Here is a 56,589-nt window from a genome sequence, read left to right as displayed (position 1 = left end):
TCCCATGTACGCCCCGCAGATTGTTAAACAATTTACCAGGCGTTAAGCGGCAATATTCTACTCGTCTCCCCTGCTTATCGCAAGGTAAGGCGTTATCACCGTCACGCTTCGACCGGATATTCGACGACCAGACGACGCGGCGCCACACGCCCTTCGCCGTCCATTTCGCCCATACCGATGAATTTCCCTTCGTCACCTTCCGTCACGCGTACCAGGCCCTCAAGCGGTGCCCCCGTTGTGCGAACCGGGTTTCCGTTCTTAAAGTAAACGGACGATGTTAAAGGAAGATTAACAACCGGGAAGTCCACTGCCGGACTGTCCATTGGCATCAGCAGCGGGTCCAGCAGATCGGCCGGCGCAACGCCCTGCGCTTGCGCCTGCTCAATCAGGGCGTGCAGATGCTCAAGCGTCACCATGCGTTCGACCGGATATTTGCTGACCGCCAGACGACGCAGATAAATCACATGCGCGCCGCAGCCCAGCTTTTCACCGAGGTCATCAATGATGGTGCGGATATAGGTCCCTTTCGAACAGTGTACTTCCAGCTCGAGTTCATCACCTTCGTGACGAATGAACAGCAGCTCATACACGGTAATCGGACGAGCTTCGCGCGGAACCTCAATGCCCTGACGTGCATATTCGTAGAGCTTTTTGCCCTGATATTTCAGCGCCGAATACATCGACGGCACCTGTAGCGTATCACCACGGAAGCTGTCCAGCGCCGCATCAAGTTGCTCTGCGCTGAAGGTCACCGGGCGCTCTTCCACCACCTGGCCATCTGCATCGGAGGTATCCGTACGCTGGCCCAGTTTGGCAATCACACGGTAGCGCTTATCGGAATCCAGCAGGTACTGGGAAAACTTTGTCGCTTCCCCCAGGCAGATCGGCAGCATGCCGGTTGCCAGCGGATCCAGCGCGCCGGTGTGCCCTGCTCGGTTGGCGTTATAAATACGCTTCACTTTTTGCAGCACGTCGTTGCTGGATGTGCCCTGTGGTTTATCCAGCAAGAGCACGCCATGCACGTCACGACCGCGACGACGAGGACGACTCATCAGTCCTCCTTGCTGTCGTCCGCCGGGTTAACACGACGCTCATCGTCATGTTTCACCACGCTGGTCACCAGGTTGGACATACGCATACCTTCAACCAGCGAGTTGTCGTAGAAGAAGGTCAGCTCTGGCACGATACGCAGGCGCATCGCTTTGCCAAGCAGAGAGCGAATGAAACCAGAGGCTTCCTGCAACGCTTTAATGCCGTTCTTCACAGCGTCTTCATCCTGGTCATTCAGGAAAGTTACAAACACTTTGGCGTACGCCAGGTCGCGGGACATTTCCACGCCAGACACGGTGGTCATCATACCCACGCGTGGATCTTTGATTTCACGTTGCAGAATGAGAGCGATCTCTTTCTGCATCTCCTGCGCGACGCGCTGTGGGCGACCAAATTCTTTCGCCATAATAAATTCTCCAGACAAAAAAGGGGCTTAAGCCCCTTTTTAAAATTACTGCCGGGTGGCGCTTCGCTTACCCGGCCTACGCTCATTAATCTTCTGTTGAAGAAGATTACGCGATGGTACGCTGAATTTCGATGATCTCGAACACTTCGATCATATCGCCAACGCGAACGTCGTTGTAGTTCTTCACGCCGATACCACATTCCATGCCGTTACGAACTTCGTTAACGTCATCTTTGAAGCGGCGCAGGGATTCCAGCTCACCTTCGTAGATAACCACGTTGTCACGCAGTACGCGGATTGGGTTGTGACGCTTGATGGTCCCTTCGGTAACCATACAGCCCGCGATCGCACCGAATTTCGGTGATTTGAACACGTCACGTACTTCAGCCAGACCGATGATCTGCTGTTTCAGCTCAGGAGACAGCATGCCGCTCATCGCTGCTTTCACTTCGTCAATCAGGTTATAGATGACGGAGTAGTAACGCAGATCCAGGCTTTCAGCATCAATCACTTTACGCGCAGATGCGTCAGCACGAACGTTGAAGCCAACCAGGATCGCGTTGGACGCTGCTGCCAGAGTTGCGTCGGTTTCGGTGATACCACCTACGCCAGAACCGATGATCTTCACTTTCACTTCGTCGGTAGACAGTTTCAGCAAGGAGTCGGAGATCGCTTCCACAGAACCCTGAACGTCCGCTTTCAGAACAACGTTCACTTCGTGAACTTCGCCTTCGGTCATGTTGGCGAACATATTCTCGAGTTTAGATTTCTGCTGACGAGCCAGCTTCACTTCACGGAATTTACCCTGACGATACAGAGCGACTTCACGCGCTTTCTTCTCGTCACGTACGACGGTTACTTCGTCACCGGCAGCCGGAACACCGGACAGCCCCAGGATTTCCACTGGAATGGACGGACCCGCTTCCAGCACTTCCTGACCCAGTTCGTTACGCATCGCACGAACGCGACCGTATTCGAAACCACACAGAACGATGTCGCCCTTGTGCAGAGTACCTTCGCGAACCAGAACGGTTGCAACCGGACCACGACCTTTATCCAGGAAGGATTCGATTACCGCGCCGCTCGCCATACCTTTACGAACCGCTTTCAGCTCCAGAACTTCAGCCTGAAGCAGGATAGCGTTCAGCAGGTCGTCGATACCGGTACCTGCTTTTGCAGATACAGGGATGAACTGCGCTTCACCGCCCCACTCTTCCGGCATAACGCCGTACTGGGACAGTTCGTTCTTCACGCGATCCATATCAGCTTCTGGCTTATCGATTTTGTTGACTGCAACAACCAGAGGCACCTGCGCCGCTTTCGCGTGCTGGATAGCTTCAATGGTCTGTGGCATCACGCCATCGTCGGCAGCAACAACCAGAACAACGATATCCGTTGCCTGAGCACCACGAGCACGCATTGAGGTAAACGCTGCGTGGCCTGGGGTATCCAGGAAGGTGATCATGCCGTTTTCGGTTTCTACGTGGTAAGCACCGATGTGCTGGGTAATACCACCCGCTTCGCCGGAGGCAACCTTAGTAGAACGGATGTAGTCAAGCAGAGAGGTTTTACCGTGGTCAACGTGACCCATGATGGTCACAACCGGTGCGCGCGGTTCAGCCGCTGCGCCCGTATCACGGTCGCTCATTACTGCTTCTTCCAGCTCGTTTTCACGACGCAGGATAACTTTGTGGCCCATCTCTTCGGCAACCAGCTGTGCGGTTTCCTGGTCGATGACCTGGTTAATGGTGGCCATTGCGCCCAGTTTCATCATCGCTTTGATGACCTGAGAGCCTTTCACCGCCATTTTGTTAGCCAGTTCGCCAACGGTGATAGTTTCGCCGATCACAACGTCACGGTTAACGGCCTGAGCAGGCTTCTGGAAGCCCTGCTGGAGAGCGGAACCTTTACGCTTACCACCTTTACCGCCGCGAACCGCTGCACGCGCTTCTTCACGGTCAGCTTTTGATTCAGCGTGTTTGTTACCTTTTTTCGCAGGACGCGCAGCTTTTGCACTGCGAGTACGACCACGACCACCTTCTACTTCGCGGTCGTTGTCGTCTTCTGCCTGACGCGCATGCTGAGACGTGGTGACGTGATAATCGCTGGTATCTTCAGTTGGTTCAGCGGTATTCACACCATTCTTCTCGTTTTCTTCTGCCATGCGACGCGCTTCTTCGGCGACGCGGCGAGCTTCTTCTTCAAGCTTGCGGCGGGCTTCTTCTTCCGCTTTACGCTTCAGCTCGGCAGCTTCATTTTCACGGCGGGCTTTTTCAGCCTGGGCAGTTTTGGTCATTTCGTCGGTCTGTTGATTGCTCACTTTGTCTTTTTCCGCAGCGTCACGCTTCGCTTTTTCACCGGCGTCGCGTTTCGCTTTTTCTGCGGCCTCACGTTCAGCTTTTAATTCTGCTTCACGTTTGGCAGTGGCTTCTGCCTCACGCTGAGCTTGTTCTTCCGCTTCACGCTGTGCCTGCTCTTCCGCGGCAAGGCGTTCTGCCTCTTGCGGATCACGTTTTACAAAGGTGCGCGTCTTGCGGACTTCAATTTGTACCGACTTGCTTTTGCCACCGGTACCAGGGATGTTCAACGTGCTACGCGTTTTACGCTGTAGCGTTAACTTGTCAGGCGTAGAGCCGTGTTCACGGTTCAGGTGCGCTAACAAGGTTTGTTTTTCTTGCGCGGTCACCGAGTCATCAGCGGACTTCGGGATCCCTGCATCAGCAAATTGCTGTACCAGGCGGTCCACGGAGGTCTGAATCTCAGCAGCCAGCGATTTTACAGTTACATCAGTCATGCTGTTCCTTCCTGCTACAGTTTATTACGCTTCGTCGCCGAACCAGCAAATATTACGTGCGGCCATGATGAGTTCGCCGGCTTTCTCGTCGGTTAAACCTTCGATATCGGCCAGGTCATCAACGCCTTGCTCAGCGAGATCTTCCAGCGTACAAACACCACGGGCAGCCAGCTTGAACGCAATCGCACGATCAAGACCTTCCAGATTCAGCAGGTCATCAGCCGGCTTCTTATCGCCAAGGCTTTCTTCCTGAGCCAGCGCCAGGGTGGTCAGTGCGTTTTTAGCGCGTTCACGCAGGGCTTCAACGGTTGGTTCATCCAGACCGTCAATTTCCAGCAGCTCTTTCATTGGCACGTAGGCCAGTTCTTCCAGCGTAGAGAAACCTTCTTCAACCAGCACAGTGGCGAAGTCTTCGTCAATGTCCAGGTATTTGGTGAAGGTATCGATCGCCGCGTGGGCTTCAGCCTGATGCTTGGCCTGAAGGTCATCAACGGTCATCACGTTGAGTTCCCAGCCGCTCAGCTGTGACGCCAGACGTACGTTCTGACCGTTACGGCCAATCGCCTGCGCCAGGTTGCCCGCTTCTACAGCGATATCCATGGTGTGTTTGTCTTCGTCAACAACGATAGACGCCACATCAGCCGGTGCCATTGCGTTGATCACGAACTGCGCCGGGTTGTCGTCCCACAGAACGATATCAATGCGCTCGCCGCCCAGTTCGGTAGAAACCGCCTGAACACGTGCGCCACGCATACCGACGCAAGCACCGACCGGGTCGATACGCTTGTCGTTGGTTTTCACCGCAATTTTCGCACGGGAACCCGGATCGCGGGCCGCCGCTTTGATTTCGATAACTTCTTCGCCGATTTCCGGCACTTCGATACGGAACAGTTCAACCAGCATTTCTGGTTTAGAACGCGTCACGAACAGCTGTGCACCACGCGCTTCAGGACGTACGGCATACAGCACACCACGAATACGGTCGCCTGGGCGGAAGTTTTCACGCGGCAGCATGTCTTCACGCAGGATCACGGCTTCAGCGTTACCCGGCAGCCCTTCGGATTTGATCTCCAGAGAGATGTTGTCGCGGTTCACTTTCTTCACCACGCCAGTGATGATTTCGCCTTCCTGATCGCGGAACTGATCGACAACCAGCGCGCGCTCGGCTTCGCGAACTTTCTGCACGATAACCTGCTTCGCGGTCTGGGTGGTGATACGGTCGAAGGTAACAGATTCAATCTGATCTTCAACGTAGTCACCCACGTTCAGACTTTCGTCTTCAAAACGTGCCGCTTCCAGGGTGATCTCTTTGGTCGGTTGGGTCACTTCTTCAACGATTACCCAACGACGGAATGTATCGAAGTCACCGCTTTTACGATCGATTTCTACGCGAACATCGATCTCTTGTTCGTATTTTTTCTTGGTTGCTGTAGCCAGTGCACTTTCCAGCGCTTCGAAAATCTTCTCACGCGGCAGTGATTTCTCGTTGGAGACGGCTTCAACAACAGCCAAAATTTCTTTGTTCATCGCGGGCTTTTCACCTCAATCCAGACTGTTAAAAGTGGGGAACCAGGTTCGCCTTCTGGATATTACTCAGCGCGAACACTTCATCTTTGCCTTCGACTGTCACCGTGATCATTTCACCATCAACGGCTTTGATAATTCCCTGCCATTTACGGCGGTTCTGTACGGCCATACGCAGAACGAGAGCCACTTCTTCACCGGTAAAGCGCACGTAGTGCTCGGCCGTGAACATCGGACGATCGAGGCCAGGTGAGGAAACTTCCAGGTTGTACGCAACGGTAATCGGATCTTCAACATCAAGAACCGCACTCACCTGGTGGCTGACATCAGCACAATCATCAACATTGATGCCATCTTCACTATCAATATAGATGCGCAGTGTGGATGTACGGCCGCGAACGAATTCGATGCCGACCAGTTCGTAGCCCAGTGCTTCGACCGGCGCAGTAATCATCTCTGTTAATTTTTGCTCTAATGTGGACAAGCCCACCCCCAAGACATAAAAAAAGGGCGTAAAGCCCAGTTATTCTGTAGTCAGATAACAAAAAACCCCGATAAATCGGGGCTTTAGATAACTGAACCCTATAGCCACAACTGTGGCCTGGAGCACTCTCCGAAAGCATTTTTTCAAATCCAGCTACGAAGGCTCTAAGTCTTCACAGTATATTTGAAAAAGAACTTTATGGGAAAATGGTTGCGGGGGCCGGATTTGAACCGACGACCTTCGGGTTATGAGCCCGACGAGCTACCAGGCTGCTCCACCCCGCGCCTGAAACGTGGCAAATTCTACGCGTTTTGGACAGAATTTGCAAATAATGCTGGGATTTGGTACCGAAGACGGGACGTAAAATCGGCATTCAGTATATTGATAGTTGACCCCACCTGTCAACCCAACTTCGGCCAGGGCAATAAAAGGGAAATTTTTACAAAAAACGCACACGTCTCTTTCGGTCGTCGATAAAAGATGATTAAATGAATACTCACTTATTTTGCATAAACATGCATCGAGAGCGAAAGCGGTCTCTAATCAGTCAATCAAGCAGGGTTTTATTATATGACGACGATTCTCAAGCATCTCCCGGTAGGACAACGTATTGGCATCGCTTTTTCTGGCGGCCTGGATACCAGCGCTGCACTGCTGTGGATGCGCCAGAAGGGAGCGGTTCCTTATGCATATACTGCGAACCTGGGTCAGCCGGACGAGGAAGATTATGACGCGATCCCTCGTCGTGCCATGGAATATGGCGCAGAGAACGCACGTCTGATCGACTGCCGTAAGCAGCTGGTCGCCGAAGGGATTGCCGCGATCCAGTGCGGTGCTTTCCATAATACGACCGGCGGCCTGACCTATTTCAATACCACCCCGCTGGGTCGTGCCGTCACCGGCACTATGCTGGTCGCCGCCATGAAAGAAGATGGCGTGAACATCTGGGGGGACGGTAGCACCTATAAAGGCAACGATATTGAACGTTTCTATCGTTATGGCCTGCTGACCAACGCCGAGTTGCAGATCTACAAACCGTGGCTGGATACCGACTTCATCGACGAGCTGGGTGGCCGTCATGAAATGTCTGAGTTTATGATTGCCTGCGGCTTTGACTACAAGATGTCGGTTGAGAAAGCCTACTCAACCGACTCCAACATGCTGGGTGCGACGCACGAAGCGAAAGACCTGGAATTCCTGAACTCCAGCGTAAAAATTGTTAACCCGATCATGGGCGTGAAGTTCTGGGATGAAAACGTGAAGATCCCGGCGGAAGAAGTGACCGTGCGTTTCGAACGTGGTCATCCGGTTGCCCTGAACGGTAAAACCTTCTCCGACGATGTTGAACTGATGCTGGAAGCAAACCGCATCGGCGGTCGTCACGGTCTGGGTATGAGCGATCAGATCGAAAACCGTATCATCGAAGCAAAAAGCCGCGGCATTTACGAAGCTCCAGGGATGGCGCTGCTGCACATCGCTTATGAGCGTCTGCTGACCGGTATTCACAACGAAGACACCATTGAGCAGTATCACGCTCATGGCCGTCAGCTGGGCAAACTGCTGTATCAGGGTCGCTGGTTTGATCCACAGGCGCTGATGCTGCGTGACGCCCTGCAACGTTGGGTGGCAAGCGCCATCACCGGCGAAGTGACCCTGGAACTGCGTCGCGGTAACGACTACTCCATCCTGAACACCGTGTCTGACAACCTGACCTATAAAGCAGAGCGTCTGACCATGGAGAAAGGTGAGTCAGTATTCTCTCCGGACGATCGTATTGGCCAGCTGACCATGCGTAACCTGGACATCACCGATACCCGTGAGAAGCTGTTCAACTATGTTGAGAATGGCCTGCTTTCCGCGAATTCCGGTAATGGTCTGCCGCAGGTTGAGAACCTGGAACACAGCGATAAGAAGTAATCGACAGCAAGACATGCAAAAGGCGCCCAATGGGCGCCTTTTTTGTGGTCTTCGTAGGCCCGGTAAGCGCAGCGCCACCGGGCAAAACGGCGGGTGGCGCTGCGCTTACCCGCCCTACAATAGATCGGAAACACAGAATATAGAGACGAAAAAAAAGACGTCTTGCGACGTCTTTCTTCTGGAATATTGGTACCGAGGATGGGACTCGAACCCACAAGCCCGTTAGGGCACTACCACCTCAAGGTAGCGTGTCTACCAATTCCACCACCTCGGTACGGAATACTTACTGCGGGATATCGCTGGTTGGCTTAGCCGGTGCAGCTGGCTGAGTTTGCTCAGTTTTTGCTGGCGCGCTCAGATTTTCCCACTCGCTTCCTTTACTGGTCTTGTTGCTGTTGATATTGCCCAGCACCAGGCTGATAATGAAGAACAGCGTAGCCAGAATCGCCGTCGTGCGGGTCATGAAGTTCGCAGAACCACTTGAACCGAACAGCGTACCAGAAGCGCCTGCTCCGAAGGAGGCTCCCATATCAGCGCCTTTACCTTGCTGTAGCATAATCAGCGCTACGAGAGCGATGGCTACAATAAGGAAAATAACTAAAAGAGCTTCGTACATAATCAACCTGTTCCTTGCGGATTTGCCGCATACCAATGCTTCGACCAATTAGCAGGATTTTGTTTCCCACTGAAGCGGGTGTGAATACTAACCAAAGCGAATCACCTTCGCAAGGGCATTTTCGAGGCATTGTATCAACTGCGGAAAAAAACAGCAAAAAGCCATTAATTGTTTAAAACAAAGGCGGCAAACGCCGCCTTTTTAAACACTTATTCTGAAAGATTATGCAGCTTTGACTGCATCCGCAATGCGGTGCGCAAATTCAGTCACCTGCGCTTCGTCTTCGCCTTCCACCATCACGCGGATCAGCGGCTCGGTACCCGACTTACGCAGCAGGACGCGCCCACGGCTGCCAAGCGTCGCTTCCACCTCTGCCATCACCGCTTTCACGTTATCATTTTCCAGCGGGTCACCTTTACCCGCGGTGAAACGCACGTTGACCAGGATCTGCGGGAACATTTTCATGCCGCTGCACAGATCGTGCAGGCTCATATGGTTACGCGCCATCGCGGCAACAACCTGAAGCGCCGCCACAATGCCGTCACCGGTGGTGGTTTTATCGAGCAGGATCACGTGGCCGGAGTTTTCCGCGCCAATACGCCAGCCTTTCTCCTGGAGTTTTTCCAGCACGTAGCGGTCACCCACTTTCGCACGAACAAACGGGATGCCCAGCTGTTTCAGCGCCAGCTCCAGACCCATATTGCTCATCAAAGTGCCCACCGCGCCACCGCGCAGTTGCCCCTGACGCAGGCCTTCACGCGCAATGATGTAGAGGATCTGATCGCCATCGACCTTGTTACCTTCGTGATCAACCATGATCACACGGTCACCATCGCCATCCAGGGCAATACCCAGATCGGCCTTTTCAGCCAGGACACGCGCTTGCAAGGCACGCACGTCTGTCGCGCCAACTTCTTCGTTGATGTTCAGACCGTCCGGCTCGCAGCCGATAGTGATCACTTTCGCACCCAGCTCGCGGAACACATTCGGCGCAATGTGGTAAGTCGCACCGTTTGCACAGTCCACCACAATTTTGAGGTGTGCCAGGCTCAGTTCATTCGGGAAAGTGCCTTTGCAGAATTCAATGTAGCGGCCTGCGGCATCGACAATACGGTTGGCTTTACCCAGCTCAGCGGAGTCAACACAGGTGATCTCTTTTTCCATTTCCGCTTCAATCGCCTCTTCCACGTCATCCGGCAGTTTAGTGCCGTCGATGGAGAAGAATTTGATACCGTTGTCATAGAACGGGTTATGGGAAGCGGAAATGACGATGCCCGCTTCCGCACGGAAGGTGCGGGTCAGATAGGCAACAGCAGGAGTCGGCATTGGCCCCGTAAAGGAAGCTGAAAGCCCCGCCGCCGCCAGCCCGGCTTCCAGCGCGGATTCCAGCATATAACCCGAAATACGGGTATCTTTCCCAATAATGATCTTACGGGAGCCATGACGCGCCAGCACTTTCCCCGCTGCCCAGCCCAGCTTCAGGACAAAGTCAGGGGTAATTGGCGCATCGCCTACGCGCCCACGGATGCCATCGGTACCAAAATATTTACGATTACTCATAGCGTTTGTTTTCCTTCGCTGCCAGTGTGGCTTCCACCACACGCATGGCTTCTACTGTTTCTTTTACGTCATGGACGCGAATGATGTGTGCACCTTGCATCGCGGCAATCACCGCGCAGGCCAGACTGCCGCTCAGACGTTCGCTCGGCCCGACATTCAACAACTGACCAATCATCGATTTTCTCGACATTCCCACCAGCAGTGGCAGGCCGAACTGATGAAACTCTGATAAGCGCGCAAGCAACGCGTAATTGTGTGAGAGATTTTTACCGAAACCGAAGCCCGGGTCGAGCAGCAATTTCTCTTTTGCGATACCCGCACGTTCACAGCGTTCGATATGCTCAATAAAGAAGCGGGTGACGTCGGCAAACACGTCTTCATATTTTGGCGCCTCCTGCATTGTCTTAGGCTGGCCCTGCATATGCATCAGACACACCGGTAGCCCGGTTTCTGCGGCGGCTTCAATCGCGCCCGGCTCGGTCAGCGAGCGGATATCATTGATAATGTGAGCGCCCACTCTCGCCACTTCACGGATCACTTCGGGTTTGGAGGTATCAACAGAGATCCACACTTCAAAGCGCCGTGCGATAGCCTCCACCACCGGCACCACGCGCGCCAGCTCTTCTTCCACCGAAACCTCCGCCGCGCCAGGCCGCGTTGACTCCCCTCCAACGTCAATGATGGTGGCACCCGCGTTAATCATTAAATTCGCGTGTTTAACCGCGTCGATAAGCGAATTATGCGTGCCGCCGTCAGAGAAGGAATCAGGCGTGACATTCAGGATCCCCATCACATGGGGATGTGAAAGGTCGAGATGCGAGTCCTGGGCGAATAGTTTCATGGTGAAGTCCCTGGGATTAATGTGGTTAAACAGATAAGAAAAACCCCGGAGCAAGCTCCAGGGTTTGAGATACAGACAAACGCTTCAACAGCAGTGACTTACTTGTCGCCTAACTGCTCTGACATGGTGTTGCCCGGGTTTGGCGTACGCGGTTCATCGACCGGACGCGGCGCACGCGGGGTGCCATTGTTGTCAGAATTGTTAGACGCGCCTGGGTCTTCCCAGCCTGCCGGCGGACGCACTTCGCGGCGCGCCATCAGGTCGTCAATCTGTGGTGCATCGATGGTCTCATATTTCATGAGCGCATCTTTCATCGAATGCAGGATGTCCATATTGTCGTTCAGGATCTGACGGGCGCGAGCGTAGTTACGTTCAATCAGCGCTTTCACTTCCTGATCGATGATACGTGCCGTTTCATCGGACATATGTTTCGCTTTTGCCACGGAGCGGCCCAGGAACACCTCGCCCTCTTCCTCTGCATACAGCAGCGGACCGAGTTTGTCGGAGAAGCCCCACTGAGTCACCATGTTACGCGCCAGGTTTGTCGCCACTTTAATATCGTTCGACGCACCGGTGGAAACATGTTCCGCACCGTAGATGATCTCTTCTGCCAGACGACCGCCGTACAGGGTTGAAATCTGGCTTTCCAGCTTCTGACGGCTGGCGCTGATCGCGTCGCCTTCAGGCAGGAAGAAGGTCACACCCAGCGCACGACCGCGCGGAATAATCGTCACCTTGTGTACCGGATCGTGTTCCGGCACCAGACGACCGATAATCGCGTGGCCCGCTTCGTGATATGCCGTGGACTCTTTCTGCGCTTCCGTCATCACCATGGAGCGACGTTCCGCACCCATCATGATTTTGTCTTTCGCTTTCTCAAATTCCACCATGGACACTACACGCTTGTTACCGCGAGCGGCAAACAGGGCTGCTTCGTTGACCAGGTTAGCCAGATCCGCACCGGAGAAGCCTGGAGTACCACGCGCGATGATTGCCGCGTCGATATCTGGCGCCAGCGGTACGCGACGCATATGCACTTTCAGAATCTGTTCACGACCGCGAACATCCGGCAGACCGACCACAACCTGGCGGTCGAAACGGCCTGGACGCAGCAGCGCAGGGTCAAGTACGTCCGGACGGTTAGTTGCCGCGATAACGATGATACCTTCGTTACCTTCGAAGCCGTCCATCTCAACCAGCATCTGGTTCAGCGTCTGCTCACGTTCATCGTGACCACCACCCAGGCCTGCGCCACGCTGGCGGCCTACGGCGTCGATTTCATCGATGAAGATGATGCACGGTGCTGCCTTCTTAGCCTGCTCGAACATGTCACGCACACGAGATGCACCGACACCCACGAACATTTCAACGAAGTCAGAACCTGAAATAGTAAAGAACGGCACCTTCGCTTCACCCGCGATGGCTTTTGCCAGCAGGGTTTTACCGGTACCCGGAGGGCCGACCATCAGGACGCCTTTCGGGATCTTACCGCCCAGTTTCTGGAAACGGCTCGGCTCGCGTAGGTATTCAACCAGTTCACCCACCTCTTCTTTTGCTTCGTCACAACCTGCTACGTCAGCAAACGTGGTCTTGATCTGGTCTTCCGTCAGCATACGCGCCTTGCTCTTACCGAACGACATGGCACCTTTGCCACCACCGCCCTGCATCTGGCGCATAAAGAAGATCCAGACGCCGATAAGAAGCAGCATCGGGAACCAGGAAATGAAGATAGAAGCCAGCAGGCTTGGTTCTTCCGGCGGCTCGCCTACCACTTTGACGTTTTTGGTCAGAAGGTTATCAAGCAGCTTAGGATCGTTCACCGGGATGTAAGTCGTGTAACGGTTACTATCTTTCTTGGTAACGTTGATCTCACGTCCGTTGATACGCGCTTCGCGAACCTGGTCCTGATTGACCTCTTGCAGGAAGGTAGAATAATCCACCTTGCGGCCATTCGACTCGCTGGGCCCAAAGCTCTGGAATACTGACATCAGCACAACGGCAATGACCAGCCAGAGTATTAGGTTTTTCGCCATGTCACTCAAGGGATTAACCTCATATTACAACTGTGTTAAAAACAGCGTCAGGATACTCTATATCCAGTTTCATTCAAACTTTCGTCTGAAATCTCCCGGTTATCATTTTCGCCCGGTCGCTACAATATACACTTCACGGGAACGGGCCCGGGAAGAGTCCGGCTTACGAACTTTGACCTTCGCAAACAGGGAGCGAATTTCCTTAAGATACTCCTCGAAACCTTCGCCCTGAAACACCTTCACAACAAAACTACCACCAGGCGCTAGTACATCACGACACATTTCTAACGCTAGTTCCACCAGATACATGGCGCGGGGGATATCCACCGCCGGTGTTCCACACATATTTGGCGCCATATCCGACATGACAACCTGGACCTTACTGTCACCTACACGATCAAGTAATGCTTTAAGCACTAATTCATCACGAAAGTCGCCCTGAAGGAAGTCGACACCGACGATGGGATCCATTGGTAAAAGATCGCATGCGATGATTCGGCCCGTTCCGCCGATCTGCGTAACCGCATACTGGGACCATCCGCCAGGTGCCGCACCGAGGTCGACCACCGTCATTCCCGGTTTAAAAAGTTTGTCACTTTGCTGTATTTCATCAAGTTTAAACCAGGCGCGGGAACGCAACCCCTTTTTCTGCGCCTGTTGAACATATTTATCGCTAAAGTGTTCCTGAAGCCAGCGGCTGGAGCTGGCAGAACGCTTTTTACCTGTCATTTAACATTTCCGTCCTGGTTCATCGTTGCTTGCCTGTGACGTAAATTTCTACGCAGCTATTTGGCGATATTAGGGAGATGGCGGTAGAATGAACCGTTTTCAATCCCAACGTAAGCAAAAATATACGATGAATCTGAGTACTAAACAAAAACAGCACCTTAAAGGTCTGGCACATCCGCTCAAGCCTGTAGTGATGCTTGGCAACAATGGTTTGACCGAAGGGGTGCTTGCCGAGATTGAACAAGCGCTGGAACACCACGAGCTGATCAAGGTGAAAATCGCCTCTGAAGACAGAGACACAAAAAACCTGATCGTGGAAGCCATCGTGCGCGAAACCGGCGCCTGTAATGTACAGGTCATCGGTAAAACGCTGGTGCTCTATCGCCCATCTAAAGAGCGCAAAATCTCGCTGCCACGTTAAGGATATCCTGAATCGAACACATTTTCTGTGTGAAACGAGGGATTTCTTTCAGCAGGCGAGCAAAATGCCATGCTCCTTGAGTTGATAAAAGGCCGCTATGCGGCCTTTTTCTTTTCTTTACAATGTATCAACATCTTAGTAGAGAAGCGAATTACAGATATTCAACCTTAATAATTTCGTATTCCACTTCACCACCAGGGGTGCGGATGGTGACCACATCGTCCTGCTCTTTGCCAATCAGGCCACGAGCAATTGGCGAGTTCACCGAAATCAGGTTCTGTTTGAAGTCAGCTTCATCATCACCCACGATGCGATAGGTCTGCTCTTCGTCGTTGTCCAGGTTCAGCACGGTAACGGTTGAACCAAAAATCACACGGCCATTATTCGGCATTTTGGTGATATCGATAACCTGTGCATTGGACAATTTTGCTTCGATATCTTTAATACGCCCTTCACAGAAACCCTGCTGCTCACGCGCCGCGTGGTATTCAGCATTCTCTTTCAGGTCGCCATGCTCACGCGCTTCCGCGATAGCGGCGATGATTTCAGGGCGACGCACGGATTTCAGAAAATCCAGCTCTTCGCGCAGTTTTTCGGCACCACGTAAGGTCATCGGAATAGCTTGCATTTGTTATACCTCTTAAACATTCCTGTTGGGAGCAGTGTTCCCTGCTCCAGCCCACCTGAACAGGCCAGAAGCAAAAAGAAAACCGACCCGGGAGCAACGCCCCAGGTCAGCAGCAATTTTTCAATTTGATACGCATTTTACCGCGAAGTTCACTATGGGTCATCGTTTACTTTACAGTGCCATGCACCGTAGTATGACGGTTTGTTTTCGGGTTGTTAGCGCGAGATTATGCGATTTTCCAGTTTTATCATCGGATTGACTACCAGTATAACGTTCACCGTTCAGGCCGCGAATGTTGATGAGTACATTAATCAACTGCCCGCCGGCGCGAGCCTTGCCCTGATGGTGCAGAAGGTTGGCGCGCAGGCTCCCGAGATTGACTATCACAGTCAACAGATGGCGCTGCCTGCCAGTACCCAGAAAGTGATCACCGCCCTCGCCGCCCTGCTCCAGCTCGGGCCTGACTTCCGTTTTACTACCACCCTTGAAACCAGAGGTAACGTTGAGGGTGGCGAACTGAAAGGCGATCTTATCGCCCGTTTTGGTGGCGATCCCACCTTTAAGCGCCAGGATGTCCGCAACATGGTGGCGGTACTGAAAAAATCCGGCGTAACAAAAATTGATGGCAACGTGCTGATCGACACCTCCATTTTCGCCAGCCACGATAAAGCGCCTGGCTGGCCATGGAACGACATGACGCAGTGTTTTAGCGCCCCGCCAGCCGCCGCCATCGTTGACCGTAACTGCTTCTCCGTATCGCTTTACAGCGCGCCAAAACCAAATGACTTAGCGTTTATCCGCGTGGCGTCTTACTACCCGGTCACGATGTTCAGCCAGGTGCGGACGCTGGCGAAAGGCTCCCCGGAGGCACAGTATTGCGAGCTGGACGTGGTACCGGGCGATCTCAACCGCTATACGCTCACCGGCTGCCTGACCCAGCGGGCCGATCCACTCCCGCTGGCCTTTGCCATTCAGGATGGCGCAGGTTATGCCGGTGCCATTTTTAAAGATGAACTGAAGCAGGCGGGCATAACCTACACCGGAACGCTGCTGCGCCAGACGCAGGTGAATGAGCCAGGCACGGTGATTGCCAGCAAACAGTCCGCGCCACTGCATGATTTGCTTAAGATTATGCTGAAAAAGTCGGATAACATGATTGCCGACACGGTGTTCCGCATGATCGGGCACGCGCGCTTTGGTGTGCCGGGCACCTGGCGGGCCGGTTCTGATGCCGTACGTCAGATCCTGCGCCAGCAGGCGGGTATCGATCTGGGCAATACGATCGCCGTTGATGGTTCCGGTTTATCGCGTCATAACCTGATCTCGCCGGCCACCATGATGCAGGTGTTGCAGTACATTGCTCAGCATGACGCTGAGCTAAACTTTATTACGATGCTGCCGCTTGCCGGACACGACGGCTCTCTTCAGTACCGCGCGGGCCTTCACGCTGCGGGCGTGGATGGCAAAGTGTCAGCCAAAACGGGTTCCCTGCAAGGCGTTTACAACCTTGCCGGTTTTATCACCACCGCCAGCGGACAACGCATGGCATTTGTGCAGTATCTTTCCGGCTATGCCGTCGAACCGGCTGACCAGCGCAATCGCCGTATTCCACTGGTGCGTTTCGAAAGCAGGCTCTATAAGGACATCTACCAGAATAACTAGCGATGAAACTACTGATAGTTGAAGACGATCTGTTATTGCAGGAAGGGTTAGCGCTGGCGCTGGGGAATGAAGGCTACGCCCTGGATTGTGCCGCCACGGCCGCTGAAGCAGATGCCCTGATCCAGAGCGGTGAATACAGCCTGGTGATCCTGGATTTGGGGCTGCCGGATAAAGACGGCGCGACGCTGCTCTGCCAGTGGCGTCGTCGCGGGGTGGAGAATCCCGTATTGATTCTCACTGCTCGCGATGCCATTGAAGACAGAATTAACGGGCTTGATTCTGGCGCTGACGATTATCTGGTAAAACCCTTCGCCCTTGCCGAGCTACAGGCTCGCGTACGGGCGTTGATCCGCCGCTATCAGGGCCACAGCGACAACCTGCTGACCGACGGGGATATCACCCTCAATCTGCAAACTCAGCAGGTGCTGCGCCAGTCTCAGCCTGTGGAAGTGACCCCAAAAGAGTTCGCTCTGCTGACGCGCCTGATCATGCGCAGCGGGCAGACCGTGCACCGTGAAACGCTGCAACAGGACATCTACTCCTGGCAGGACGATCCAGGATCAAACACGCTTGAAGTTCATATTCATAATCTGCGCCGCAAGCTCGGTAAAGATCGCATCAAAACCGTACGCGGCGTGGGTTACCGTCTGGAGAGCCAGAAATGAACAGTATGCGCCGGCGATTAATGGTGTTGCTGGCGGTTATTCTGCTATTTTTTCAACTCATTAGCGTAGTCTGGCTGTGGCATGAGAGCCGCGAGCAGATCGGTTTTCTGGTGAATGAAACGTTGTCCGCTAAAGCACGCAACAACCATGTCGAAAAAGAGATCCGCGAAGCCATTGCCTCCCTGCTGGTCCCTTCACTGGTGATGGTCGGTTTTACCCTGCTCTTCTCATTCTGGGCAGTCACATGGATCACCCGACCACTCAACAAACTTCGCGCCAGCCTTGCGAACCGTTCGGCGGATAATCTGACTCCCCTGCCGATGTATTCTGATATGGAAGAGATAGGCGCAGTAACCACGTCCCTCAACCAACTCCTCGCCCGGCTGGACCACACTATTCAACAGGAACGCCTGTTTACCGCCGATGCGGCACACGAGTTACGTACGCCGCTGGCGGGGATTAGGCTCCATCTGGAACTGATGGCTCAGTCCGGTTCCCCGCAGGCCACGCCACTGATAAACCGGATCGATCAGCTGATGCACACGGTGGAACAGCTGCTGATGCTGGCGCGTGCCGGACAGGCGATGGCCAGCGGCCATTACGATACCGTGAACTGGACTGAGTCGATCATTGCTCCGCTTAGCCTGGAGCATGAAGCCAAAGAGCATACGGTATTATGGCCGGCCCACAGCACGCTGACGGTACAGGGGGACGCCGTCCTGTTACGTCTGATGCTAAGGAACCTTCTGGAGAATGCCGCCCGTTACAGCCCGGCAGGCACAACCATTGAAGTGGCATTAACAGCGACGGAGGGGGGTACCCGGGTGAGCGTTACCGATCAGGGGCCGGGTATTGATGAGGCGCACCGCCAGTCGATCACCGAACCTTTCCGACGTCTCGACCAGCGCTACGGCGGCAGCGGCCTTGGGCTGAGCATCGTACAGCGTATCGTACAGCTCCATCATGGTCATTTAACGCTGGAGAACGGCGCTGAGGGCGGCCTCATCGCCAGCTGTTGGTTACCGACGAAAATAGGATAAAAAAAAGCCCCGTTAAGGGGCTTTATACAGGGGTTAGTGCTTGTAGATGAACTCGACGCCTTCTTCGTCGTCTTCATCCCAGTCATCGTCCCAGTCTTCATCATCTTCTTCCGCTTCCAGCTCTTCGAGCTGCTGGCGGTGGTAGTCATCCCACATGAATTCGACTTTTTCAGGCTGTTTCGCCTCTTCTGCCTGAACAACCGGATTCTCGATGATAAAGGTCATCACATCCCAGCAGAGATCTTTCACGCCAACCTGGCTGGCGGCAGAGATCAGATAGTACTTATCTTCCCAACCCATCGCTTCGGCAATCGCTTTAGCTTTCGCTTCAGCTTCCGCTTTGTCCATCAGGTCGATCTTGTTGAATACCAGCCAGCGCGGTTTTTGCGCCAGTTTTTCACTGTATTTCTCCAGCTCGCCGATAATGATACGAGCGTTTTCAACCGGATCGGAACCGTCGATTGGATCGATGTCGATGAGGTGCAACAGTACGCGGCAACGCTCAAGGTGCTTCAGGAAGCGAATACCCAGACCGGCGCCTTCTGCAGCCCCTTCAATCAGACCCGGGATGTCAGCGACCACGAAGCTCTTCTCGTTATCCATACGGACAACGCCCAGGCTCGGTACCAGCGTCGTAAACGGATAATCTGCCACTTTTGGTTTCGCCGCAGAGACCGCACGGATAAACGTCGATTTACCGGCGTTTGGCATGCCCAGCATCCCCACATCCGCCAGCAGCATCAGTTCCAGTTGCAGGTCGCGCTTATCACCTGGGGTACCCATGGTTTTCTGACGCGGGGTACGGTTAACGGACGATTTGAAACGGCTGTTACCCAGACCGTGCCAGCCGCCTTTCGCCACCATCAGGCGCTGACCGTGTTTGGTCATATCACCCATGGTTTCGCCCGTACCCTGATCGATGACACGCGTACCCACCGGCACTTTGATCGTCACGTCTTTACCGCGTTTACCGGTACAGTCGCGGCTCTGGCCGTTCTGGCCACGCTCGGCGCGGAAAGATTTTTCGAAACGGTAGTCGATCAGCGTGTTGAGGTTTTCATCCGCCTCCAGCCACACGTCGCCACCGTCCCCACCGTCACCGCCGTCAGGACCGCCACGAGGAATATATTTTTCACGGCGGAAGCTTACACAACCGTTACCGCCATCACCTGCCACGACCAGGATCGTCGCTTCATCAACAAACTTCATTTTACTCTCCGTAACTCATTCGCCTGAGCGGGGGACTATTACAACCGCTTCATTTTTGCGCCAACGCCCCCAGAGACGATGACCAATGGCGGAATACATCGCGCCCGCAACCACGACAAACGCACCGAGATAACCCAACAGGTTGAGCATCGGCTTGACGAAGACATCGGGCCAGGCCATTGATAACAAATCTGAAAATAACAGCGTAAACAGCGGGGTAAGCGTGATTAAGGCGCTCACCTGTGCTGCCTGCCAGCGCGCCATGGCTTCAGCCAGCGCGCCATAACCGACCAGCGTATTCAGCCCACAAAAAATGAGGCACGCCAGTTGCCAGTCGCTGAGCTGGGTAATTACACCCGGCTTCGCTAAAGGCAATAATGCCAGTGTACACAAAGTGTACAGCAAAAAGAGGATCTGCTGTGAGGCAAGACGGCGCAATAACACCTTTTGCGCGACGCCATAACTCACCCAGACCGTTGCTGCGCCCACCCCAAAAATGACACCCCAGGTGTAATCCGTCAGGCGGGTAAAAATCTCAATCAGGCTGGTGTTAAAGAACATCACCAGCCCGCAAAGCAGCATACTTGCCCCGATGATCTGCGTGCCGCGCATCTTCTCCTTGAGGATGAATACGCTGGCGACCATCATGCCGACCGGTGAAAGCTGACCAATCACCTGCGACGCTGTAGGGCTAAGATATTGCAGGGAAGAGCTGAACAGAATGAAGTTACCGAACAGACCGCCCGTCGCGATAGCCAGTAACACCAGCCAGCGCGGTTTTCGGAAGATGCGCAGCGGTGGCAGCTTACCTTTGACGGCCAGAATGGCGCCCAGGCCTATGCTTGCCATCAGGAAGCGATAAAACACCACCGTCGGTGGCTCCATGACTTCCAGTACCTGCTTCATTGCAATTGGCAGCGCACCCCAGCACATTGCGGTAGTGAGCGCCAAAAGAATACCAATGCCGGCCTGCTGCTTCATGCCCGTTTTCCCTACAGAAAATTTTCCGGGTTTCCAATGTAAAAAGCCCCGCAACACGTTGCGGGGCTTTAATCCGTTACCGGACCGAGAAAACCTTACTCAGCAACGATGCTGATGTATTTACGGTTGTTCGGGCCTTTAACTTCAAATTTCACTTTACCGTCTGCTTTAGCAAACAGAGTGTGGTCACGACCGCAACCTACGTTGGTACCCGCGTGGAACTTGGTGCCACGCTGACGAACGATGATGCTACCCGCCAGAACGGATTCGCCACCGAAACGCTTAACGCCCAGGCGTTTAGCTTCTGAATCGCGACCGTTACGTGTGGAGCCGCCAGCCTTTTTATGTGCCATTTAAATCTCTCCTCAGGTCTTAGGCGCTGATGCCAGTAATTTTCACATCAGTGAACCACTGACGGTGGCCCTGCTGCTTACGATAGTGTTTACGACGACGAAACTTAACGATTTTAACTTTCTCGCCACGACCGTGAGCAACAACTTCAGCTTTGATAACGCCGCCATCAACGAAAGGAACGCCGATTTTGACTTCTTCACCGTTTGCGATCATCAGAACTTCAGCGAACTCAACAGATTCGCCAGTTGCGATGTCCAGCTTTTCCAGGCGAACGGTCTGACCTTCGCTTACTCGGTGTTGTTTACCACCACTTTGGAAAACCGCGTACATATAAACTCCGCTTCCGCGCACATCCTCGTATGATTCAGAGTGCGCTATAAATATTCACAATAGGGCGCGAATATTACGCAAAACGCGAGCCTTTGACAAGTGCTACCATCAATACATGAAGAAAAAAAACACAACACGTACGGTAACGTTTATCTGAGCCGTTTTTTCAGTACAATCAGCAATACTATTTATAAACCGAAACCCTTTGTGTACCCATCTCGTGTGGGATAAACAGGATAAAAAGCCCGGCTTTTGCGATGAATTTAGAAAAAATCAATGAGTTAACCGCGCAAGATATGGCGGGTGTGAATGCAGCAATCCTGGAGCAACTCAACTCTGACGTTCAGCTGATCAATCAGTTGGGCTATTACATCGTCAGCGGCGGCGGTAAACGTATTCGTCCGATGATTGCCATTCTGGCCGCACGCGCGGTTGGCTATCAGGGAAATGCCCATGTCACGATCGCGGCGCTGATCGAATTTATCCACACCGCCACCCTTCTTCACGACGATGTTGTGGATGAATCAGACATGCGTCGTGGCAAAGCCACCGCCAACGCCGCGTTTGGTAATGCGGCAAGCGTTCTGGTAGGCGATTTTATCTATACCCGAGCCTTCCAGATGATGACAAGCCTTGGCTCGCTGAAGGTGCTGGAAGTGATGTCAGAAGCCGTGAACGTTATCGCTGAAGGTGAAGTCCTACAGCTGATGAACGTCAACGACCCGGACATCACCGAAGAAAACTATATGCGGGTGATTTACAGCAAGACCGCACGTCTGTTCGAAGCCGCCGCGCAGTGCTCTGGCATTCTGGCTGGCTGTAGCGAAGCGGAGGAAAAAGGCCTTCAGGACTATGGCCGTTACCTCGGCACCGCGTTCCAGTTGATTGATGATTTGCTGGACTACAGCGCGGATGGCGAAACGCTCGGTAAAAACGTCGGTGATGACCTGAACGAAGGCAAGCCAACGCTGCCGCTGCTCCACGCGATGCGCAATGGTACACCAGAGCAGGCGAAAATGATCCGGGAGGCTATCGAGCAGGGAAATGGACGCCATCTTCTGGAACCGGTACTGGAAACAATGGCAATCTGCGGCTCCCTGGAATGGACGCGTCAGCGCGCTGAAGAAGAAGCGGACAAAGCCATCGCCGCTATTCAGGTCATTCCCGACAGCCCATGGCGTGATGCGCTAATCGGCCTCGCGCACATCGCCGTCCAGCGCGACCGTTAATCCCTCATCATCTCCCTGCCCCTACGCAGGGAGACTCCAGTACGCTCCAGTAAATTACATTTACGCGTAAGCCCATCGGGTTACAGGCCGTATGTATAAAGCCGTGCCTTATTCTGAATATTGCTTCTCGTAACATGAACTTTTTAGAACAGATGTTCGAAGTGAGTATAGTAATGCTGTCTTTTCACACGAAACGACGTGGACGATAACGAACACAAGGACAGCATTATGGATACAAAATTCATCGACTGGCATTCTGCTGACATTATTGCGGCACTGCGTAAAAAAGGAACTTCGCTGGCTGCCGAATCACGTCGTCATGGGCTGAGCTCGTCGACGCTGGCAAACGCCCTGACCCGCCCATGGCCGAAGGGGGAACTGATTATCGCGACGGCGCTGGATACGCATCCGTGGGTGATATGGCCGTCACGCTACCACGATCCCATCACCCATGAATTTATCGACAGAACGCGCATGATGCGCCAGAGCAAAACGAAGAAAGCGCATCAGGACTGATGCACCAGAATTGACAAGAACAGCAATCCCCCGGCCTGTTCTGGCAGGGGGGTGCCGGAATGATTACTCGCCCTTCACACGCTCGATATTTGCACCCAGCGCGCGCAGTTTATCCTCAATACGCTCGTAACCACGATCGATGTGGTAGATACGATCGACAACGGTAGTCCCTTCCGCAATACAACCTGCCAGTACGAGGCTCGCAGATGCGCGCAGATCGGTCGCCATCACCTGCGCACCGGACAGTTTTTCAACGCCGTGGCAAATTACCGTGTTGCTTTCAATCTCAGCATGCGCACCCATACGGATCAGTTCCGGTACGTGCATGAAACGGTTTTCGAAGATGGTTTCCGTGATGAAGCCCGTGCCTTCGGCCACCAGGTTCAACAGCGTGAACTGTGCCTGCATATCCGTCGGGAATGCCGGATGTGGCGCAGTACGCACGTTAACGGCTTTAGGACGCTGCCCGTGCATATCCAGGCTGATCCAGTCTTCACCGATTTCAATGTCCGCACCCGCATCGCGCAGCTTCGCCAGCACCGCATCCAGGGTATCCGGCTGGGCGTTACGGCAGACAATCTTACCGCCAGAAATGGCCGCGGCCACCAGGAAAGTGCCGGTTTCGATACGGTCTGGCAGTACGCGATACACACCGCCACCCAGACGTTCAACGCCTTCGATGGTGATACGGTCTGTGCCCTGCCCGCTGATCTTCGCTCCCAGCGCGACCAGGAAGTTTGCAGTATCCACGATCTCCGGCTCACGGGCGGCGTTTTCGATGATGGTAGTGCCTTCTGCCAGCGTAGCAGCCGACATGATGGTGACCGTTGCGCCCACGCTCACTTTGTCCATGACAATGTGCGCGCCTTTCAGACGACCATTGACGGATGCTTTAACGTAACCCTCTTCCAGCTTGATCTCCGCGCCGAGTTTTTCCAGGCCGAAGATATGCAGGTCAACGGGACGCGCGCCGATAGCGCATCCGCCCGGCAGTGAAACCTGTCCCTGACCGAAGCGCGCCACCAGCGGACCAAGCGCCCAGATGGACGCACGCATGGTTTTCACCAGCTCATACGGCGCTGAGAAGTTGTTCACGTTGCTGGCATCGATCCAGACGGAACCGTTACGCTCCACTTTGGTGCCCAACTGGCCGAGCAACTTCATGGTCGTGTCGATATCTTTCAGCTTCGGTACGTTCTGGATCTCTACCGGCTCTTCTGCGAGCAGCGCAGCGAAAAGAATGGGCAGCGCGGCGTTTTTAGCGCCAGAAATTGTGACTTCGCCCTGGAGACGCGTGGGTCCCTGTACACGAAATTTATCCATCGTTTGCTCTCTTATAAATTCAACCGTGCTGCGGGCGTTTCGCCCTCAGCTCAAAAACCGTTTAGTTTGCGATCGCGTGCCCACTCCTGTGGGGTGAACGCTTTAATCGACAGGGCGTGGATGCGGTTATCCGCAATGTATTCCATCAGCGGCGCGTACACAGCCTGCTGTTTCTTCACGCGACTCATTCCGTCGAACATCTCACCCACAGCAATAACCTGGAAGTGACTGCCATCGCCAGAGACGTGGGCTTCCTGAAGGGAGAGTGCATTCATCAGCACAGTCTGGATTTCATTATTTTCCATGGGGTCTACATCATCTGATAGTGAAAACAAGCTCAACATCTTAGAGCAAAGTGGCGCGGTCTTAAACAAGCAAAAAGCCCCGACGCGTAAACTGTCGGGGCTTTCAGAAGTAACGTACTGAAAAAATTAGCGAGGTAATACGTCTTCGGGCAAATTGTAAAGCTGTGCAAGGGTAATCACGTTATCGCTTACCCCCGTCAGGGTGACGCTACTCCCCTGCTTTTTGCCCGTGGCCACCAGGTGCGCCAGCAGGGCGATACCGGCGGTATCTACCCGCGTGACGCCATGGAGATCAATCAGCGTCACGCCCTGCATCGCGTTATGGCGAGCGTCCCACAGCGGGTTAAGCAGATCCTGATCCAGCTCTCCCGTCAGCGTCAACGTCTCGCCGTCACGCGCCCAGCTAAGCTGCTGTGACATTACTTCTTCTCGTCCAGGGTAATTTTCTGACGAGAGATGGACTGAAGCTGAGCCGTCAGGCCATCAATGCCTTTAGTGCGCAGCAGATCGCTCCACTCGTTCTGTTTAGTGGTGATCATGCTGACGCCTTCAGCGATCATGTCGTACGCCTGCCAGTTTCCGGTCTGACTGTTTTTACGCCACTGGAAGTCCAGACGAACCGGTGGACGACCGTTTGGATCGATAATCGTCACGCGAATAGGAATGATAGTGGCATCGCCCAGCGGTTGTTCAGGGGCAATCTGATAGGTCTGCCCGTGATACATCGCCAGCGCCTGGCCGTAAGCCTGTTTCAGGTATTCACGGAACGCCGCAAAGTAAGCCTCGCGCTGCGCCGGGGTCGCGTCTTTGTAGTAACGGCCCAGCACCAGTGCGCCCGCGTACTTGATCTGCACATACGGCAGCAGCTCCTGATCCACCACATCACGCAGATAATCAGGGTTAGAACGGATTTTTGGCTGTTCGTTTTTAAGACGGTCGAAGGTTTTCTTCGCGGCCTCATTCATCAGTTTGTACGGGTTACTCTGATCCGCAGCGTGCGCCGCGGTAAGAGGGGCAATGACCAGCATGGCAACCATTAACAGTCGTTTAAACATGAATAACTTCTCCTGAAATTAATTCGTCGCGCCTGGCGTCGGTTCGACGTTGGTGTGGTCTTCACTCTGCGCAGGGGCATCGTCAGACTTTTTATCATCCCCTTTACTGTTGTAAAGGAACTGACCAATCATATCTTCCAGCACCATCGCTGACTTGGTATCCTGGATTACGCTACCGTCTTTAAGGATAGTCGTTCCCAGCTCAGGATCTTCAAAACCAACGTTAAGGGCCAGATATTGCTCCCCCAGCAGGCCAGAGGTGCGGATAGAAAGCGAGCTGGTGTCCGGAATGTGGTTATAGCGCTCTTCGATATCCATCGCGACGCGCGGCAGATAGGTTTTCTCATCAAGCGTAATGTCGGCGACACGTCCGATAACGACGCCACCAATACGCACCGGTGAGCGCGCTTTCAGGCCGCCGATGTTATCGAAAGTCGCGTAGATACGGTACGTCGGCTCGGCGCGAACAGAGGTGATGTCCGCCGCTCGCAGGCAGATGAACAGCGCGGCCAGCAGCGCCAGAAGCAGAAACACGCCAACCCAAATTTCATTTTTTCTCGTTTGCATGAACTCAATTCCCAAACATCAGTGCGGTGAGCACAAAATCCAGACCTAAAACGGCCAGCGACGAATGTACGACAGTACGCGTCGTTGCACGGCTAATGCCCGCCGACGTCGGAATGGCATCGTAACCATTAAACAACGCAATCCAGGTAACCGTCACAGCGAAAACCACGCTCTTGATCAGACAGTTCACCAGATCCATCCGCAGATCGATGGCGTCCTGCATGGCAGACCAGAAGAATCCGGCATCAATGCCTTTCCAGTTAACGCCAACCAGCGCGCCTCCCCAGATACCTACCGCCACAAAGAGGATAGTCAGTAACGGCAAGGAGATAACCCCGGCCCAGAAGCGCGGCGAGATCACCCGGCGCAGCGGATCGACTGCCATCATCTCCATACTGGAGAGCTGCTCGGTGGCGCGCATCAGGCCAATTTCCGCAGTCAACGCTGACCCGGCACGCCCGGCGAACAGCAGCGCGGCAACCACCGGCCCGAGTTCACGCAGCAGCGAGAGCGCCACCAGCATGCCAAGGCTGGTTTCCGCGCTGTAGGTTGTCAGTACCAGATACCCCTGCAACCCCAGCACCATGCCAATAAACAGACCCGACACGATGATGATAAGCATCGACAGCACGCCGACGTTATAAAGCTGCCGCACCAGTAACGGCGCATGCTTGCGGAACTCCGGTTTGCCGACCAGCGCGTTGAACAACATTAATCCGGCACGCCCGAACGTACTGATGGTTTTTAGGCCACGGTGTCCAAGACCCGCCAACGCATTTAACAGCATGAGTGGCTTAACTCCCTATTCCCAGTAAATCGTCATGATAGTCGCCCGCCGGATAGCGGAAAGGCACCGGCCCATCTGCGATACCGTCCAGGAACTGCCGCACGCGCGGATCGCCATTCTCCTGCAACGCCTGCGCGCTGCCGTGGGCGACGATCTTTTTGTCAGCCACAATATAGGCGTAATCAGCGATACTCAGCACTTCCGGCACGTCGTGGGAAACCACCACGCAGGTGACGCCAAGGGCGCTGTTCAGCTCCGAAATTAACTTCACCAGCACGCCCATGGTGATGGGGTCCTGCCCGACGAACGGTTCATCGAACATGATTAAATCGGGTTCCAGGGCAATAGCACGCGCCAGCGCGGCGCGGCGCGCCATCCCACCCGAGAGTTCGGACGGCATGAGTTTCGCAGCCCCCCGCAGCCCCACGGCTTCAAGCTTCATCATCACCGTGCTGTGCAACAGCGCAGGAGGAAGATGGGTGTGCTCACGCAGCGGATAGGCCACGTTGTCAAAAACGTTCATATCGGTGAATAGCGCCCCCGACTGAAAGAGCATGCTCATCCGTTTGCGAACCGTGTAGAGGCGCGAGCGAGACATCGCCGGGACGTTTTCGCCGTCGAAGAGAATTTCGCCGCTGTCAGGGGGGATTTGCCCGCCGATAAGACGCAGCAACGTGGTTTTACCGATCCCTGACGGCCCCATGATGGCGGTGATTTTACCGCGCGGCACGGTCAGCGAAATATCATCAAATATTAACCGGTTGCCACGAGAAAAACTGACGCCCCGGACATCGACTATATTCGCCATCGTTTGGCTCATTTATGGTTCCTTACTTACCTTGCTTCACGGCTGGCATGAAGCGTAAATCAGCCCTAAACCCCGCATTTTTACAGAATATTCACTACTGGGGTTAGCGAAAGCTGGCATTTGTTTTACTTTTCCGGCGCATAAAGTCAAAATTAGGAATTCGTCACGTCTCAGACTTCATCTGGCGCTAAAATTCGTGCGCAGTGGACCAGCGAGTATACCTGAAGAAAGGACTTTTGATGCTTTTAGCAACAGCACTGTTAATAATTGGTTTACTGTTGGTGGTCTACAGTGCTGACCGTTTGGTCTTTGCCGCATCCATTCTCTGTCGACTCATTGGCATGCCGCCCATCATTATCGGCATGACGGTGGTCAGTGTAGGCACATCGCTTCCTGAAATCATCGTTTCTGTTTCAGCCTCGTTGCATGGCCAGGTTGACCTCGCTATCGGCACCGCGATTGGCTCTAACATCGTCAATATCTTGCTGATTTTAGGCTTAGCCGCATTACTGCATCCATTTCGCGTACATTCCGATGTTTTGCGTCGTGAATTGCCGCTAATGTTAGTCGTCAGTCTGCTGGCGGGCTATGTGCTTTATGACGGGGTGCTGAGCGTCGGTGACGGTATATTCCTGCTCGCCCTGGCCGTGATCTGGTTGCTTTACAGCGTGAAGATCGCACGTCTGGCGGAAAAACAGGGTAACGATAGCCTCACGCGTGAGCACCTCGCCGAGCTGCCCCGGGAAGGGACCTTACCCGTCGCCCTGCTGTGGCTGGGCGTCGCGCTGATTATCATGCCAATGGCCACGCGGATGGTGGTCGATAACGCGACGGTGCTGGCGAACGCGTTTGCGATGAGCGAACTGACAATCGGTCTGACGGTCATCGCTATCGGCACCAGCCTGCCAGAGCTGGCTACCGCCATCGCCGGGGCGCGTAAAGGGGAAGATGATATCGCCATCGGCAATATCATTGGCTCGAATATTTTCAATATCGCGATCGTGACGGGGCTGCCGGCATTAATCTCACCGGGGCCGTTTAACCCTATGGTTTTCACGCGCGATTACGGTGTGATGCTGCTGGTCAGCGTGATTTTCGCCCTGCTCTGCTGGCGGCGAAAAGAGCAGATCGGCAAAGGCGCGGGCGCGCTGCTGACGGGTGGATTTATCGTATGGCTGGCGATGCTGTACTGGCTCTCGCCACTTCTCTCTGGGTAAACGGAAACGCATTATGTCGCAAATAGAATTGCAGCCGGGTTTTGACTTTCAGAAAGCAGGCAAAGACGTTCTGGAGATTGAACGTGAAGGTCTGGCGCAGTTAGATCAGTACATTAATCAGGATTTTAGTCTGGCCTGTGAGAAGATGTTCTACTGCGCCGGTAAAGTCGTGGTGATGGGGATGGGCAAATCCGGCCATATCGGGCGCAAAATGGCGGCGACCTTTGCCAGTACCGGCACGTCGTCATTCTTCGTTCATCCCGGTGAAGCCGCGCACGGTGACCTCGGCATGGTTACGCCGCAGGACGTGGTTATTGCGCTGTCCAACTCCGGGGAATCGAATGAAATCCTGGCGTTGATCCCGGTGCTGAAGCGTCTGCACGTACCGCTGATTTGCATGACCAGCCGCCCGGAAAGCAGCATGGCGCGCGCGGCGGATATTCACCTGTGCGTGAAGGTGCCTAAAGAAGCCTGCCCGCTGGGGCTGGCGCCGACCTCCAGCACAACCGCCGCGCTGGTGATGGGCGATGCCCTTGCCGTTGCGCTGCTGGAAGCCCGCGGTTTTACGCCAGAAGATTTCGCCCTGTCTCACCCCGGCGGCGCGCTCGGGCGCAAACTGCTGCTGCGGGTTAACGATATTATGCACACCGGGGATGAGATCCCGCACGTCAGCAAAGAGGCCTCTTTGCGCGACGCGTTACTGGAGATCACCCGTAAAAACCTGGGCATGACGGTTATCTGCGACGATCTGATGAAGATTCAGGGCATTTTCACCGACGGCGACCTGCGCCGGGTATTCGATATGGGTGTGGATGTCCGAACGCTGGGCATCGCTGATGTAATGACACCAGGAGGGATCCGCGTCCGTCCCGGCACGCTGGCGGTAGATGTGCTGAACCTGATGCAGTCCCGTCATATTACCTCAGTGATGGTTGCCGATGGCGACCAACTGCTGGGTGTGGTACATATGCATGATCTGCTGCGCGCTGGCGTAGTGTAATGAAGGATAAGACAATGAGTAATGCGGGTGCATCCCTTGCAACCTGTTATGGCCCGGTGAGCGCCCACATGATGTCAAAGGCGGAAAATATCCGCCTGCTGATCCTCGATGTGGATGGTGTGCTCTCCGACGGTCTGATTTATATGGGCAATAACGGCGAAGAGCTGAAAGCCTTTAACGTTCGCGACGGTTACGGTATCCGCTGTGCGCTCACGTCCGGTATTGAAGTTGCAATCATCACCGGGCGGAAAGCTAAACTGGTAGAAGATCGGTGTGAAACGCTGGGCATTACGCATCTCTATCAGGGACAGTCTGATAAGATGGTAGCCTTCCGGGATTTGCTGGGAAAACTGGCCATTGCGCCAGAGAATGTGGCATACGTCGGAGATGATTTGATCGACTGGCCAGTCATGGCGGAGGTGGGTCTGAGCATCGCCGTGGCTGACGCGCACCCGCTGCTGATCCCGCGTGCTGATTACGTTACCCATATTCACGGTGGCCGTGGCGCCGTCCGTGAAGTCTGCGATCTGCTTCTGCTGGCGCAGGGCAAGCTTGATGAGGCGAAAGGGCAATCGATATGAGTAAAACCAGACGTTGGGTTATCATTCTGCTTGCGCTTGTCGCCCTGATACTGATTGGCGTAAATCTCGCTGACCGCGATGATACGCAAGCGGAAGTGGTTAACACGAGCGACCCGACCTATAAAAGCGATCACAGCGACACCGTGGTCTATAGCCCGGAAGGTGCGCTGAACTATCGCCTCGTTGCTCAGCATGTAGAATATTTTTCAGATGACGGCACCTCGTGGTTTACCCAGCCGGTCCTGACCACCTTTGATACGGACAAAGTGCCGACGTGGTCAATCAAGTCTGACCGGGCAAAACTGACAAATGACCGTATGCTTTACCTGTATGGTCACGTTGAAGTCAACGCCCTGACCGCTGACGCGCAACTGCGAAAAATTACGACGGATAACGCCCAGATCAACCTGGTCACCCAGGATGTCACGTCGCAGGATTTAGTCACCCTGTATGGCACAACATTTAATTCCAGCGGTTTAAGAATGCGCGGGAACTTACGCAGCAAAAACGCCGAGCTGATTGAAAAGGTTAGAACCTCCTATGAAATTCAAAACAAACAAACTCAGCCTTAAAGTTGTTATCGCCAGCGCGCTGCTGGCGGCCAGTCTTCCCGCGCTTGCTGTGACTGGCGACACCGAACAGCCGATTCATATTGAATCCGATACCCAGTCTCTGGATATGCAGGGTAACGTCGTCACCTTTACCGGCAACGTCGTTGTGACCCAGGGCACTATCAAAATCAACGCCGACAAAGTGGTCGTTACCCGTCCGGGCGGCGAGCAGGGGAAAGAGATTATCGATGGTTATGGCAACCCGGCCACCTTCTACCAGATGCAGGACAACGGCAAGCCGGTGAAAGGCCATGCCTCGCATATGCACTATGAACTGGCGAAGGATCTGGTCATCCTGACCGGTAATGCTTACCTGGAACAGCTGGACAGCAATATCAAAGGCGACAAGATCACTTATCTGGTGAAAGAGCAGAAAATGCAGGCCTCCAGCGAAAAAGGCAAACGCGTCACGACCGTGCTTGTGCCTTCGCAGTTGCAGGACAAGAACAACGGTCAGGCTCCGGCAAAGAAAAAGAGTAACTAATTCGTTATGGCAACTTTAACTGCAAAAAACCTCGCGAAAGCGTATAAGGGCCGCCGCGTCGTCGAAGATGTCAGTCTGACCGTCAACTCCGGCGAAATCGTGGGTTTGCTTGGCCCTAACGGGGCGGGTAAAACCACGACCTTCTACATGGTGGTGGGCATCGTCCCACGTGACGCCGGCAACATCATTATCGATGATGAAGATATCAGCCTGCTGCCGCTGCATGCCCGCGCGCGTCGTGGCATCGGCTATCTGCCGCAGGAAGCGTCTATCTTCCGCCGCTTAAGCGTGTTCGACAACCTGATGGCCGTGCTCCAGATCCGTGACGATCTGACCAGCGAGCAGCGCACTGACCGTGCGAACGAGCTGATGGAAGAGTTTCATATTGAACACCTTCGCGACAGCCTCGGTCAGGCGCTGTCCGGTGGTGAACGCCGCCGCGTTGAGATTGCGCGCGCGCTGGCAGCAAACCCGAAATTTATCCTGCTGGATGAACCGTTTGCGGGCGTTGACCCCATCTCCGTTATCGATATCAAACGTATCATTGAACACCTGCGCGACAGCGGGCTTGGCGTACTGATCACGGACCACAACGTTCGTGAAACGCTGGCGGTGTGTGAGCGCGCCTACATAGTGAGCCAGGGCCATCTGATTGCCCACGGTACGCCGCAGCAAATCCTCGAGGATGAGCATGTTAAGCGCGTGTACCTTGGGGAAGACTTCAGACTCTGATAGGGTAGAGGTTAAGTCACGCCGAACCGGAGAAAAACGCTCTGAACATGAAGCAAGGTTTGCAATTACGGCTCAGCCAGCAACTGGCCATGACGCCGCAGCTCCAGCAGGCAATCCGTCTGTTGCAGCTGTCCACGTTAGAACTCCAGCAGGAGCTCCAGCAGGCGCTGGACAGCAATCCGCTGCTGGAGCAGACCGATCTTCATGACGAGGTAGACGCCCAGCAGACGCAGGACACAGAAACGCTCGACTCCGTAGATGCACTCGAACAGAAAGAGATGCCGGACGAACTGCCGCTGGATGCCAGCTGGGATGAAATCTACACCGCGGGTACCCCTTCCGGGACGCGTGCAGACTACCAGGACGATGAACTCCCGGTCTACCAGGGCGAAACTACCCAATCGCTTCAGGACTACCTGATGTGGCAGGTGGAGCTGACGCCTTTCTCCGATACCGATCGCGCCATTGCCACCTCGATTGTCGATGCCGTTGACGACACGGGCTATTTGACCGTGACGCTGGACGAGATTCTTGAAAGCATCGGCGATGACGAGATTGAACTGGAAGAGATCGAAGCCGTCCTGAAACGCGTTCAGCGTTTCGACCCGATTGGCGTCGCCGCGAAAGATCTGCGTGACTGCCTTCTGATCCAGCTTTCGCAGTTTGCTAAAGAGACACCGTGGATTGACGAAGCCCGGCTCATCATCAGCGATCATCTGGATCTGCTGGCGAACCACGACTTCCGCACCCTGATGCGCGTCACGCGCCTGAAAGAAGAGGTGCTGAAGGAAGCGGTGAATCTGATCCAGTCGCTCGATCCGCGTCCGGGGCAGTCGATTCAGACCAGCGAACCGGAATATGTCATTCCCGATGTGCTGGTGAGAAAACACAATGGCCGCTGGGTCGTTGAACTGAACGCCGACAGCATTCCTCGCCTGCAAATCAACCAGCAATACGCCTCCATGTGCACCAGCGCCCGTAACGACGCTGATAATCAATACATTCGCAGCAACCTTCAGGAAGCACGCTGGTTGATTAAGAGTCTGGAGAGCCGTAATGACACGCTGCTGCGCGTCAGCCGCTGTATTGTCGAACAGCAGCAGGCATTCTTTGAGCAGGGCGAAGAGTTTATGAAACCGATGGTGCTGGCGGACATAGCCCAGGCCGTCGAGATGCATGAATCAACCATTTCCCGCGTGACCACGCAGAAGTATCTGCACAGCCCACGCGGTATTTTTGAGCTTAAGTATTTCTTCTCCAGCCACGTGAACACCGAAGGCGGCGGCGAAGCCTCGTCGACGGCCATTCGCGCACTGGTGAAGAAGTTGATCGCCGCGGAGAACCCCGCGAAGCCACTCAGTGACAGTAAGTTAACCACCATGCTGTCCGATCAGGGTATTATGGTGGCACGTCGTACTGTCGCGAAGTATCGAGAGTCTTTATCCATTCCGCCGTCTAACCAGCGTAAACAACTGGTTTGACACAACCGATAAGGAAGACACTATGCAGCTCAATATCACCGGACATAACGTCGAGATTACTGAGGCTTTACGCGATTTTGTAAACACTAAGTTTGCGAAACTCGAGCAGTATTTCGAGAGGATCAACCAGGTCTATGTTGTGTTGAAAGTGGAGAAAGTGACGCATATCTCGGATGCGACCCTGCACGTCAACGGAGGGGAACTCCATGCCAGTGCGGAAGGGCAAGACATGTACGCGGCTATCGACGGCTTGATTGATAAGCTTGCGAGACAGCTCAATAAACATAAAGATAAACTGAAACAACACTAATTGTCCGGGCAGTTAACGGGTGCAGGACGGCCTGTTGTGAAACACAACAGGCCATTTGTACAGTTAGCGCTTAGGTGAAATTATGATAAACAACGATTCCGCTCTTCAACTGAGCAATGTCCTTAACCAGGATTGTACCCGCAGTGGCGTTCACTGCCAGAGCAAAAAACGTGCGCTGGAAATCATCAGTGAGCTGGCCGCAAAACAGCTGGGTCTGCCGCCGCAGATCGTGTTTGAAGCCATTCTGACTCGTGAAAAAATGGGCAGTACCGGCATCGGCAATGGCATTGCGATCCCGCATGGCAAGCTGGAAGAAGATACGCTGCGTGCCGTGGGGGTGTTTGTGCAACTGGAAACGCCTATCGCTTTTGACGCCATTGATAACCAGCCTGTGGATCTGCTCTTCGCGCTGCTGGTTCCTGCCGATCAGACCAAGACCCACCTGCACACGCTGTCGCTGGTTGCCAAACGTCTGGCGGATAAAACCATTTGTCGTCGACTGCGCTCAGCCCAAAGTGATGAAGAGCTTTATCAAATTATCACTGAAGCAGAAGGCAATCAGGATGAGGCATAATCGGGAAAGGGCCTTCAGAACGGCTGCCCTGAGGAGAAACGGAACATGGTGCTGATGATCGTCAGCGGTCGTTCGGGGTCCGGGAAGTCCGTGGCCCTGCGCGCGCTGGAAGACATGGGATTTTACTGTGTAGATAACCTGCCGGTAGTGTTGTTACCCGATCTGGCGCGGACGCTGGCGGACAGGCAAATCTCTGCCGCCGTCAGTATTGACGTGCGTAACATGCCGGAATCGCCGGAAATCTTCGAGCAGGCAATGAACAGCCTGCCGGAATGCTTCTCGCCTCAGCTCTTGTTCCTGGACGCTGACCGCAACACGCTGATCCGCCGTTACAGCGATACACGTCGTTTGCATCCGCTCTCCAGTAAAAATCTTTCGCTGGAAAGCGCCATCGATAAAGAGAGCGATCTGCTTGAGCCGCTGCGTTCGCGGGCCGACCTGATTGTCGACACCTCTGAAATGTCCGTCCACGAGCTGGCGGAAATGCTGCGTACGCGCTTACTCGGCAAGCGCGAGCGTGAACTGACGATGGTGTTTGAATCCTTCGGCTTTAAGCACGGCATACCTATCGATGCGGATTACGTTTTTGATGTGCGTTTCCTGCCGAACCCGCACTGGGATCCGAAACTGCGTCCGATGACCGGTCTGGATAAGCCGGTGGCGGCGTTCCTCGACCGACACACAGAAGTACACAATTTTATCTACCAGACGCGAAGCTACCTTGAGCTATGGTTACCTATGCTGGAAACAAACAATCGCAGCTACCTGACGGTGGCGATTGGCTGTACCGGCGGTAAACATCGTTCGGTCTATATTGCCGAACAGCTGGCCGATTACTTCCGCTCACGCGGAAAGAACGTTCAGTCCCGTCATCGCACGCTGGAAAAACGCAAAACATGACCGTAAAACAGACCGTCGAAATCACCAATAAGCTGGGCATGCATGCGCGCCCGGCGATGAAGCTGTTTGAGCTGATGCAGGGTTTTGATGCTGAGGTGCTGCTGCGCAACGACGAGGGAACCGAGGCAGAAGCCAATAGCGTGATCGCCCTGCTGATGCTGGATTCTGCCAAAGGCCGCCAGATTGAAGTTGAAGCCACCGGCCCGCAGGAAGAAGAAGCGCTGGCGGCAGTGATTGCCCTGTTTAACGCCGGGTTTGACGAAGACTAACGTTCGCCATGTCGGCGGGTAGCGCTGCGCTTACCCGCCTTACATAAGATTATTTCGCTCCATAAACCCTTCCCCACCCAACTGACGCATCTGGCGCATAATCCACGCCTGGCGGCTTCGCACGTAGCCTGACGGGGTGCTGGCCTTAAAACGCAGCGGGTTCGGCAGCACGGCGGCAAGGAGTGCCGCTTCGGACATAGTCAACCTGCTGGCGGGCTTGCCAAAATAGCGCTGCGATGCCGCTTCGACGCCAAACACGCCGTCACCAAACTCCGCGATATTCAGGTAGACGGTCAAAATGCGTTTTTTGCTCCACACCGTCTCGACCCCCAGCGTCAGCCCGGCCTCCAGCCCTTTTCTTACCCAGCTGCGACCGTCCCATAAGAACAGATTTTTTACCGTCTGCTGAGAAAGCGTTGACGCGCCGCGGACGCGGTTTTCATGACGTTCATTATGATCCAGCGCCTTCTCAATAGCCGCCACGTCAAAACCCCAGTGCTCCGGGAATTTCTGATCTTCTGCCGCAATGACCGCCAGCCCCATCCACGGGGAGATTTCATCCATGCCGACCCAGTCTGAGTGGGCAACATAGCCAAAATCACCCGAGAGCCAGGCGCTAATCTGCCGCTCTGCCATCACGGCGGAGAACGGGACGGGCAGGATGCTGAACAGCGCAATGCCTCCGCCCCAAAAAACGGCCAGGACCAGCACAATACGCAGCAGGATCCGTTTTAACCACCCGCCAGGGGATAATTTACGACTCATTCGGTAAGAACCAGCACTCTGTCCACCAGCTTTTCAATGCCTGCGGCAGCCTCAGCGATATTCTGCGCCAGCATATACGCCGGCGTGGTGATGATTTTATTGTCCTCATCCACCACAATGTCGTCTACCGGGCATGGCACGTGCTCGCCGCCCATATCCTCGATAATTTCAGCGGTATCAATGTCGGTTCCGATCGTGAGCCGCAGCGGGAAATCAAAAATTTTCGGCAGCATGGCTGGCGCAATACAGATAAAGCCCTGCGGCTTACCTGCTGCATGCATCGCCAGCGATAGCGCTTTCAAATCGGGATCGACATGGCACGCCGCGCCTTCTGTTGCAAACGTGCTCAGGTTTTTTGCCGCGCCAAAGCCGCCCGGCACGATGAGCGCATCAAGTTCAGCGGCATCGGCCTGTGCCAGCGGATGAATATCTCCACGCACAATACGTGCCGCTTCAATCAGCACGTTACGGCTTTCCGCCATTGGCTCGCCGGTAAGATGATTCATTACGTCTGCTTGAGTTTTATCCGGCGCGAAGCAGAGAACGTCTGCCCCCTGCCGCGATAATGCCAGCAGCGTTAATACGGTTTCATGTATCTCTGAACCATCGTAAACGCCACATCCGCTCAGCACGACACCCACTTTCTTCATTCTGACGATCCTTCTAAGCAACTCGCTGAAGCACATTAAAAATTCTGATTAAAACGCTATGCTTCACACATTTCACTGATTCATGTAACAAACTTTTTAAGATTTGCTATCTTATCTGCGTGCGGCCTCAATTTTCAGGCGGCGTCCATGCGAAAACAACCCACAAAAATCAGGCGCAGCCACGATTTCCCTGGTGTTGGCGCAGTATTCGCGCACCCCGGTATAGCCGGGGTCATTTTTTTCTGGCATCTACCCAGGCTTTCAGCACTGCCACATCGTTTTGCCACTCCTGTTTCATCTCTTCGACCCAATCACCTACATTATCTTCCCAGGCAGGTAAATCAGGCGACTGAATCTGTTGGCCCAGTTGCTGGAGATGACGTAACCCGACCGATCCTGCCGCGCCTTTGATTTTATGTCCCTCTTCGACGATGCCCTTCTGGTCACGCGCCGTCAGGTTGGATTCGAGCACGTTCAGATAGCTCGGCATCATTTTTTCGAACACGGCCAGGCCATCGGTGATCAGTTTTGGTCCTACCAGATCGATATACTGCTCCAGCATGGCGGTATCCAGTATCGTTTGGGCTTTGGCGCTATCAACAGACGTCATGGTGCTCTCCTCTTCATCACAGGTATCCCAGAACTTCTTGATCATCGCCGTCAGGGCAGGTACCGCCAGCGGCTTGCTGAGCACATCGTCCATTCCGGCCTCGAGGTACTCTTTTTTATCTTTCAGCACGTTTGCGGTCAACGCCACCAGCGGCGGCAGCTCGTCAGGAGCATATTTGCGCGTCAGCTCGCGGGAGATATCCAGTCCGGTCATGTCCGGTAGCTGAATATCGAGCAGCACCAGGTCGTACTCGCCCGGCGTGAACATCTCCAGCGCGGCTTTGCCGGTCATCGCCACATCCACGCTGTTACCGAGTTTTTCCAGTACCGACCGGGCGACAATGACGTTCAGCTCAATATCTTCCACCAGCAGGACGTGCAGGGCTGGCAGCGGCATATCGTCGTTCTCAAACGTATCTTCCACCTCTTCCGCTACGGCAGGCGCATGGACGGTAAGCGTAAAGGTGGAGCCTTTACCCGGCTGGCTGGCAACGGTGATATCCCCGCCCATACTTTTCGCCAGACGTTTCGACACCGCCAGGCCAATGCCCGTACCGGTCGCCGGTTTACCGCCGTGGCTGTCTTTAACCTGATAATACATGGCGAAGATCTTATCCTGCTCTTCCTGAGGAATGCCGATACCCGAGTCCTCAACTTCAAAGTGCAGCATGTCGCCTTCGTCATAGCGAATGCGCACCGCAACCTGCCCCTTCTGGGTAAACTTCACGGCATTGCTGATGAGGTTCCACAGGATCTGCCGCAGCCGCGTGCCGTCCGTCACCACTTTATGCGGCAGCGGCAGCGTCGGCTCCATCACAAAGCTCAACCCTTTTTGCTGGGCCTGCAAACCTGACAGGTTCTCCAGGTCTGCGAGGAAGCCTGTAAAATCAACCGGCTGGTTGTCGAGCTGAACTTTACGGCGCTCCATCTTATCCATGTCGATAATATCATTGAAGATATTGCCCAGCGTGACCGCCGAGACGTGGATCGTTTTGAGGTATTTTTCCTGCTCGCTGGTCAGCTCGGTATCCAGCAGAATGCGGCTCAGCCCCACAATGCCATTCAGCGGGGTGCGCAGTTCATGGCTGATGGTGGAGATGAAGGTTGTTTTATCCCGGCTGGCGCGCTCCAGCGCATCCTGATAGCGCTTACGCTCGGTGATATCACGGCCAAAGCCCATCAGACCATGACGTTTACCCACCCGGTCGTAATAAGGTACTTTGCGGATCTCAAAGCAGGCTTTGCGCCCGTCGGGGTAGTCCAGCCACTGCTCATAGGTCAGCGAAACGTTATGGCGGAAGACCTTTTCATCCGTCTCCATCACTTTTGCTGCCGCCTCTTCGGAATAGACATCCTGAGGTTTCAGGTGGATCAGCTGTTTTTCGCTTTTCCCGGTCAACAGTTCCATGGCCCGGTTACAGCCGGAGAACTCTTTATCTTCATTACGGTAGAACACCAGATCCGGCGACGCATCGAGGAACGAGCGCAGGAAAGAGGATTGCTGTTCAAGCTGGATCTGCGTGACTTCGCGCTCTTTCATCTCAATTTTCAGCTGCTCAAGCGTGGTCTGACGCTCGGCTTCCGCCTTCTCACGGTCTGAAATTTCCTGATTCAGCTGGGCAATGTTGTCCTTGAGCTGAACGTTGAGTTTAAGATCGCGCTCGCGCATCTCTTCCAGCTTATCCACCAGTTTCGATAAACGCTGTCGGGACTCTTCCAGCTGCTCAACCACCACGGAGAGGAAATAGACCGCCCATGGGGTGATCAGCAGGCCAAAGAAAATAGAGCGGATCACGTCGATGCTCTCGACCTGACCATGCAGAACCATGGTCACGGCCATTTGCACGACAATGGCCAGAACGACCAGCGCCAGCGCCAGCAGCATGGAAAAACGCACCAGCCCGAGCTTCATCATCAGGTCGACGTAGTACTGGGCCAGCATTCGAATTTGCTTCATAGAGGATCCCTTCACGACTTTATCGCTCAATAATACTCAAATTCACGGCGAGGCGTTGAAGGTTGTGAGAAAAAGTGCGGGGTGAAACAGGAGATTAGCCTCGCCCCCGGGCTAGCGGGAGCGAGGAAGACGTTTTATCAGGAGCGTTTTAGCAGCATCCAGAGACTGATCAGGAAGAAACTGGCGCTCGGCAACAGCGCGCCGATAATTGGCGGAATGCCATACACCAGTGTCAGCGGACCGAAAATCTGATCGAGGACGTAGAACACGAAACCAAAGCTGATACCAGTTACCACGCGGACCCCCATCGGCACGCTACGTAGCGGTCCAAAGATGAACGACAGCGCCATTAGCATCATCACCGCCACGGACAGTGGCTGGAAGATTTTGCTCCACATGTTGAGCTGGTAACGCCCCGCATCCTGTCCGCTCGATTTCAGATACTTCACGTAGTTATGCAGACCGCTGATGGAGAGCGCATCGGGATCGAGCGCTACCACGCCAAGCTTGTCCGGCGTCAGGTTGGTTTTCCAGGTACCGCTTACGGTCTGCGAACCGGTGATCTGTTTCGGGTTCGTCAGGTCAGATTCATCAACCTGGGATAACCGCCACAGCTTGTTGTTCGCATCAAATTTAGCGGAGGCGGCATAACGCACCGACTGCAAACGACGATCGTTGTTGAAGGCGTAGATGCTCACGCCGCCTAGTTCATCGTCCCCTTTCACGCGTTCGATATAGACGAAGTTCTGACCATCTTTCGCCCATAACCCCTGCTGCGTGGAGAGCAGCGAACCACCGTACATAGCCTGAGCACGGTAGTTACGCGCCATCTGTTCGCCCTGCGGCGCGACCCATTCGCCAATCGCCATGGTCAACAGCACCAGCGGGATCGCGGTTTTCATTACCGACAGCGCAACCTGCATACGGGTAAAGCCAGATGCCTGCATCACCACCAGCTCGCTACGCTGAGCCAGCATCCCCAGGCCCAGCAACGCCCCCAGCAGGGCCGCCATCGGGAAGAAGATCTGCACATCTTTTGGTACGCTGAGCAGGGTGTACATCCCGGCACCCAACGCGTCGTAACTCCCCTGCCCGGCTTTTTTCAGCTGGTCGACAAATTTGATAATGCCCGAGAGCGACACCAGCATGAACAGGGTCATCATGATGGTGGTGAAAATCGTTTTACCGATATAGCGGTCAAGTACGCCAAACGCCTGCATTAGATGGCTCCTTTACGCGTAAACCGGGCACGAAGACGACGCACAGGCACCGTGTCCCACAAGTTGAGTCCGACTGCCAGCAGCAGATACAAACCATTCACGACCCAGGTCCAGATCATCGGGTCAATTTTTCCTTTCCCGCCGTTAGACTTGATTGAGGTTTGCAGCAGGAAGAACACCAGATACAGCAGCATCGCTGGCAGCATCGACAGCACGCGGCCCTGGCGCGGGTTCACCACACTCAGCGGAACCACCATCAGCGCCATCATAAATACGGTGAATACCAGCGTGATACGCCAGTGCAGTTCAGCACGCGCACGATCGGTATCGGTATTCATTAAGGTGCGCATATCCATCTGCTCAGTATCCGTTGGATCGAGCGCGACGGCCTGATGACCAATGATGGCCTGGTAGTTCTGGAAATCGGTAATACGGAAGTCGCGCAGCATAGCCGTGCCTTCGAAACGCGTTCCTTTGTTCAGCGTGACAACCTGAGAGCCGTCTTTACGCTGAGACAGCTGACCGGAGTCCGCCACCACCACAGAAGGCCGAGCGTTACCTTTCGGGCGCAGTTGAGCAAGAAACACGTCATTGAAGCGGTTGCCATCGACGCTTTCGATAAACAGCACGGAGTTACCGTCGGTCGCCTGCTGGAACTGCCCCTGCGCCAGCGCCGCCAGCCCCGGGTTAGCTTTTGCTTCCGCCAGCACCTCATCCTGATGACGAGAGGAGGTCGGCCCCGCCCACATGACGTTAACCGCGGCAACAATGCCCGTAAACAGCGCCAGCACCATGGCTGCTTTTACCAGTACGGCTTTACTGAGGCCGCAGGCATGCATCACGGTGATTTCACTTTCGGTATAGAGCTTACCCAGGGTCATCAGCAGACCAAGGAACAGGCTTAACGGCAGGATAAGCTGCGCCATTTCCGGCACGCCAAGCCCGAGCAGGGAAAGCACCAGATTCGTTGGGATTTCGCCATCAACCGCCGCGCCGAGGATCCTGACCAGCTTCTGACAGAAAAAGATCAGAAGGAGGATAAAGAGGATCGCCAGTTGGCTCTTCAGCGTCTCCCGAACCAGATATCTTATGATTATCACTTTAAATACGCCCGTTAAAACTCGTCTTATGCAGGAATTTAGCTTGTTTCATGGCTTAAACGTCATTTATTCTCTTGAGTCGTCGAAATCATCGCTAAGATTAAAAAACCCGGCGGATTCGCGCTTCATGACATTTATTGACGTGTCGAAACCGTAGTAACGTAAGATTAACACGAAGTCACCACAACGGCGGACATGAGTTACGAAAGGTTTCAATTCTATCCGTAGCCGCCGCCGTTGTCTTTAAGATTCAGGAGCGTAGTGCATGGAGTTCAGTGTAAAAAGCGGTAGCCCGGAGAAACAGCGGAGTGCCTGCATCGTTGTGGGCGTCTTTGAACCACGCCGACTCTCCCCGATCGCCGAGCAACTCGATAAAATCAGCGACGGCTATATCAGCGCCCTGCTGCGCCGTGGCGAACTGGAAGGCAAACCAGGGCAGACCTTGTTGCTGCACCATGTTCCGAACGTCCTGTCCGAGCGTATTCTGCTGATTGGCTGTGGTAAAGAACGTGAGCTTGATGAGCGCCAGTACAAGCAGGTTATTCAGAAAACCATTAATACACTGAATGATACTGGTTCGATGGAAGCCGTCTGCTTCCTGACGGAGCTGCACGTTAAGGGCCGCAACACGTACTGGAAGGTGCGCCAGGCCGTCGAAACCGCAAAAGAGAGCCTCTACAGCTTTGATCAGCTGAAGACCACCAAAAGCGAGCCGCGTCGCCCGCTGCGTAAAATGGTCTTTAACGTGCCAACCCGTCGCGAGCTGACCAGCGGCGAGCGCGCCATTCAGCACGGTCTGGCCATTGCCGCCGGTATCAAAGCGGCAAAAGATCTTGGCAATATGCCGCCAAACATCTGTAACGCCGCGTACCTGGCGTCTCAGGCGCGCCAGCTGGCTGACGCCTACAGCAAGAACGTTATCACCCGCGTTATCGGCGAACAGCAGATGAAAGAGCTGGGGATGCACTCTTATCTGGCGGTCGGTAACGGCTCCCAGAACGAATCCCTGATGTCAGTCATTGAGTACAAGGGCAATCCGTCTGAAGATGCGCGTCCGATCGTGCTCGTCGGTAAAGGGCTGACCTTCGACTCAGGCGGTATCTCCATCAAGCCTTCAGAAGGCATGGATGAGATGAAGTACGACATGTGCGGCGCGGCGGCGGTTTACGGCGTTATGCGCATGGTCGCGGAACTTCAGTTGCCCATCAACGTGATCGGCGTGCTGGCGGGCTGCGAAAACATGCCTGGCGGCCGCGCTTATCGTCCTGGTGATGTGCTGACCACCATGTCCGGCCAGACCGTTGAGGTGCTGAACACCGACGCCGAAGGCCGTCTGGTACTGTGCGACGTGCTGACCTACGTTGAGCGTTTCGAACCTGAAGCGGTGATTGACGTGGCTACACTGACCGGCGCCTGCGTGATTGCGCTGGGGCATCACATCACCGGCCTGATGTCGAACCACAACCCGCTGGCGCATGAACTGATCGGCGCGTCCGAACAGGCCGGCGACCGCGCGTGGCGTCTGCCGCTGGGGGACGAGTTCCAGGAACAACTGGAGTCTAACTTCGCAGACATGGCAAACATCGGCGGTCGTCCTGGCGGGGCGATTACCGCGGGCTGCTTCCTGGCGCGCTTTACCCGCAAGTACAACTGGGCGCACCTGGACATCGCGGGGACCGCATGGCGCTCCGGTAAAGCCAAAGGCGCGACCGGACGTCCGGTGGCGCTGCTGTCGCAGTTCCTGCTCAATCGTGCGGGTTTTAACGGCGACGAGTAATGATAAACGCCGGGTGGCGCTACGCTTACCCGGCTTTGCATTTAAATCCACGACAAGAAACCCCATATATGAAGAATGCAACGTTCTACCTTCTGGACAATGACACCCATCAGGATGGCCTCAGCGCCGTTGAACAACTGGTGTGTGAAATTGCCGCAGAACGTTGGCGCGCAGGTAAACGCGTCCTGATTGCCTGTGAAGATGAGCAGCAAGCAATTCGCCTGGATGAAGCGCTATGGGCGCGCCCGCCGGAGAGTTTTGTTCCGCATAACCTGTCGGGCGAAGGTCCACGCGGCGGGGCACCGGTGGAGATTGCCTGGCCGCAAAAACGCAACAGTAGCGCGCGCGATATTCTCATTAGCCTGCGGACAGACTTTGCAGATTTTGCCACCGCTTTCACAGAAGTGGTAGACTTTGTCCCTTACGAAGAATCTTTGAAACAACTGGCGCGCGAACGCTACAAAGCGTACCGCCTGGCCGGTTTTAACCTGAATACGGCAACCTGGAAATAATGGAAAAGACATATAACCCACGCGATATCGAACAGCCGCTTTACGAGCACTGGGAACAGCAGGGCTATTTCAAGCCTAACGGCGACGAAAGCAAAGAGTCCTTCTGTATCATGATCCCGCCGCCGAACGTCACCGGCAGTTTGCATATGGGGCATGCTTTCCAGCAGACCATCATGGACACCATGATCCGCTACCAGCGCATGCAGGGCAAAAACACCCTGTGGCAGGCGGGGACTGACCACGCGGGTATCGCGACCCAGATGGTGGTTGAGCGTAAAATTGCCGCTGAAGAGGGTAAAACCCGCCACGACTACGGTCGCGACGCGTTCATCGACAAAATCTGGCAGTGGAAGGCAGAATCCGGCGGCACCATTACCCGTCAGATGCGCCGCCTCGGCAACTCCGTGGACTGGGAGCGCGAGCGCTTCACCATGGACGAAGGCCTGTCCAACGCCGTGAAAGAAGTCTTCGTCCGTCTGTACAAAGAAGACCTGATTTACCGCGGCAAACGCCTGGTCAACTGGGACCCGAAATTGCGTACCGCCATCTCTGACCTGGAAGTGGAAAACCGCGAGTCTAAAGGCTCCATGTGGCACATCCGCTATCCGCTGGCAGACGGTGCAAAAACCGCAGACGGCAAAGATTATCTGGTGGTGGCGACCACCCGTCCGGAAACCCTGCTGGGCGATACCGGCGTGGCCGTTAACCCGGAAGATCCGCGTTATAAAGATTTGATCGGCAAATTCGTGGTGCTGCCGCTGGTGAACCGCCGTATTCCGATTGTGGGCGACGAACACGCCGACATGGAAAAAGGCACCGGCTGCGTGAAAATCACCCCAGCGCATGACTTCAACGACTATGAAGTCGGTCGTCGTCATCAACTTCCGATGATCAACATTCTGACCTTCGACGGCGATATCCGCGAAAGCGCAGAAGTGTATGACACCAAAGGCAACGAGTCCGACGTTTATTCCAGCGACATCCCGGCTGAGTTCCAGAAGCTGGAGCGCTTTGCCGCGCGTAAAGCCATCGTAGCCGCCGTTGACGCGCTCGGCCTGCTGGAAGAGATTAAGCCTCACGATCTGACCGTGCCGTACGGCGACCGTGGCGGCGTAGTTATCGAGCCAATGCTGACCGACCAGTGGTACGTGCGTGCCGACGTGCTGGCGAAACCGGCTGTGGAAGCGGTTGAGAACGGCAGCATTCAGTTCGTGCCGAAGCAGTACGAAAACATGTACTTCTCCTGGATGCGCGATATTCAGGACTGGTGTATTTCCCGTCAGCTGTGGTGGGGTCACCGTATCCCGGCGTGGTACGACAACGAAGGCAATGTCTACGTTGGCCGCACCGAAGAGGAAGTGCGTCAGGAAAACAACCTGGGCGCTGACGTTGCCCTGCGCCAGGATGAAGACGTGCTGGATACCTGGTTCTCCTCCGCGCTGTGGACCTTCTCTACCCTCGGCTGGCCGGAAAACACCGACGCGCTGCGTCAGTTCCACCCAACCAGCGTGATGGTCTCCGGCTTCGACATCATCTTCTTCTGGATCGCCCGCATGATCATGATGACCATGCACTTCATCAAAGACGAAGACGGCAAGCCGCAGGTTCCGTTCCATACCGTTTACATGACCGGCCTGATCCGCGACGACGAAGGCCAGAAGATGTCCAAATCCAAGGGTAACGTTATCGACCCGCTGGATATGGTGGACGGTATCTCTCTGGAAGAGCTGCTGGAAAAACGTACCGGCAATATGATGCAGCCGCAGCTGGCGGAGAAAATCCGCAAGCGTACCGAGAAGCAGTTCCCGAACGGGATCGAATCTCACGGTACCGACGCCCTGCGCTTCACCCTGGCGGCGCTGGCCTCCACCGGCCGTGACATCAACTGGGATATGAAGCGTCTGGAAGGTTACCGTAACTTCTGTAACAAGCTGTGGAACGCCAGCCGCTTCGTGCTGATGAACACCGAAGATCAGGATTGCGGCTTCAATGGCGGCGAGATGACCCTCTCCCTGGCAGACCGCTGGATCCTGGCGGAATTTAACCAGACGGTGAAAGCGTTCCGCGACGCGCTGGACAGCTACCGCTTCGACATCGCGGCAGGCATTCTGTACGAATTCACCTGGAACCAGTTCTGCGACTGGTACCTGGAGCTGGCGAAGCCGGTCATGAACGGCGGTTCTGAAGCGGAACTGCGCGGCACGCGTAATACGCTGATTACCGTTCTGGAAGGTCTGCTGCGCCTTGCGCACCCGATCATTCCATTCATTACCGAAACCATCTGGCAGCGCGTGAAGGTGATTGCCGGTATTAATGCCGATACCATCATGCTCCAGCCGTTCCCGGCATTCGACGCCGCGAAAGTGGATGAAGCCGCGTCTGCGGATACCGAGTGGCTGAAACAGGCGATCGTTGCGGTACGTAACATCCGCGCGGAAATGAATATCGCTCCGGGTAAACCACTGGAACTGCTGCTGCGCGGTTGCAGCGAAGCTGCCGTTCGTCGCGTCACCGAGAACAACACCTTCCTGAAAACCATGGCGCGTCTGGAAAGCATTACCGTGCTGCCTGCCGATGACAAAGGTCCGGTTTCCGTGACCAAAATCATCGACGGCGCGGAGCTGCTGATCCCGATGGCGGGTCTGATCGACAAAGACGCGGAGCTGGCGCGTCTGGCGAAAGAAGTGGCGAAAGTCGACGTGGAAATTGGCAAAATCGAAAGCAAACTGGCGAACGAGGGCTTTGTGGCCCGCGCGCCGGAAGCGGTCATCGCCAAAGAGCGTGAGCGTCTGGTTGCCTTCGCCGATGCGAAGACCAAACTGATCGAGCAGCAGGCGGTTATCGCAGCCCTGTAATGCTTTTACCCCTTACGCTTCAGGGCGTAAGGGGTATCCTTCCTGAAAACTCCTCGCTTGCACTCCCCTTTCTGCGGTGCTATTAACAGCAGTTGTGTGTCAATTTTTGTCATGAGTAATGCTATGAGCGTGATTACCCCCGTCGCGACGACAATGCGTCGGATCACTGAGCAGGACAACCCGGCTATCGCCGCCGTTATCCGCACGGTTTCTGCCGAATATGGCCTGACCGCCGACAAAGGCTACACCGTGGCCGACCCCAATCTGGACGAACTTTTTCAGCTGTACAGCCAGCCGGGTCATGCCTACTGGGTCATTGAACAGGACGGCCAGGTCGTGGGCGGCGGCGGCATTGCCCCACTGCTTTGCAGCGAGCCGGATATCTGTGAACTTCAGAAAATGTATTTCCTGCCAACGATACGCGGACAAGGCCTGGCGAAAAAGCTGGCGCTGGTCGCCCTGGAACATGCACGATCACAGGGCTTTAAACGTTGCTACCTCGAAACCACCGCTTTCCTTAAAGAGGCCATTGGCCTGTATGAGCATCTGGGCTTTGAGCATATCGATGCGCCACTGGGCTGCACGGGCCACGTGGACTGCGAAGTCAGGATGCTGAAAAGTCTGTAAGTTTCGTTCCTGCCGTCTTCTGTTAAGCGTCTGTAAACTGAATGCTCTACACTCACAGTTCACACCAAAACAGGGGAAACGCGATGTCGAAGATAAAAAGCTACGCCGCACCGCAGGCGGGTGCAGAACTTGAGCTGTACGAGTACGATGCGGGCGAACTAAAAGCGGAAGACGTCGAAGTACAGGTTGATTACTGCGGGATCTGCCACTCGGATCTCTCGATGATCGACAATGAATGGGGCTTTTCCAGCTATCCGCTGGTTGCCGGGCACGAAGTCATTGGCCGCGTCGTGGCGCTCGGCAGCGCCGCGCAGGACAAAGGGCTGAAAGTGGGCCAGCGCGTGGGTATCGGCTGGACGGCACGCAGCTGCGGTCACTGCGATGCCTGTATCAGCGGCAACCAGATCAACTGCCTTGAGGGCGCAACGCCGACCATCCTTAACAAGGGCGGTTTCGCCGATAAGCTGCGCGCCGACTGGCAATGGGTTATCCCGCTGCCGGACAGCATTGATATTGAATCCGCAGGTCCGCTGCTGTGTGGCGGTATCACCGTATTTAAACCGCTGCTGATGCATCACATCACCGCCACCAGCCGCGTCGGCGTGATCGGTATTGGCGGTCTGGGGCATATTGCCATCAAACTGCTGCATGCGATGGGCTGTGAAGTGACGGCGTTCAGCTCTAACCCGGCGAAAGAGCAGGAAGTGCTGGCGATGGGTGCGGATAAAGTGGTGAACAGCCGCGATCCTCAGGCACTCACCGCCCTGGCAGGCCAGTTTGACCTGATCATCAACACGGTAAACGTCGATCTCGACTGGCAGCCGTACTTTGAAGCGCTGGCCTACGGCGGTAACTTCCACACCGTGGGTGCGGTGATGAAGCCGCTGCCGGTTCCGGCGTTTACCCTGATCGGCGGGGATCGCAGCGTGTCAGGCTCCGCGACCGGTACACCGTACGAGCTGCGCAAGCTGATGAAGTTTGCCGGACGCACAAAAGTGGCACCCACCACCGAGCTGTATCCGATGTCAAAAATCAACGAAGCAATCCAGCACGTGCGCGACGGCAAAGCCCGCTACCGCGTGGTGTTGAAAGCGGATTTTTGATGTGACATTGCCGGGGAATGTGCGGCCTGATGCCCTCACCCCAACCCTCTCCCTCAAGGGAGAGGGGGCCGTCTGTGCAGGCATTATTTTGTGGGGATCCCTCAGCTCACAGGGAGAGGGCGCAAACACTAAAAACGGTAACGGTTGTTACCGTTTTGCATCTACCATGGTCTTAAAAACTTCCGCCACCGCGACTGCCCCCGGATCCATCACCCCGTCCAGATTCTCTTTATTCACATACGACGAGCGTCCCGCGCCGGCTTTCGCCATTTTTGCCGTTGCTTCGGCGCCCTGCTGCGCGGCCTGCGCTGCCGCCTGAATATTGCCTTTCTGTAACGCCTCCAGCGCCGGTTGCAGCGCATCGATCAGCGTACGATCGCCGAGATCCGCGCCGCCATACTGCTTCATCTGCGCAAGTCCGCTCAGCAAGGCTTCAGGTAGCGGCTGTCCATCGTGAAGCTTTTGTCCTGCCGCCGTGAAGAAGATCGACATCAACACCCCACTCGATCCGCCCATCACCGTTGCCAGCCGCTCGCCTACCAGCAGGAGTAATGTCGGCACGTCGTTAAGGGGCAGGTTGTTCTCCTCAAGTCGCTGCGCAATATCCCGCGCCCCTTGCGCAAAAGTGGAGCCCGTGTCGCCATCGCCTACTTTGGCATCCAGCGCGTTAAGGCGGTTTTCCAGCTGAATCAATGTTTTCGTTACCGAGGCGACGGCCTCGCTCACCTCCGTATTGTCCGACGGGGCATATTCCACGCGATCATGAAGGGCGCTATGTGGGACGGTACGCAGGGGCGCGAACGCCACGGGCTTCTGCCAGCCCAGCGTCTCGACCTCGGCGTGAATCGCCTTCTCGAAGAAATCGTTGAGCTTTAGCAGCGTTAACGAAAAGCCTTTCATATCCAGCGCACTCACCAGCGGCGCCGGGCCAATCAGATACGCAATGTTCTCTTTCAGCGCCGAGTGCGCCAGCTCTTTGGTCAGCAGCGCCATCTCCAACGCCGATACGCCACCAAGATTGTTAATCAGCACCGCAAAACGCCCTTCCCCCGCCTGCGCGCGTAACGGCGTCACCAGCGTGTCGATAATGGCTTTGCTGTTTTGCGTATCCACGACGGAAGCTCCCGGCTCGCCGTGAATGCCCAAACCCAGCTCGACATGGCCTTGTTTAATGCGCCCCCCTTCATCATCGCTGCCCGGCAGGTTGCACGTTTGCATCGCCACGCCCAGGCTCCAGAGGTTATCGCAGGCCTGTTGCGCAATATCCCGCACGTCGTTTAGCGATTTCCCCTGCTCTGCCGCATATCCCGCAATTTTATGCACCAGCGCCGTTCCCGCGATACCACGCGGCTGCTTGTTATCCGGCAGGGCGATATCATCCGCCACGATAACCATCTCGACCTTAAGGCCGTAGCGTTTGGCTTTTTCCGCCGCCAGGCCAAAGTTAAGCCGGTCGCCGGTGTAGTTTTTCACAATCAGCAGGCAGCCACGGTCGCCCGTCACCGCCACAATGGCATTGAGGACCGCATCCACGCTTGGGGAGGCGAACAGATCGCCACACACCGCTGCGGTAAGCATGCCTTTGCCGACGAACCCGGCATGTGCCGGTTCATGGCCGGAGCCGCCACCGGAGATCACCGCCACGCGACTTTTATCCCAGTCGCCGCGAGCCACCACGCGGATGGCCGGATCGATATCCAGTTTGACGAGATTACCGTGCGGCGCGGAGAGAAGTATGCCTTCAATGGCATCGTTGACAAGCTGTTTGCGGTCGTTAAAAAAGAATCTGGACATAGTTTCCCAAAATTTTGTTTACCGTATGCAAAAGCATAGTCCGCACTGGATAATGCGCCGCAAAGTGAGGAATTTACGCAGACATTTTGCCGTCAGGTTGCCTATACTCCACCCAGGACTACGAGAGGACGTGCATCATGAGTACACCATTGCTAATCGCCAGGACGCTGGAAAAAGAGCTGTTTTTACTGCCCGCGATGGCGAACCGTCATGGCCTGATCACCGGCGCGACCGGGACGGGAAAAACCGTTACCCTGCAAAAGCTGGCTGAGTCGTTGTCAGAGACTGGCGTGCCGGTTTTTATGGCTGACGTGAAGGGCGATTTAACTGGGGTGGCTCAGGAAGGTGCAGCGTCAGAAAAACTGCTTGAGCGCCTGAAAAATATCGGTATCACGGACTGGACGCCGCACGGTAATCCGGTGGTGGTCTGGGATATCTTCGGCGAAAAAGGGCATCCGGTGCGTGCCACCGTCTCCGACCTCGGCCCGCTGCTGCTGGCTCGTCTGCTTAACCTCAACGACGTGCAGTCCGGCGTGCTGAACATTATCTTCCGTATCGCCGACGATCAGGGGCTACTGCTGCTCGACTTCAAAGATCTGCGCGCCATCACCCAGTACATTGGCGATAACGCCAAATCCTTCCAGAACCAGTACGGCAATATTAGCAGCGCCTCAGTGGGCGCCATTCAGCGCGGGCTCCTGACGCTGGAGCAGCAGGGCGCCGAACACTTCTTCGGCGAGCCAATGCTGGATATCAAAGACTGGATGCGTACCGACAGCAGCGGCAAAGGCATCATCAACATTCTGAGCGCAGAGAAGCTCTACCAGATGCCGAAGCTTTACGCCGCCAGCCTGCTGTGGATGCTCTCTGAACTGTACGAACAACTGCCGGAAGCAGGCGATCTGGAAAAACCCAAACTGGTGTTCTTCTTTGACGAAGCGCACCTGTTGTTTAACGACGCGCCGCAGGTGCTGCTGGATAAAATTGAACAGGTTATCCGCCTGATCCGCTCCAAAGGCGTCGGGGTCTGGTTTGTGTCGCAAAACCCGTCGGATATTCCGGACAACGTACTGGGGCAGTTGGGTAACCGCGTGCAGCACGCCCTGCGCGCCTTTACGCCGAAAGATCAGAAAGCGGTGAAAGCCGCGGCGCAAACCATGCGTGTCAATCCGGCCTTTGATACCGAAACCGCCATTCAGGCGCTGGGCACCGGTGAAGCGCTGATTTCGTTCCTCGATGCAAAAGGCAGCCCGACAGTTGTCGAGCGCGCGATGGTGATTGCGCCCTGCTCGCGCATGGGTCCGGTAACGGACGATGAACGCAACGGCCTGATTAACCACTCCCCGGTGTACGGAAAGTATGAAGACGAGGTGGATCGCGAATCGGCGTTCGAGATGCTGCAAAAAGGGGTGCAGGCGACTGCCGAATCGCAGGATGCGCCTGCCGCAAAAGGGCAATCTGTTGCCGTGGACGACGGCATTCTCGGCGGGCTGAAAGATATTCTGTTCGGCAGCACCGGGCCACGCGGTGGCAAACGCGATGGCGTGGTTCAGACCATGGCAAAAAGCGCGACGCGTCAGATTACCAACCAGATAGTACGCGGCATGCTGGGAAGTCTGCTAGGCGGCCGTCGCCGGTAGCGGGGGAACCCACGGGCGGCCAAGCGCCGACCCCTGTACGCCGTTCTCCTGTAGATAGCGGTTGATTTCCAGCATCCCCGTCCAGCGGTTCTCACACCAGAGCGGTGCCAGAAGCGTTGGACGGCGGGCGCTTGCCGAGATGCGGTGGTAAACAATCTCCGGCGGCGTGTGGCGAATCATTTCCCCCGCCGTCACCGTATAGTCGTCGAGTTCGATACCACATAACCGCCCCGCTTCCCAGGCTTTCGCCATTATGCTGCCCTTCACGATATGCAGCGGATGCAGCTTAATGCCATCCACGCCGGTCTCAACGACTTTTTCCAGCGTTTCCAGCCCGTGCTGCTGCCCTTCTCCCGGCAAGCCGACAATCAGATGCGAGCAGACTTTTAATCCACGCTCGCGGGCGAGACGCGTGGTGCGCTGATAGCAGGCGAAATCATGCCCGCGATTGATACGGTGCAGGGTTTTGTCATGCGCGGTCTGCAAGCCCAGCTCTAGCCAGATCTCGTAGCCCTTCTCTTTGTACTCGCTAAGTAAATCCAGCACGGCGTCCGGCACGCAGTCCGGACGCGTCCCCACGCACAGCCCGACAATGTTCGCTTGAGCAACCGCCTGCTGATACATCGAGCGCAGCACCTGCACCTCCGCCCACGTGCTGGTATAGGCCTGGAAATAGGCCAGATACTGCTTCGCGCGGTTCACCAGACTCGCCTGATGGGCGAGCTGTTCAGCGATAGATTTATGCTGCTGGGCCTCGTCAGCAAACGAGGCCACGTTACAGAAGGTGCAGCCACCACGCCCGATGGTGCCATCGCGGTTCGGGCAGCTAAAGCCGCCGTGCAGCGTCAGTTTATGAACCTTTTGTCCGTAGCGCTGCAAAAGATCCCCACCAAACATATTGACTAATTTCTGTAACTGCATAATCTGATAGACCGTCCCGAAGAAAGGGGACAAGCCTGCCATTTTTAGCCTCTGTCGGCGATGACCTGGATCAATCGCCCTGGACGGCTTTTATCTATTTGAATAAATAATCACGATTACCGACATTTCATTCACCCTGAACGTAATTACTTTTCCTTATGTTCTGATGGTTTTTTTCATTTATAGCGCCAGGACTGAAAAACAGTGATTTTATGCGGCATTGAATGCAACACCAGATTAATATTCTGCTATAAATCTGCATTTCAGCACGCTGCATCGATAATACCGCTTTCGTATAGTGAGTCAGATCACACTCCCCTGCACCTGCCCGGTGCTTTAAGCGGTTGTAAAAATAGTTAAATACACAATAAAAACAACTAGATAAGCACTCTTTAGCACATTTTTGTATAAATAAGATTGCCATTTGACCTGTGTACCAATTCCCGATAAGTTGGAAATCCGCTGGAAGCTTTCTGGATGAGCGGCCTGCTCATCATATTTATGCAGTAATTGAGATTCCCTCTGAAGCAAGTCCTCAAACTTGTTTACCTGCGCAAAAGGATGAAAAAGAGGGCGAATGCGAGGTCCGCGTATGAAACGCTAACCCCGTCGCCATGCTCTTTCTGCGCCTGTGCGCCACGGTAAAGTTCAGTGGGAAGCCCGACGAGCCTGGGGAGGTTCACTGATATGTTGTACGATAAATCCCTTGAGAAGGATAACTGTGGTTTCGGCCTGATCGCCCACATAGAAGGCGAACCTAGCCACAAGGTAGTGCGTACTGCTATTCACGCACTGGCCCGTATGCAGCACCGTGGCGCCATCCTTGCCGATGGTAAAACCGGCGACGGTTGCGGTCTGCTGCTGCAAAAACCGGATCGTTTCTTCCGCATCGTGGCGGAAGAGCGCGGCTGGCGTTTAGCCAAAAACTACGCTGTCGGTATGCTGTTCCTGAATCAGGATCCAGAAAAAGCTGCCGCGTCACGCCGCATCGTTGAAGAAGAACTTCAGCGTGAAACCCTGTCGATTGTCGGCTGGCGCGATGTGCCAACCAACGAAGGGGTGCTCGGTGAAATCGCCCTCTCCTCGCTGCCTCGTATTGAACAGATTTTCGTCAACGCGCCTGCGGGCTGGCGTCCGCGTGATATGGAACGCCGTCTGTTTATCGCACGCCGCCGCATTGAAAAACGTCTCCAGGACGATAAAGAGTTCTACGTCTGTAGCCTCTCTAACCTGGTGAACATCTATAAAGGTCTGTGTATGCCGGCTGACCTGCCGCGCTTCTACCTGGACCTGGCGGACCTGCGTCTGGAATCGGCCATTTGCCTGTTCCACCAGCGCTTCTCCACCAACACCGTTCCACGCTGGCCGCTGGCTCAGCCGTTCCGCTACCTGGCGCACAACGGTGAGATCAACACCATTACCGGCAACCGCCAGTGGGCCCGCGCCCGTACCTATAAGTTCCAGACCCCGCTGATCCCGGACCTGCACGATGCCGCACCGTTCGTCAACGAAACCGGCTCGGACTCCAGCTCCATGGATAATATGCTGGAGCTGCTGCTGGCGGGCGGGATGGATATCGTGCGCGCCATGCGTCTGCTCGTGCCACCGGCCTGGCAGAACAACCCGGATATGGACCCTGAGCTGCGCGCGTTCTTCGACTTTAACTCCATGCACATGGAGCCGTGGGACGGCCCGGCGGGCATCGTGATGTCCGACGGTCGTTTTGCCGCCTGTAACCTGGACCGTAACGGTCTGCGTCCGGCGCGCTACGTTATTACTAAAGACAAGCTCATCACCTGCGCCTCTGAAGTCGGGATCTGGGATTACCAGCCTGACGAAGTGGTCGAAAAAGGCCGCGTCGGTCCGGGCGAGCTGATGGTGATCGACACCCGCGGTGGGCGTATTCTGCATTCCGCCGAAACCGACAACGATCTGAAGAGCCGCCATCCGTACAAAGAGTGGATGGAGAAAAACGTGCGTCGTCTGGTGCCGTTTGAAGATCTGTCGGACGAAGAAGTGGGCAGCCGCGAGCTGGACGATGACACCCTCGCGAGCTTCCAGAAGCAGTTTAACTACAGCGCGGAAGAACTAGACTCGGTTATTCGCGTGCTCGGCGAAAACGGCCAGGAAGCGGTCGGCTCAATGGGTGACGATACCCCGTTTGCCGTGCTTTCCAGCCAGCCACGCATTATTTACGACTATTTCCGTCAGCAGTTTGCGCAGGTCACTAACCCGCCAATAGACCCGCTGCGCGAAGCCCACGTCATGTCGCTGGCCACCAGCATCGGCCGTGAGATGAACGTATTCTGTGAAGCCGAAGGCCAGGCGCACCGTCTGACCTTTAAATCACCGATCCTGTTGTACTCCGATTTCAAACAGCTCACCACCATGACCGAGGAGCACTATCGCGCCGACACGCTCGATATCACCTTCGACGTGACCGAAACGAGCCTCGAAGAGACGGTGAACGCGCTGTGCGACAAAGCCGAGCAGATGGTACGTAACGGCACCGTTCTGCTGGTGCTGTCTGACCGCAACATCGCGAAAAACCGTCTGCCGGTGCCTGCCCCCATGGCGGTGGGGGCTATCCAGACGCGTCTGGTGGACAAGAGCCTACGCTGCGATGCTAACATCATCGTTGAAACCGCGAGCGCGCGCGACCCGCACCACTTTGCGGTGCTGTTAGGCTTTGGCGCCACGGCGATTTATCCGTACCTGGCCTACGAAACGCTGGCACGCCTGGTAGATACCCGCGCGATCGATAAAGACTACCGTGCTGTGATGCTGAACTACCGTAACGGCATCAACAAAGGTCTGTACAAGATCATGTCCAAAATGGGCATCTCGACCATCGCCTCTTACCGCTGCTCGAAGCTATTTGAAGCGGTCGGCCTGCATAACGAGGTCGCCAACCTCTGCTTCCAGGGCGTGGTCAGCCGTATCGGTGGCGCCGGTTTTGCTGACTTCCAGCAGGATCTGGTGAACCTGTCGAAACGCGCCTGGCTGGCACGTAAGCCGCTGGAACAGGGCGGCCTGCTGAAATATGTCCACGGGGGTGAGTATCAC

Annotated in this window: 54 protein-coding genes and 2 tRNA genes (1 of these 56 cut by a window edge); 25 read left to right on the top strand and 31 right to left on the bottom strand. The window is 55.0% G+C overall.

The genetic code is table 11. The features are described from left to right. Positions 1 to 101: 101 nt before the first annotated feature. From truB to ACOTXD_RS00520, 6 genes are all read right to left on the bottom strand, one after another. Complete coding sequence (gene truB, locus ACOTXD_RS00545) at positions 102 to 1,052, bottom strand: tRNA pseudouridine(55) synthase TruB (protein ID WP_421766355.1); 951 nt, start codon at positions 1,050 to 1,052, stop codon at positions 102 to 104. Beyond that, positions 1,052 to 1,456, bottom strand: a complete 405-nt coding sequence (gene rbfA / locus ACOTXD_RS00540; protein WP_003861793.1) for a 30S ribosome-binding factor RbfA — start codon at positions 1,454 to 1,456, stop codon at positions 1,052 to 1,054. The genes truB and rbfA overlap by 1 nt, the downstream gene beginning before the upstream one ends. A gap of 106 nt (positions 1,457 to 1,562) precedes the next feature. After that, on the bottom strand, positions 1,563 to 4,250 hold the full coding sequence (infB, locus tag ACOTXD_RS00535) for a translation initiation factor IF-2 (RefSeq protein ID WP_003861796.1): 2,688 nt from the start codon (positions 4,248 to 4,250) through the stop codon (positions 1,563 to 1,565). A 24-nt stretch (positions 4,251 to 4,274) separates the two neighbouring features. Next, complete coding sequence (gene nusA, locus ACOTXD_RS00530) at positions 4,275 to 5,777, bottom strand: transcription termination factor NusA (protein WP_003861798.1); 1,503 nt, start codon at positions 5,775 to 5,777, stop codon at positions 4,275 to 4,277. A gap of 28 nt (positions 5,778 to 5,805) precedes the next feature. Continuing rightward, on the bottom strand, positions 5,806 to 6,258 hold the full coding sequence (gene rimP / locus ACOTXD_RS00525) for a ribosome maturation factor RimP (RefSeq protein WP_014833432.1): 453 nt from the start codon (positions 6,256 to 6,258) through the stop codon (positions 5,806 to 5,808). Positions 6,259 to 6,465: 207 nt separating this feature from the next. Then, positions 6,466 to 6,542 (bottom strand) — tRNA-Met (locus ACOTXD_RS00520). 286 nt (positions 6,543 to 6,828) lie between these two features. On the opposite strand from ACOTXD_RS00520, the gene argG reads away from it, so the two are divergent. After that, positions 6,829 to 8,175: an argininosuccinate synthase gene (gene argG, locus ACOTXD_RS00515; protein WP_022649518.1), complete on the top strand. Its 1,347-nt coding sequence runs from the start codon at positions 6,829 to 6,831 to the stop codon at positions 8,173 to 8,175. A 187-nt stretch (positions 8,176 to 8,362) separates the two neighbouring features. Here argG and ACOTXD_RS00510 read toward each other — a convergent pair. The 6 genes from ACOTXD_RS00510 to rlmE all read right to left on the bottom strand — a co-directional run bounded on the left by ACOTXD_RS00510 (position 8,363) and on the right by rlmE (position 13,954). Then, positions 8,363 to 8,449 (bottom strand) — tRNA-Leu (locus ACOTXD_RS00510). A gap of 9 nt (positions 8,450 to 8,458) precedes the next feature. After that, a complete protein-coding gene (secG, locus tag ACOTXD_RS00505; RefSeq protein WP_003861803.1) occupies positions 8,459 to 8,791 on the bottom strand; it encodes a preprotein translocase subunit SecG in 333 nt (110 codons plus the stop codon). Between the two features lie 222 nt (positions 8,792 to 9,013). After that, positions 9,014 to 10,351, bottom strand: coding sequence for a phosphoglucosamine mutase (gene glmM, locus ACOTXD_RS00500; protein ID WP_003861804.1), 1,338 nt, complete (start codon positions 10,349 to 10,351; stop codon positions 9,014 to 9,016). Then, positions 10,344 to 11,192, bottom strand: coding sequence for a dihydropteroate synthase (folP, locus tag ACOTXD_RS00495; protein ID WP_003861807.1), 849 nt, complete (start codon positions 11,190 to 11,192; stop codon positions 10,344 to 10,346). Before folP ends, glmM begins: the two co-directional genes overlap by 8 nt. 98 nt (positions 11,193 to 11,290) lie before the next feature. Next, positions 11,291 to 13,225 carry an ATP-dependent zinc metalloprotease FtsH gene (ftsH, locus tag ACOTXD_RS00490; RefSeq protein WP_003861810.1) on the bottom strand — a complete coding sequence of 645 codons (1,935 nt, stop codon included), beginning with the start codon at positions 13,223 to 13,225 and terminating at the stop codon, positions 11,291 to 11,293. Between the two features lie 102 nt (positions 13,226 to 13,327). Further along, complete coding sequence (rlmE, locus tag ACOTXD_RS00485; RefSeq protein ID WP_003861812.1) at positions 13,328 to 13,954, bottom strand: 23S rRNA (uridine(2552)-2'-O)-methyltransferase RlmE; 627 nt, start codon at positions 13,952 to 13,954, stop codon at positions 13,328 to 13,330. 127 nt (positions 13,955 to 14,081) lie between these two features. Here rlmE and yhbY point away from each other — a divergent pair, with 127 nt between their 5' ends. Continuing rightward, positions 14,082 to 14,375, top strand: a complete 294-nt coding sequence (yhbY, locus tag ACOTXD_RS00480; RefSeq protein ID WP_003861814.1) for a ribosome assembly RNA-binding protein YhbY — start codon at positions 14,082 to 14,084, stop codon at positions 14,373 to 14,375. Positions 14,376 to 14,526: 151 nt separating this feature from the next. Here yhbY and greA read toward each other — a convergent pair whose 3' ends face one another. Further along, on the bottom strand, positions 14,527 to 15,003 hold the full coding sequence (gene greA, locus ACOTXD_RS00475) for a transcription elongation factor GreA (protein WP_003861815.1): 477 nt from the start codon (positions 15,001 to 15,003) through the stop codon (positions 14,527 to 14,529). Positions 15,004 to 15,231: 228 nt separating this feature from the next. On the opposite strand from greA, the gene dacB reads away from it, so the two are divergent. The 3 genes from dacB to pmrB are packed head-to-tail and all read left to right on the top strand — an operon-like array spanning position 15,232 to position 18,370. Beyond that, entirely contained in the window at positions 15,232 to 16,665 is a 1,434-nt protein-coding gene (gene dacB, locus ACOTXD_RS00470) for a serine-type D-Ala-D-Ala carboxypeptidase (protein WP_032672052.1), read from the top strand. A 2-nt stretch (positions 16,666 to 16,667) separates the two neighbouring features. Beyond that, on the top strand, positions 16,668 to 17,330 hold the full coding sequence (gene pmrA / locus ACOTXD_RS00465) for a two-component system response regulator PmrA (protein ID WP_003861819.1): 663 nt from the start codon (positions 16,668 to 16,670) through the stop codon (positions 17,328 to 17,330). After that, complete coding sequence (gene pmrB, locus ACOTXD_RS00460) at positions 17,327 to 18,370, top strand: two-component system sensor histidine kinase PmrB (RefSeq protein ID WP_003861821.1); 1,044 nt, start codon at positions 17,327 to 17,329, stop codon at positions 18,368 to 18,370. The genes pmrA and pmrB overlap by 4 nt, the downstream gene beginning before the upstream one ends. A gap of 33 nt (positions 18,371 to 18,403) precedes the next feature. Here pmrB and cgtA read toward each other — a convergent pair whose 3' ends face one another. The 4 genes from cgtA to rplU form a co-directional block, all read right to left on the bottom strand. Continuing rightward, positions 18,404 to 19,579, bottom strand: a complete 1,176-nt coding sequence (gene cgtA, locus ACOTXD_RS00455) for an Obg family GTPase CgtA (RefSeq protein WP_003861823.1) — start codon at positions 19,577 to 19,579, stop codon at positions 18,404 to 18,406. 15 nt (positions 19,580 to 19,594) lie between these two features. Further along, complete coding sequence (locus ACOTXD_RS00450) at positions 19,595 to 20,560, bottom strand: DMT family transporter (RefSeq protein ID WP_003861826.1); 966 nt, start codon at positions 20,558 to 20,560, stop codon at positions 19,595 to 19,597. Between the two features lie 95 nt (positions 20,561 to 20,655). Beyond that, positions 20,656 to 20,913, bottom strand: a complete 258-nt coding sequence (gene rpmA, locus ACOTXD_RS00445; RefSeq protein ID WP_003861831.1) for a 50S ribosomal protein L27 — start codon at positions 20,911 to 20,913, stop codon at positions 20,656 to 20,658. A gap of 19 nt (positions 20,914 to 20,932) precedes the next feature. Then, positions 20,933 to 21,244 carry a 50S ribosomal protein L21 gene (rplU, locus tag ACOTXD_RS00440; protein ID WP_003025032.1) on the bottom strand — a complete coding sequence of 104 codons (312 nt, stop codon included), beginning with the start codon at positions 21,242 to 21,244 and terminating at the stop codon, positions 20,933 to 20,935. 257 nt (positions 21,245 to 21,501) lie between these two features. Here rplU and ispB point away from each other — a divergent pair, with 257 nt between their 5' ends. Next, entirely contained in the window at positions 21,502 to 22,473 is a 972-nt protein-coding gene (gene ispB, locus ACOTXD_RS00435) for an octaprenyl diphosphate synthase (protein WP_003861833.1), read from the top strand. Between the two features lie 228 nt (positions 22,474 to 22,701). After that, the gene (gene sfsB, locus ACOTXD_RS00430) at positions 22,702 to 22,989 is read left to right on the top strand and encodes a DNA-binding transcriptional regulator SfsB (RefSeq protein WP_017382732.1); all 288 of its coding nucleotides are present in this window, start codon (positions 22,702 to 22,704) and stop codon (positions 22,987 to 22,989) included. 63 nt (positions 22,990 to 23,052) lie between these two features. Here the strand turns inward: sfsB and murA are convergent, their stop codons facing one another. The 7 genes from murA to mlaF all read right to left on the bottom strand — a co-directional run bounded on the left by murA (position 23,053) and on the right by mlaF (position 27,846). After that, entirely contained in the window at positions 23,053 to 24,312 is a 1,260-nt protein-coding gene (murA, locus tag ACOTXD_RS00425; protein ID WP_006812128.1) for a UDP-N-acetylglucosamine 1-carboxyvinyltransferase, read from the bottom strand. A 50-nt stretch (positions 24,313 to 24,362) separates the two neighbouring features. Further along, complete coding sequence (gene ibaG, locus ACOTXD_RS00420; RefSeq protein WP_003861840.1) at positions 24,363 to 24,617, bottom strand: BolA family iron metabolism protein IbaG; 255 nt, start codon at positions 24,615 to 24,617, stop codon at positions 24,363 to 24,365. 126 nt (positions 24,618 to 24,743) lie between these two features. Further along, complete coding sequence (gene mlaB / locus ACOTXD_RS00415) at positions 24,744 to 25,037, bottom strand: lipid asymmetry maintenance protein MlaB (protein ID WP_003861843.1); 294 nt, start codon at positions 25,035 to 25,037, stop codon at positions 24,744 to 24,746. Beyond that, positions 25,037 to 25,672: a phospholipid-binding protein MlaC gene (mlaC, locus tag ACOTXD_RS00410; protein ID WP_003861845.1), complete on the bottom strand. Its 636-nt coding sequence runs from the start codon at positions 25,670 to 25,672 to the stop codon at positions 25,037 to 25,039. The genes mlaB and mlaC overlap by 1 nt, the downstream gene beginning before the upstream one ends. An 18-nt stretch (positions 25,673 to 25,690) precedes the next feature. After that, positions 25,691 to 26,239 carry an outer membrane lipid asymmetry maintenance protein MlaD gene (gene mlaD / locus ACOTXD_RS00405; RefSeq protein WP_003861847.1) on the bottom strand — a complete coding sequence of 183 codons (549 nt, stop codon included), beginning with the start codon at positions 26,237 to 26,239 and terminating at the stop codon, positions 25,691 to 25,693. A 4-nt stretch (positions 26,240 to 26,243) separates the two neighbouring features. Beyond that, positions 26,244 to 27,026 (bottom strand): lipid asymmetry maintenance ABC transporter permease subunit MlaE, encoded by a 783-nt coding sequence (mlaE, locus tag ACOTXD_RS00400; protein WP_003861848.1) that lies wholly within the window; start codon positions 27,024 to 27,026, stop codon positions 26,244 to 26,246. Between the two features lie 7 nt (positions 27,027 to 27,033). After that, positions 27,034 to 27,846: a phospholipid ABC transporter ATP-binding protein MlaF gene (gene mlaF, locus ACOTXD_RS00395; RefSeq protein ID WP_003861850.1), complete on the bottom strand. Its 813-nt coding sequence runs from the start codon at positions 27,844 to 27,846 to the stop codon at positions 27,034 to 27,036. 227 nt (positions 27,847 to 28,073) lie between these two features. Between mlaF and ACOTXD_RS00390 the strand changes: the two genes are divergently transcribed. From ACOTXD_RS00390 to npr, 11 genes are all read left to right on the top strand, one after another. Then, positions 28,074 to 29,051 (top strand): calcium/sodium antiporter, encoded by a 978-nt coding sequence (locus ACOTXD_RS00390; protein ID WP_003861852.1) that lies wholly within the window; start codon positions 28,074 to 28,076, stop codon positions 29,049 to 29,051. Between the two features lie 13 nt (positions 29,052 to 29,064). Next, positions 29,065 to 30,051 carry an arabinose-5-phosphate isomerase KdsD gene (kdsD, locus tag ACOTXD_RS00385; protein WP_003861853.1) on the top strand — a complete coding sequence of 329 codons (987 nt, stop codon included), beginning with the start codon at positions 29,065 to 29,067 and terminating at the stop codon, positions 30,049 to 30,051. A 14-nt stretch (positions 30,052 to 30,065) separates the two neighbouring features. Then, on the top strand, positions 30,066 to 30,632 hold the full coding sequence (gene kdsC, locus ACOTXD_RS00380; RefSeq protein WP_003861856.1) for a 3-deoxy-manno-octulosonate-8-phosphatase KdsC: 567 nt from the start codon (positions 30,066 to 30,068) through the stop codon (positions 30,630 to 30,632). After that, positions 30,629 to 31,204 carry an LPS export ABC transporter periplasmic protein LptC gene (gene lptC / locus ACOTXD_RS00375; protein ID WP_003861858.1) on the top strand — a complete coding sequence of 192 codons (576 nt, stop codon included), beginning with the start codon at positions 30,629 to 30,631 and terminating at the stop codon, positions 31,202 to 31,204. The genes kdsC and lptC overlap by 4 nt, the downstream gene beginning before the upstream one ends. Next, positions 31,173 to 31,727, top strand: a complete 555-nt coding sequence (gene lptA / locus ACOTXD_RS00370; protein WP_003861860.1) for a lipopolysaccharide ABC transporter substrate-binding protein LptA — start codon at positions 31,173 to 31,175, stop codon at positions 31,725 to 31,727. The genes lptC and lptA overlap by 32 nt, the downstream gene beginning before the upstream one ends. 6 nt (positions 31,728 to 31,733) lie before the next feature. Then, positions 31,734 to 32,459 (top strand): LPS export ABC transporter ATP-binding protein, encoded by a 726-nt coding sequence (lptB, locus tag ACOTXD_RS00365; RefSeq protein ID WP_003861862.1) that lies wholly within the window; start codon positions 31,734 to 31,736, stop codon positions 32,457 to 32,459. Between the two features lie 47 nt (positions 32,460 to 32,506). Continuing rightward, positions 32,507 to 33,940 carry an RNA polymerase factor sigma-54 gene (gene rpoN / locus ACOTXD_RS00360; protein ID WP_003861864.1) on the top strand — a complete coding sequence of 478 codons (1,434 nt, stop codon included), beginning with the start codon at positions 32,507 to 32,509 and terminating at the stop codon, positions 33,938 to 33,940. A 22-nt stretch (positions 33,941 to 33,962) separates the two neighbouring features. Continuing rightward, the gene (gene hpf, locus ACOTXD_RS00355; RefSeq protein ID WP_003861866.1) at positions 33,963 to 34,250 is read left to right on the top strand and encodes a ribosome hibernation promoting factor; all 288 of its coding nucleotides are present in this window, start codon (positions 33,963 to 33,965) and stop codon (positions 34,248 to 34,250) included. An 82-nt stretch (positions 34,251 to 34,332) separates the two neighbouring features. Next, positions 34,333 to 34,824, top strand: a complete 492-nt coding sequence (gene ptsN, locus ACOTXD_RS00350) for a PTS IIA-like nitrogen regulatory protein PtsN (RefSeq protein ID WP_003861869.1) — start codon at positions 34,333 to 34,335, stop codon at positions 34,822 to 34,824. Between the two features lie 45 nt (positions 34,825 to 34,869). Next, on the top strand, positions 34,870 to 35,724 hold the full coding sequence (gene rapZ, locus ACOTXD_RS00345; RefSeq protein ID WP_003861870.1) for an RNase adapter RapZ: 855 nt from the start codon (positions 34,870 to 34,872) through the stop codon (positions 35,722 to 35,724). Continuing rightward, the gene (gene npr / locus ACOTXD_RS00340) at positions 35,721 to 35,993 is read left to right on the top strand and encodes a PTS phosphocarrier protein NPr (RefSeq protein ID WP_003861872.1); all 273 of its coding nucleotides are present in this window, start codon (positions 35,721 to 35,723) and stop codon (positions 35,991 to 35,993) included. Before rapZ ends, npr begins: the two co-directional genes overlap by 4 nt. Before the next feature lie 39 nt (positions 35,994 to 36,032). Here the strand turns inward: npr and mtgA are convergent, their stop codons facing one another. The 5 genes from mtgA to lptF form a co-directional block, all read right to left on the bottom strand. Continuing rightward, positions 36,033 to 36,758: a monofunctional biosynthetic peptidoglycan transglycosylase gene (mtgA, locus tag ACOTXD_RS00335; protein ID WP_003861874.1), complete on the bottom strand. Its 726-nt coding sequence runs from the start codon at positions 36,756 to 36,758 to the stop codon at positions 36,033 to 36,035. Next, the gene (elbB, locus tag ACOTXD_RS00330; RefSeq protein WP_003861876.1) at positions 36,755 to 37,408 is read right to left on the bottom strand and encodes an isoprenoid biosynthesis glyoxalase ElbB; all 654 of its coding nucleotides are present in this window, start codon (positions 37,406 to 37,408) and stop codon (positions 36,755 to 36,757) included. Before elbB ends, mtgA begins: the two co-directional genes overlap by 4 nt. A gap of 232 nt (positions 37,409 to 37,640) precedes the next feature. Next, a complete protein-coding gene (gene arcB, locus ACOTXD_RS00325; RefSeq protein ID WP_421766354.1) occupies positions 37,641 to 39,974 on the bottom strand; it encodes an aerobic respiration two-component sensor histidine kinase ArcB in 2,334 nt (777 codons plus the stop codon). A 137-nt stretch (positions 39,975 to 40,111) separates the two neighbouring features. Then, the gene (gene lptG / locus ACOTXD_RS00320) at positions 40,112 to 41,194 is read right to left on the bottom strand and encodes an LPS export ABC transporter permease LptG (RefSeq protein ID WP_001147540.1); all 1,083 of its coding nucleotides are present in this window, start codon (positions 41,192 to 41,194) and stop codon (positions 40,112 to 40,114) included. Further along, positions 41,194 to 42,294, bottom strand: coding sequence for an LPS export ABC transporter permease LptF (gene lptF / locus ACOTXD_RS00315; protein ID WP_003861881.1), 1,101 nt, complete (start codon positions 42,292 to 42,294; stop codon positions 41,194 to 41,196). The genes lptG and lptF overlap by 1 nt, the downstream gene beginning before the upstream one ends. A gap of 265 nt (positions 42,295 to 42,559) precedes the next feature. Between lptF and pepA the strand changes: the two genes are divergently transcribed. The 5 genes from pepA (at position 42,560) to ahr (ending at position 49,168) form a co-directional block, all read left to right on the top strand. Continuing rightward, positions 42,560 to 44,071 (top strand): leucyl aminopeptidase, encoded by a 1,512-nt coding sequence (pepA, locus tag ACOTXD_RS00310; protein ID WP_003861882.1) that lies wholly within the window; start codon positions 42,560 to 42,562, stop codon positions 44,069 to 44,071. A gap of 68 nt (positions 44,072 to 44,139) precedes the next feature. After that, a complete protein-coding gene (holC, locus tag ACOTXD_RS00305; protein ID WP_003861884.1) occupies positions 44,140 to 44,583 on the top strand; it encodes a DNA polymerase III subunit chi in 444 nt (147 codons plus the stop codon). After that, entirely contained in the window at positions 44,583 to 47,438 is a 2,856-nt protein-coding gene (locus ACOTXD_RS00300; protein WP_017382726.1) for a valine--tRNA ligase, read from the top strand. Before holC ends, ACOTXD_RS00300 begins: the two co-directional genes overlap by 1 nt. A 123-nt stretch (positions 47,439 to 47,561) precedes the next feature. Further along, positions 47,562 to 48,065, top strand: coding sequence for a GNAT family N-acetyltransferase (locus ACOTXD_RS00295; RefSeq protein WP_003861887.1), 504 nt, complete (start codon positions 47,562 to 47,564; stop codon positions 48,063 to 48,065). A gap of 83 nt (positions 48,066 to 48,148) precedes the next feature. Further along, positions 48,149 to 49,168 carry an NADPH-dependent aldehyde reductase Ahr gene (gene ahr / locus ACOTXD_RS00290; RefSeq protein ID WP_003861889.1) on the top strand — a complete coding sequence of 340 codons (1,020 nt, stop codon included), beginning with the start codon at positions 48,149 to 48,151 and terminating at the stop codon, positions 49,166 to 49,168. A gap of 147 nt (positions 49,169 to 49,315) precedes the next feature. Here the strand turns inward: ahr and ACOTXD_RS00285 are convergent, their stop codons facing one another. Continuing rightward, positions 49,316 to 50,962: a dihydroxyacetone kinase subunit DhaK gene (locus ACOTXD_RS00285; protein ID WP_022651917.1), complete on the bottom strand. Its 1,647-nt coding sequence runs from the start codon at positions 50,960 to 50,962 to the stop codon at positions 49,316 to 49,318. Between the two features lie 137 nt (positions 50,963 to 51,099). Between ACOTXD_RS00285 and ACOTXD_RS00280 the strand changes: the two genes are divergently transcribed. Next, entirely contained in the window at positions 51,100 to 52,602 is a 1,503-nt protein-coding gene (locus tag ACOTXD_RS00280; protein WP_022651918.1) for a helicase HerA-like C-terminal domain-containing protein, read from the top strand. Here the strand turns inward: ACOTXD_RS00280 and ACOTXD_RS00275 are convergent. Then, positions 52,582 to 53,523, bottom strand: a complete 942-nt coding sequence (locus tag ACOTXD_RS00275) for a TIGR01212 family radical SAM protein (protein ID WP_057979951.1) — start codon at positions 53,521 to 53,523, stop codon at positions 52,582 to 52,584. The two genes, ACOTXD_RS00280 and ACOTXD_RS00275, sit on opposite strands and share 21 nt — an antisense overlap. Positions 53,524 to 54,210: 687 nt before the next feature. Between ACOTXD_RS00275 and gltB the strand changes: the two genes are divergently transcribed. After that, positions 54,211 to 56,589, top strand: partial view of a glutamate synthase large subunit gene (gene gltB, locus ACOTXD_RS00270; protein WP_003860454.1) — the 5' portion only. The gene runs 2,082 nt beyond the window's last position; 2,379 of the gene's 4,461 nt are visible here — the first part of the coding sequence; its start codon is at positions 54,211 to 54,213; the stop codon falls past the right edge of the window.

It is taken from the genome of Enterobacter cloacae complex sp. CDL013 (assembly GCF_049238805.1).
Classification (GTDB): Bacteria; Pseudomonadota; Gammaproteobacteria; order Enterobacterales; family Enterobacteriaceae; genus Enterobacter; species Enterobacter hormaechei_C.
The sequence above is the reverse complement of the archived record's forward strand: the minus strand, read 5'-3'. Positions and strand labels throughout refer to the sequence as shown.

What these genes read in the sequence shown, in the direction of transcription:
- truB (WP_421766355.1), bottom strand. Translation starts at nt 1,052, where the DNA reads ATGAGTCGTCCTCGTCGTCGCGGTCGTGACGTGCATGGCGTGCTCTTG.
- rbfA (WP_003861793.1), bottom strand. Translation starts at nt 1,456, where the DNA reads ATGGCGAAAGAATTTGGTCGCCCACAGCGCGTCGCGCAGGAGATGCAG.
- infB (WP_003861796.1), bottom strand. Translation starts at nt 4,250, where the DNA reads ATGACTGATGTAACTGTAAAATCGCTGGCTGCTGAGATTCAGACCTCC.
- nusA (WP_003861798.1), bottom strand. Translation starts at nt 5,777, where the DNA reads ATGAACAAAGAAATTTTGGCTGTTGTTGAAGCCGTCTCCAACGAGAAA.
- argG (WP_022649518.1), top strand. Translation starts at nt 6,829, where the DNA reads ATGACGACGATTCTCAAGCATCTCCCGGTAGGACAACGTATTGGCATC.
- secG (WP_003861803.1), bottom strand. Translation starts at nt 8,791, where the DNA reads ATGTACGAAGCTCTTTTAGTTATTTTCCTTATTGTAGCCATCGCTCTC.
- glmM (WP_003861804.1), bottom strand. Translation starts at nt 10,351, where the DNA reads ATGAGTAATCGTAAATATTTTGGTACCGATGGCATCCGTGGGCGCGTA.
- folP (WP_003861807.1), bottom strand. Translation starts at nt 11,192, where the DNA reads ATGAAACTATTCGCCCAGGACTCGCATCTCGACCTTTCACATCCCCAT.
- ftsH (WP_003861810.1), bottom strand. Translation starts at nt 13,225, where the DNA reads ATGGCGAAAAACCTAATACTCTGGCTGGTCATTGCCGTTGTGCTGATG.
- rlmE (WP_003861812.1), bottom strand. Translation starts at nt 13,954, where the DNA reads ATGACAGGTAAAAAGCGTTCTGCCAGCTCCAGCCGCTGGCTTCAGGAA.
- yhbY (WP_003861814.1), top strand. Translation starts at nt 14,082, where the DNA reads ATGAATCTGAGTACTAAACAAAAACAGCACCTTAAAGGTCTGGCACAT.
- greA (WP_003861815.1), bottom strand. Translation starts at nt 15,003, where the DNA reads ATGCAAGCTATTCCGATGACCTTACGTGGTGCCGAAAAACTGCGCGAA.
- dacB (WP_032672052.1), top strand. Translation starts at nt 15,232, where the DNA reads ATGCGATTTTCCAGTTTTATCATCGGATTGACTACCAGTATAACGTTC.
- pmrA (WP_003861819.1), top strand. Translation starts at nt 16,668, where the DNA reads ATGAAACTACTGATAGTTGAAGACGATCTGTTATTGCAGGAAGGGTTA.
- pmrB (WP_003861821.1), top strand. Translation starts at nt 17,327, where the DNA reads ATGAACAGTATGCGCCGGCGATTAATGGTGTTGCTGGCGGTTATTCTG.
- cgtA (WP_003861823.1), bottom strand. Translation starts at nt 19,579, where the DNA reads ATGAAGTTTGTTGATGAAGCGACGATCCTGGTCGTGGCAGGTGATGGC.
- ACOTXD_RS00450 (WP_003861826.1), bottom strand. Translation starts at nt 20,560, where the DNA reads ATGAAGCAGCAGGCCGGCATTGGTATTCTTTTGGCGCTCACTACCGCA.
- rpmA (WP_003861831.1), bottom strand. Translation starts at nt 20,913, where the DNA reads ATGGCACATAAAAAGGCTGGCGGCTCCACACGTAACGGTCGCGATTCA.
- rplU (WP_003025032.1), bottom strand. Translation starts at nt 21,244, where the DNA reads ATGTACGCGGTTTTCCAAAGTGGTGGTAAACAACACCGAGTAAGCGAA.
- ispB (WP_003861833.1), top strand. Translation starts at nt 21,502, where the DNA reads ATGAATTTAGAAAAAATCAATGAGTTAACCGCGCAAGATATGGCGGGT.
- sfsB (WP_017382732.1), top strand. Translation starts at nt 22,702, where the DNA reads ATGGATACAAAATTCATCGACTGGCATTCTGCTGACATTATTGCGGCA.
- murA (WP_006812128.1), bottom strand. Translation starts at nt 24,312, where the DNA reads ATGGATAAATTTCGTGTACAGGGACCCACGCGTCTCCAGGGCGAAGTC.
- ibaG (WP_003861840.1), bottom strand. Translation starts at nt 24,617, where the DNA reads ATGGAAAATAATGAAATCCAGACTGTGCTGATGAATGCACTCTCCCTT.
- mlaB (WP_003861843.1), bottom strand. Translation starts at nt 25,037, where the DNA reads ATGTCACAGCAGCTTAGCTGGGCGCGTGACGGCGAGACGTTGACGCTG.
- mlaC (WP_003861845.1), bottom strand. Translation starts at nt 25,672, where the DNA reads ATGTTTAAACGACTGTTAATGGTTGCCATGCTGGTCATTGCCCCTCTT.
- mlaD (WP_003861847.1), bottom strand. Translation starts at nt 26,239, where the DNA reads ATGCAAACGAGAAAAAATGAAATTTGGGTTGGCGTGTTTCTGCTTCTG.
- mlaE (WP_003861848.1), bottom strand. Translation starts at nt 27,026, where the DNA reads ATGCTGTTAAATGCGTTGGCGGGTCTTGGACACCGTGGCCTAAAAACC.
- mlaF (WP_003861850.1), bottom strand. Translation starts at nt 27,846, where the DNA reads ATGAGCCAAACGATGGCGAATATAGTCGATGTCCGGGGCGTCAGTTTT.
- ACOTXD_RS00390 (WP_003861852.1), top strand. Translation starts at nt 28,074, where the DNA reads ATGCTTTTAGCAACAGCACTGTTAATAATTGGTTTACTGTTGGTGGTC.
- kdsD (WP_003861853.1), top strand. Translation starts at nt 29,065, where the DNA reads ATGTCGCAAATAGAATTGCAGCCGGGTTTTGACTTTCAGAAAGCAGGC.
- kdsC (WP_003861856.1), top strand. Translation starts at nt 30,066, where the DNA reads ATGAGTAATGCGGGTGCATCCCTTGCAACCTGTTATGGCCCGGTGAGC.
- lptC (WP_003861858.1), top strand. Translation starts at nt 30,629, where the DNA reads ATGAGTAAAACCAGACGTTGGGTTATCATTCTGCTTGCGCTTGTCGCC.
- lptA (WP_003861860.1), top strand. Translation starts at nt 31,173, where the DNA reads ATGAAATTCAAAACAAACAAACTCAGCCTTAAAGTTGTTATCGCCAGC.
- lptB (WP_003861862.1), top strand. Translation starts at nt 31,734, where the DNA reads ATGGCAACTTTAACTGCAAAAAACCTCGCGAAAGCGTATAAGGGCCGC.
- rpoN (WP_003861864.1), top strand. Translation starts at nt 32,507, where the DNA reads ATGAAGCAAGGTTTGCAATTACGGCTCAGCCAGCAACTGGCCATGACG.
- hpf (WP_003861866.1), top strand. Translation starts at nt 33,963, where the DNA reads ATGCAGCTCAATATCACCGGACATAACGTCGAGATTACTGAGGCTTTA.
- ptsN (WP_003861869.1), top strand. Translation starts at nt 34,333, where the DNA reads ATGATAAACAACGATTCCGCTCTTCAACTGAGCAATGTCCTTAACCAG.
- rapZ (WP_003861870.1), top strand. Translation starts at nt 34,870, where the DNA reads ATGGTGCTGATGATCGTCAGCGGTCGTTCGGGGTCCGGGAAGTCCGTG.
- npr (WP_003861872.1), top strand. Translation starts at nt 35,721, where the DNA reads ATGACCGTAAAACAGACCGTCGAAATCACCAATAAGCTGGGCATGCAT.
- mtgA (WP_003861874.1), bottom strand. Translation starts at nt 36,758, where the DNA reads ATGAGTCGTAAATTATCCCCTGGCGGGTGGTTAAAACGGATCCTGCTG.
- elbB (WP_003861876.1), bottom strand. Translation starts at nt 37,408, where the DNA reads ATGAAGAAAGTGGGTGTCGTGCTGAGCGGATGTGGCGTTTACGATGGT.
- arcB (WP_421766354.1), bottom strand. Translation starts at nt 39,974, where the DNA reads ATGAAGCAAATTCGAATGCTGGCCCAGTACTACGTCGACCTGATGATG.
- lptG (WP_001147540.1), bottom strand. Translation starts at nt 41,194, where the DNA reads ATGCAGGCGTTTGGCGTACTTGACCGCTATATCGGTAAAACGATTTTC.
- pepA (WP_003861882.1), top strand. Translation starts at nt 42,560, where the DNA reads ATGGAGTTCAGTGTAAAAAGCGGTAGCCCGGAGAAACAGCGGAGTGCC.
- holC (WP_003861884.1), top strand. Translation starts at nt 44,140, where the DNA reads ATGAAGAATGCAACGTTCTACCTTCTGGACAATGACACCCATCAGGAT.
- ACOTXD_RS00300 (WP_017382726.1), top strand. Translation starts at nt 44,583, where the DNA reads ATGGAAAAGACATATAACCCACGCGATATCGAACAGCCGCTTTACGAG.
- ACOTXD_RS00295 (WP_003861887.1), top strand. Translation starts at nt 47,562, where the DNA reads ATGAGCGTGATTACCCCCGTCGCGACGACAATGCGTCGGATCACTGAG.
- ahr (WP_003861889.1), top strand. Translation starts at nt 48,149, where the DNA reads ATGTCGAAGATAAAAAGCTACGCCGCACCGCAGGCGGGTGCAGAACTT.
- ACOTXD_RS00285 (WP_022651917.1), bottom strand. Translation starts at nt 50,962, where the DNA reads ATGTCCAGATTCTTTTTTAACGACCGCAAACAGCTTGTCAACGATGCC.
- ACOTXD_RS00280 (WP_022651918.1), top strand. Translation starts at nt 51,100, where the DNA reads ATGAGTACACCATTGCTAATCGCCAGGACGCTGGAAAAAGAGCTGTTT.
- ACOTXD_RS00275 (WP_057979951.1), bottom strand. Translation starts at nt 53,523, where the DNA reads ATGCAGTTACAGAAATTAGTCAATATGTTTGGTGGGGATCTTTTGCAG.